Genomic DNA, 57671 nt, shown 5'->3' on the forward strand with positions numbered 1-57671 from the left:
ATACAGCTTCCGCATCATCATGCAGGGCGAAGCCATCAAGGTGTATATGGACGGCGTTCCTTACTTTGAAGTAACGGATAATGAGTATAGCGAGGGCTACTTCGGCATGTTCGCGGATCGGGGGTTGGTGGACTTCGCGAATATTGGCTCCAAGCCACTGAAAGATGCGGAGGAATGGGATACGCAATATGCCATTTGGAACGAAGCGGATGCAGCAGCGTCGATTCGAACGGATAATGTTATCTTTGAAGATCCGGAAGACGATCCTGTGGCCGAGCTTGCTTGGGAGCTGCACCACACGCCGCGCTTCTTGAACAACCAAGGGTTGTCGGCGCTGGACGGTGAGACAATAACGGCAGGAACGCTCGAGCTCGATAATGTAGGCGATTATGTCATTGCGCTGAAGGGACGCGATGATCCGAATCTGGATTATTCGTTCCCGGATATGACCTTTGATGATTATCGCAAGGACTCCAACGAGTTTACGCGAAAAATTACGGTGCATCGCCGTCCGATAGCGGATTTCGATGTGACGCAGCAAGCGAGCGATGGCAAGATTCTATGGACGGATTACAGCCGCGACCCGGATCGGTACGAGTCCAATACTAAGTACTCGACCGAGGATACCGGCATCGATTATAAAGCGACCAAGGGCATTATGGAGAAGCGCTTTTACCATGTCACGCCTAGCGGAGCTTATATAGCGGAGAAGCTAGTCGCGCCGCAGGAAACCGGAACCTATGAAATCGGAATGGCCGTCAAGGATGAGTACGGCGCATGGAGCGAGTATCATGTGGTGTATTTGACAATCGGGCAGATTGCAACGCCCAACACGCCGCCAACGCCGGGCTTTACGACATCGAAGACGAGTACCTATCGTGGAGATGAGATTACGATTAATTCGACAGCCAGCGATACAGAGGATGGCGATCGCACACATTTGCCGCATACCTACTATGTGAAGAATACGACAACGAACAGCGCGGAATCAATCAAGAGTACATCGAGAACGAGCTGGTCGGCAAGCTTCGAGGCGCTTGGCACGTATACGATCAGGCAGCTTGTCGAGGATTCTGACGGTGCGAGTGCTCAGATTGAACATGAGATTGCTATTGTGAATCGAAAGCCAACAGCGAGTGTGACGGTTCCGGCGAGTACGAATCAGAACAGTCCGACGAAGCTGACGGTGCTGCGGCCGGAATTCCAGTGGAGCTATGCGGACGCCGATGGAGACGAGGAATCGAAGTACCAGATACGCGTGTATCGCTACGGCGGCATTATGCAGCTTGATTCGGGAGTGCAGGACGGCGACGATCTGAATTGGCCGGCCAGCGCCGATCTGCCGGAGCATGTAAATATGTATGTGCAGGTACGCGTCTATGACGGCTATGACTGGGGAGAGTGGAGCGCGGCGAAATACTTCTATATCGAAACGAATCAGCCGCCGACAGCAGACTTCACCTGGTCGCCGGAGCCTGTATATGAGGGGGATTCAGTCGAATTCCGATCGGGTGTGGCTGATCCTGATCATGATACGCTTCATGCCGTTTATGAAGTCAGAAGTCCAGCCGGTGCGACAACGAGTTTTACGTATCATTTGGGCTATCCCTACACGTCGAACGGCCCTTCCGTGCATATGCTGCAAACCGGTAATTGGCAAGTCAAGCTGACAGTCGATGATGGCAAGGCTCCGCCGGTAATCGTGCAGAAGACGGTTCAAGTAAGAGAACTGAGCGTTGATGGAGAAGTTCGTCATACAGATCAGTGGAATGAACGAAGACAGTCCTATAACCGTGATCGCAGTGGAAATGAAGATACGCCGCGCGGATACTCCGTCTTCTGGGCAGGAGAGAAATTTCTGTTGAAAGGCACGGCCGTCGATACGGGGACGGCGGTTAAAGCAACGAAATTAACGGTAGATTTCGAAGCCTATTCGACAGATTTGACCGCAGCGGACAGCTCCTCCATTCACTGGACAGGCGAGCTGTGGGAGCCCGGCTTCGAGCAAATCGAGGACGGTCCGATTACCTTTCTGTTCACTGCCTATTATAATAATGGAACGGTGAAGACTACTGCGGTTACGGTTGAGATTAAGGGGAACGTGAATCAATTGGTAGGCGTCCATCGGGTGAGGTAGATTGCTTCAACCTAACCTCGAAGACGGTTCCTTCTCCGAGCTTGCTTTGCACGCGAATCTCGCCTTGATGAAGATCGATAATTTTTTCCACGATTGAAAGTCCGAGGCCGTTGCCTTCCACGGTTCTTGTTCGTTGTTTGTCGCCTTTGAAGAAACGCTCGAATACATGCTTGACGTCTTCTTCGGAAATGCCGATTCCCGAATCGGCAACCCGCACGACAATCACGCTGCTATCTGCCGTACCCTTCGTGGATGTCGCATCGACTTCGAGTTGAAGCGAGATGCGGATGCTCCCGCCTTCCGGCGTGAATTTGATTGCGTTGTGAATGAGATTATTCCAAACCTGGCTAAGCAGTTCTTCATTGGCGTGAACATCGACGGCATTCAAGTCGAGCTCGATATCCAGCTTCTTGTCCATCCATTGCGGTTCGCACGCAAGCGTGATGTTCTCGAGTTGTTTGTCCAGCCTGTAGGTTGACTTGTCGATCATCTGTTCTTCGGATTCAAGCGCGGTCAGCTTCATCAGATTGTCGCTGAGGCGGGACAGGCGTATCGTTTCATGAATGATAATGGACAAATAATGCGACCGTTCCTCCTGACTGAGATCTTCGCGCTGCAGCGTCCTGGCAAAGCCGCGAATCGAGGTGAGCGGCGATTGAATTTCGTGGGAGACGTTGGAGATGAATTGCTGCTTCAATTGCTCCATTTCCTTCAAGTCCTGGGTCATCTCATTAATCGATTCCACGAAAGCGCCAATCTGTCCGTTATACCTCTTCTCCTGATCGATGACGACACTGAAGTCGCCCTTGGCTATGCGGCGCAGGGCATCCATCATCTCGATCCATACCCGTCGCTGTTGAGGGATGGTGAAGATATTGATAAGAACGGCGATAATGGCGAAGATGAGCAAACCGAGTCCCCAGTTGACAAGCTGAACGGTATAGTCGTTCCACGAAGGCTGATGCGTCTTGTAGAGCCAGCGGGAAAGCAGGTATCCCGCTGATAAGGTTAGTCCGAAGAACGTGAACATCGCAAGGATGGCAAGCGACGTTCGAAAGAAGATTTGCAGCTTGGTCAATTTGCGCTTTTTCATTGCAAGGCCTCCAATCGGTAGCCAAGTCCGCGAATGGTGCTGATCTTGATCGACAGCTCCCACTTGGCGAATCTCTCGCGCAGTCGATTAACATGGACATCGAGCGTTCGTTCGTTTCCGTCGAAGTCGTAGCCCCAGACGGCCTCGATCAGCATGCCGCGCGGGAGCGTACGGCCCATATTGCTTACAAGCATGAATAATAGCTCGAATTCCTTAGGAGGAAGCACGACGAGCTCGCCCTTCACTTTGGCTTGAAAGTTCTGCGAATCCATCAGCAGCTCTCCCGCGGACGCTTGCTGAGAGGCGTTGATGCGATATCGCTTGAGCAGCGCCTTAACCCGCATCGCCAGTTCGTCGGGATCGAACGGCTTCACGAGATAATCGTCCGTGCCGAGCTTGAAGCCGCGAAGCTTGTCGTATTTCTCCCCTTTGGCGGTCAGCATCAGTATAGGAATGTCGTAATCCTCTCTCAGTTGCCTGCACAGCTCCCAGCCGTCCATGTTCGGCATCATAATGTCCAGTATAACCATATCCGCTGCCGATTCGTTCATCTTAGCCAGAGCAGCTTGACCGTCAACCGCTTCCTCCGCAATAAAGCCTTCCTTCTGCAAAATAACTCGAACAAGCTCGCGGATATGCGGATCATCATCCACCACCATAATATAGCCCACCGAACCGTCTCCCTTCTCTGCAAATTGCTTGCAAGCCCTCTCTTAGGCAGAGAGTCCCATGCGCAATTGATTATCTGCGAATTGTCGATACATGTCATGACTGCGATAGAGCGCCTCATGATTCCCCTTGCCCGTGATTGTACCCTTCTCCAGAAAAACGATTGTATCGGCATCCACAACAGTTGACAGACGATGCGCAATGACAACGGTCGTACGGCCCTCCATCAGGTTTCTCAATGCTTCTTGCACCATTTCCTCCGATTTGCTGTCGAGACTGGAGGTTGCTTCATCCAGCATAAGCAACGCGGGATCGCGAAGCAAGGCGCGCGCGATGGCGATGCGTTGACGCTGCCCGCCGGACAGCTTGATGCCTCGCTCTCCAACCTCTGTATCATATTGATGGGGGAGCTCATTGATAAATCCGTCTGCATAAGCCATTCGCGCCGCATGCTCCAATTCCTCCTGAGCGAAGACCCTGTCGATCCCATAGGTGAGATTATCTCGAATGGAACCGGCGATGATCGGGCTTTCTTGAGATACGTATCCGATACGCGAGCGCCAGGAGCGAAGGGAGGTGTCGGCAATATTTTGCTCTCCTATTCGAATCGAACCGGAACTCGGCTCATAAAATCTCTCCAGCAAAGAGAATAGCGTCGTTTTGCCGCTGCCGCTTGGACCTACAATTGCTGTAACCTTACCAGCCTCGATTTCCAGGTTGATATTGCGGAGAATGGGCTCATCCTCCTTGTAAGCGAAGGACAGGTTGTCAATGTTCAGAGATTGCTGTTGTTTATGCTCAAGGGAATTGCCTTGATCGAACGCCTCTTCCTTAGCCTCAAGAATGGCAACAATGCTTTCCGTCGCGCCCATCGCTTTCTGAAACTGCGTGAAAAATTGCGAAATCTGCGTAATCGGCAGAATGATCTGAAACAAATACATAATGAACGCGACCAGCTCGCCTGCCGTAATGGCGCCGGAAGAAACCTGAACGCCGCCGTAGCCAATCAGACATACGAGGAGGATGACGATCAGAAGACTGATAATCGGCGAGATCAAAGCTTGCATTCTGGCTTCCTTCAAGCCGAATTGGAATAATCTCTGGATGCCGGTCGCGCCATTCGTATATTCGACGGGCTCGGAGCCGGAAGCCTTCACCAATCTGATCTCCGAAACGACACGATTGATGATCGTTGTGAAGCTTGCGTTTTCGGCTTGCGTTTCTTTGGAGATTTTATACATTTTGGAACCGATAGGAACCATGATCAGCGCCGCTACAGGGAAGACGACCAGCATCATGAGCGTCATCTGCCAATTCATATAGAGCAGTATGGATAGCGCTCCGATGATAGACAGGATTCCGGTGAAAAAGCCGGTGATATGTTCGGTGATCAACCCCTTGAGCAGAGCGGTGTCGTTCGTCAGTCGACTGATCGTCTCGCCTGTCGGCTTATTGTCGTAATATGGGACAGGCAGTCGCAGCAGCTTGCGCCACAGCTTCTCGCGAATCGATGCGACGACTTTGTTTCCGCTGTAGTGAAGCAGATAGACGGATAATCCGCCGCATACGACCTGGAGGAAGAAAACGCCCGCCATCCCGGAGATTTGAGCTCCGCTCAGCGAATCAAACGAGAATCCGTTGACCAGGTTTTTGGTGAACAGAGGGATGATTAAGCTTACAAGCGTGGAGGCCACGCTTGCAAGTACGGCAATGGACATGAGCAGCTTTGGCGGATTCGTAGATAGAATCAGGTTGGCAAAGGCTTTGATTCTGCCCTTTTTATTGATGTTGCTCTTCTTATCGTTGCTGTTCATTTCCGAGTTTGTTTGATCATTCATGTGAATCTCTCCTTCACGTCATTCTCGCTTCTATGAAGTATACTTTATCCTCCCTTTGTAAACACAATTTAAACAGAGAGGGAAACAGGAGAACAAGCGGATGTAACAATGATGAAAAGGCGGACTTGCACAAGAGCGCTTCTCAAAAGATGCAGCAAAAAAGCCTGCCGAGATTGTTGACAGACTTGGTATTGTTGTGTGTCGTTACTTTATGTGCGTGTTCAAAAAGTCCGGTTTCAAGAATCGAGGAGATTGGATGAAACTAGAAAGTGAGTAGCGGAGCGTAGTGGATACTACGTGAGCAACGGAACATTCGGTTGAATTCAATATCCGATGTCGAGTTACTTACAGTTCTATTTCGTTATTGAAATTGGGCTTTTTGAACAACCTCTTTATGTTATTCCGTTATATCATCGTCAGCTCTTGATCTTCGTGAAGAACGAGTCAATTGCATAATAGGCGGCGCCCCGCACTGCGGATTCTTCTTGCAGTTCGGCGAACAGAATGCGAAGCCGATCGCGGTGGAAGGATAAGGTGCGCTTCCCCACGGCTTCTTCAATAGCCGGCTTTAGCCATTCGGCGGCTCTGCTCATGCGATTTCCGATAATAACGGCCTCGGGATTAAACACGTTCACGATATTCGCTATGCCGGCTCCGAGATAATCTCCTATGGAGTCGAATAGCGAAATCACTTGCTCGTCACCGCATTCGGCGGCTTGAAGCAATTCCTCCAGACTCTCGAACCCAAGAGAAGCGGCCTGCTCCAGCAGCGCGTTCTCGGAGGCGTACAATTCCCAGCAGCCTTGATTGCCGCATGCGCATGGCTTGCCGTCGTATTGAATGGAGAGATGGCCCAGCTCGCCGGAGAATCCCGAAGCTCCTTTGTACAGCTCCTTGTTCAAAATAATGCCGGTGCCGATACCGATTCCGACGCTGACGTAGATTTGATTGGCGATGCCTCTGCCGGCTCCATACTTCTGCTCGCCCTGCGCGCCTGCATTCGCCTCGTTGTCGATGGTGACCGGCAAGCTGAAGCGCTTCTCCAGCTTCGCCTTCAGATCCACCTGGCTCAGCTTCATATTCGGCGCGAACAGAATGACGCCTCCATCATCGACGATTCCAGGCACGCCGATTCCAATGCCGACGACGCCATAGCGGCTTCGCGGCGCCTTGTCCATCAGCATCTCGATGCTTGCGATTAGGAGCTCCAAGGGGAGCTCCTTGAACTTCCGCTTCACTTGCTGCCTGTGCTCGGCAATAACGCCGCCTCTTAAGTCGACGAGCATGCCGCGAATATAATTAACGCCAAGGTCGATTCCGATGGCATAGCCGGCAGCTTCATGGAACAGGAGCATTAACGGCTTTCGTCCTCCGCTGGACTCGCCCGGTCCGATTTCGACAACAAGCTGGTTGTCGATCAAATCCTGCACAAGACTGGATACAGTCGCTTTATTGAGTCCGGTCAATTCCGAGATGCGCGCCCGCGACAGCGGAGCGTTTTTGATAACGGCATCGAGAACGATGGATGTATTCATTTTCTTGATGAGCGTTAGATCTCCTGTTGGTTTCATTCGCAAGGGATAACGGCCTCCGTCCAGTAGATAATAGGATGGAATCAGTATAGCACAAAACTTAGTTTGTTTAATAGACAAACTAAGTTTGCTTATGGTATTCTGACTAAGGAAAGACAAATTAAAGGAGGAATAAGTTCTTATGAGCATTTTCAAAAATATCCCCAGCATTCAATTCGAAGGCAAAGGCTCCGACAATCCGCTGGCTTTCAAACAATATGATCCCAAGCAAGTCGTACTGGGCAAAACAATGGAAGAGCATCTTCGCTTCGCGGTAGCCTATTGGCACACCTTCAATGCAATCGGCAATGATCCGTTCGGCTCCGGCACGATGGTTCGCGAATGGGATAAGTTCTCCGGCATGGATCGCGCGAAGGTTCAAGTAGAAGCCAACTTCGAGTTCATGGAGAAGCTCGGCATTCCTTATTATTGCTTCCACGATGTGGATATTGCTCCGGAAGGCGCAACTTTGCAGGAATCCAATAAGAATCTGGATGTAATCGTTGCCATGCTGAAGGAGCAAATGCAAGCAACAGGCAAGAAGCTGCTGTGGAATACATCCAATATGTTCTCGAATCCACGCTTCGTTCATGGCGCGGGAACAGCCGTGAATGCCGATGTGTACGCTTACGCTGGCGCGCAACTGAAGAAGGCGCTTGAGGTCGGCAAGGAGCTTGGCGCAGAGAACTATGTATTCTGGGGCGGCCGCGAGGGCTACGAAACACTGCTGAACACGGACATGGGCTTCGAGCTGGACAATCTGGCCCGCCTCTATCATATGGCCGTGGCATATGCGAAGGAAATCGGCTTTGATGCGCAATTCCTGATTGAGCCTAAGCCGAAGGAGCCGACGAAGCATCAGTATGATTTCGACGCGGCGACTGCGATTTCGTTCCTGCAGAAATATGGCTTGAAGGATCATTTCAAGCTGAATCTTGAAGCTAACCACGCTACGCTCGCCGGTCATACCTTCGAGCATGAAATTCGCACTGCCGCTATTAACGGCATGCTTGGATCGCTTGACGCGAACCAAGGCGACTTGCTGCTCGGCTGGGATACGGATGAATTCCCTACGGATCTGTATTCGACAACGCTGACGATGTATGAAGTGCTGAAGGCTGGCGGCATCGGTCGCGGCGGCGTCAACTTCGATGCGAAGGTTCGTCGCGGATCGTTCGAAGCCGATGATCTCTTCCTTGCGCATATTGCGGGCATGGACAGCTTTGCCTGGGGCCTTAAGGCTGCCGCCAAGCTGATCGAAGAAGGCATTCTGGATAAGGTTGTTGAGAATCGTTACCGCAGCTTCAAGGAAGGCATCGGCGCGGACGTTGTTGCCGGCAAGGCAACTCTTGCTTCTCTGGAGCAATATGCGCTGCAGAATCATCCAATCGTGAACGAATCCGGTCGTCAAGAGCGTCTTCGTCTGCTTCTTAGCGAAGTTATTTTCAGCGTATAGGCTAGATTAGCGGAGGATGTGAATCGATGAGTTATGTGATAGGAATTGATCTGGGAACCAGCGCGGTGAAGGCGCTGCTTGTGGATCGGTCCGGTCGTATCGCGGCTGAGGCCTCGAAGGAATTTCCACTGTTTCATGAGCATAGCGGCTGGAGCGAGCAGAAGCCGGAGGATTGGGTTTCGGCTACGATCGAGGCTCTGCAGGAGCTTACTGGCAGATCCGACGTGAATGCAGCATTGATCGAAGGAATCAGCTTTTCCGGTCAGATGCATGGACTTGTGCTGTTGGATTCGGAAGGCAAGCCTGTGCGCAACGCCATTCTATGGAATGACACTCGTACGACGGAGCAGTGCCGCGAGATCGAGCGGGTATTGGGAAGCAAGCTGCTGGAGGTTACGCGCAATCCGGCTTTGGAAGGCTTCACGCTGCCGAAAATTTTATGGGTGAAGAAGCATGAGCCAGAGCGTTATGGGGAAGCGGCAAGCTTCCTCCTGCCGAAGGATTACTTGCGCTATCGACTGACGGGTCAATTGCATATGGACTACTCGGACGCGGCGGGAACTTTAATGCTGGATGTTGCGGGAAAACGATGGAGCACAGAGGTTCTGGAAGCCTTCGAATTGGCTGAGAGCTTTTGTCCTCCGCTTGTGGAGTCGCATGCTTCAGTTGGCGGGTTGTTGCCGGAGATGCTTGAGAAAACCGGATTGCCGGCTTCTGTGAAGGTATTCGCTGGCGGCGCCGACAATGCCTGCGGCGCGATCGGAGCGGGCATCTTGGCTGACGGACTAACCCTATGCAGCATCGGGACGTCTGGAGTAATCTTGTCCTATGAAGAAGATAAGTCGAAGGATTTTGCGGGCAAGGTGCATTTCTTCAATCATGGCAAACAGGATTCCTATTATGCGATGGGCGTTACGTTGGCCGCGGGCTACAGCCTGAGCTGGTTCCGCAAAACCTTCGCCGCAGGCGAGTCTTTCGACGAGCTGCTCAGCGGCGTCGGGGAAGTGAAGCCGGGAGCGAACGGGCTGCTGTTCACGCCGTATCTGGTCGGCGAACGAACGCCGCATGCGGATTCGACGATTCGCGCCAGCTTCATCGGCATCGACGGTTCTCATAGTCGGGATCATTTTGCCAGGGCTGTAATGGAAGGCATCACCTTCTCCCTGAACGAGTCCGTCGACATGTTCCGCCAAGCGGGAAAATCCGTCGATAAGATTGTTTCCATCGGCGGCGGCGCTCAGAATCCAGTCTGGCTGCAGATGCAGGCCGATATTTTCGGCGCGACGGTGGTTTCGCTGGAGAATGAGCAGGGACCCGGGCTTGGAGCTGCGATGCTGGCTGCTTACGGCTGCGGCTGGTTCGACAGTCTGGAGGCGTGCGCGGCAGAATTCGTCCATTATGCCGACGAATACAAGCCGCAGCCGGAGGCGGTTGAAGCCTATAAAGGAATTTTCCGCGTCTATCAGCAAGTCTACTCCGCAACTCGCGGCTTGAACGAAGCGATAGCTGGCTATCGCGGGTGATTGGAGATAACAAAGGATAACAAATTATCAAAGTATCCTAGCTCCTGTATCATGCTGCGCGGAATAGTTGTCAATTCCGATTTGAACATGTATACTGGCCATAATGAATGCAAAATATTACTACGAAATACACAAAAGCATGCGTAAAGCATACGCCGTTCTTCTCCCAGTTGGGAAGGACGGCGTTTTTTCGTTGACGACTTTTGGTTCTATTTCATAAGGAGGAAGAGATTAGATGTCATTTGAACAAGAGTTTAATTTGTTTTTGGAGGAGCAGAGGGCTGGCGCACAAGGACAACGACTGGAAATGCTGAATCGGGATTTGGTTGGGGAGCGGAAGATGTTCAAGGAAGTGCTGTGGCCGGTTTTCCAAACCTTTGAAGGGTTTGTAATGGAGTATGAGGTTGTTTGTTCGACGGGAATCAGGGTGTATGTGGATGCCTACTATGAACCGCTTGGGTTGGCGTTTGAAAGCGAAGGCTTTGCCGTGCATGCGGACAAGGTAACAAGAGAACGATTCAGCTTCGAGAAAAGACGAGTCCGTAATTTGGCGGCAAAACGTATCCGCTATATCCCCTTCGCATGGGACGAGCTAGATAAGAAACCCGATCTTTGCCGCTCGTCATTGTGCGAAATACTTGGCAGATATGATCGTGCAAGCAATGAGGGAGACCTATCGTTGGCTGAGAGGGAAGTGCTGCGCCATGCTTTGCTGCTGGGGCGTCCGTTCGGAGTGTGCGATGTGATGGAGGGGAGCGGGAGGGGGCGTGATGTTTCATTTAAAGTAATTAAGAAGCTTATTAGTAAGAAATGGATCAAGCCTTTGTATACGGGGCGAACAAGAAATCATAGGTTTGTATTAAATCGAGATAAGGTTAAAGCGCTATTTTAACACATGGGTGGAAGGTCGACTTGGAGCCTGGGAATCGAGCGTGTGAGCAGGTGCAAGTCGATAAAATCGACTTGGAGAGTGGAAATCGAGCGTGTGAGCAGCTGTAAGTCGATAAAATCGACTTGGAGAGTGGAAATCGAGCGTGTGAGCAGGTGCAAGTCGATAAAATCGACTTGGAGAGTGGAAATCGAGCGTGTGAGCAGCTGTAAGTCGATAAAATCGACTTGGAGAGTGGAAATCGGGCGTGTGAGCAGCTGTAAGTCGATAAAATCGACTTGGAGCCTGGAAATCGAGCGTGTGAGCAGCTGTAAGTCGATAAAATCGACTTGGAGAGTGGAAATCGAGCGTGCGAGTAAGTGCAAGTCGATAAAATCGACTTGGGGAGTGGAAATCGAGTGTGTGAGCAAGTGCAAGTCGATAAAATCGACTTGGAGCCTGGAAATCGAGCGTGTGAGCAGCTGCAAGTCGATAAAATCGACTTGGAGCAGAAAGAGCAAGCCCGCCTAATAAGTCAAACCTGAAAATTTACTTCAACGGCACACATGTTTCCCGCGTGAAATGGCATGCTAAAGCATGAAAGCTGGACGAAGAACAATTGGTTGATAACCTGCAATGGAAGGAAGAAGAACAATGACGGATTCTTCGGCGATTTTATTCGAATTTGTGGATGAGAGAAGCGCAAAGCTTGCCAATGATATGCTTCAGGAGCTAGGCTATGAGTCGGTTATGCATAGTTCCACCAGAATGCATATCCATGTGGAGGGCTGCGATCTTACGTCGGCTCTGGAGATTGCCCTGTCTCATGGAGGTCAACTGGTGGAGCAAGCCTCAATTGCAATGAACGCAATCGCGAACTCTGCTTACGCTATGGATGCGATAACGATTCCGGCTCATGTCGTCAACGAGGATTGGATCGACCAGGAAGAGGAAGCAGAAGCAGCAGACCTGCATAATCGTGATGACGACGCGGAGTATGAATCGGAATTTCTTCCGGATTCGGAAACCTATAATCATTTCTCCGGAGACGTTCATACGTAAGAATCCCGCCAGCTTCATTAAAGTATTCCATAGGTTAGAGCAGGAGACCAGGAAACAGAGCTGCAGCTGCTCGCGAGCTTCCGTTATGTCAAATCACAGCAGCCATCGACCAACAGCCATTGGCCAAAAAACTGGGCAGCCCCGCTGTTAACTGCTTAACTGCCCCAATTCTCCGCGGCATGCTTGCCGGCGTTATAGCCGGTGGTGAATGCGGCCGTAATATTGTAGCCGCCTGTATAGCCGTGAATGTCCAGGATTTCTCCGCAGAAATATAACCCCGGCATCAGCTTCGATTGCAATGATTTCGGATCGATTTCCTTGAGATGAACGCCTCCGCCCGTGACGAAGGCTTCCTCGATCGACAATGTGCCGTTCACCATGACAGGGAAGGCTTTCGCGAGCTTGACAAGCTCAAGCCACCCTTGCTTCGGAATATTGTCGTAAGTGAGATCCTCACGCAGCCCCGATCCCTTCAACAACAGCGGTATGAGCCGTTCGGGGAATGCCGCTTTGAGCACGTTCTTGATGCTCTTGCGGGACTCCTGCTTGCAAAGCCCCATCGTATGCTCGTACAAAGAATCTACGGAGTGATCGGGAGCCAGGTCAATGGTGATCTTGACCAGGTTTGCCTCAGCGGCGGTCAACTCTGCATAGTTTGCCGTGTCGTTCACTGCGTCCTTTACCGTGGCTTTCTCCATGTCCTTCGCAGTGTCTATCACCATGCCCTTCATCATGTTCATCGCTGTACCCTTCGCCCCCTCGTTCTCCAAGCTAACTTTCGCTTTCATGCCGCTCATCTTGTTCTTAGGCTGCTTCAACTCCTTCACAACAAATTGACTGCAACGCAGAGCGATAGGTCCGGATATTCCAAAATGGGTGAAAATCATGTCGCCTTGATGGCTAATAAGCTTTTTGCCTTTATGATTCCAAACGGTCATGACCACGTTTCTAAGCGACAAGCCTTGAAGCTCCTTGCTCTTTATAAAAGCTTCTTTCGAAGTAAGCGGAACTTCGGTAGGGAATAGCTCTTTGATCGTGTGGCCGGCTTTCTCGGCCCATGCGTAGCCATCTCCCGTTGATCCGGTATGAGGAACGGATTTTCCCCCGACCGCGACAATAACGGCATTGCTATGAAGGACTCCTCCATTTTTCAGGCGTACGCCGATCGTTCTCCCCGCCTCATAAAGCACCTCGTCGACAGGAGCGTTCACTTTAATATCCACGCCGACTGAGCGGACCTTGCCAACCAGCGCGTCGACAACCGTCTTGGCCTTGTCCGTCACGGGGAACATTCTGCCGTTATCTTCTTCCTTGAGTCGAATTCCTAAATCTTCAAAAAAACGTATAATATCGCGATTATTAAAAGAAGCGAGCGCGCTATGAAGATACCTTCCATTTCCTGGTATATTTTCGATCAATTTATCGATTTCCTTCGCATTTGTCACATTACAGCGACCACCGCCGGAAATGCCAAGCTTTCTTCCCAATTTATCGCCTTTGTCGAGCAGAAGCACGCGTGCTCCCGCTTCTCCGGCGGCAGCGCTCGCCATTAATCCCGCAGAACCTGCGCCTACTACAATAATTTCATAATTCATCGCCATTCTCCTATACATTTTTGAGACAAAATAACAATTGACACTATTTTTTACCTCAGTACATACAGTATAATTCAATTAATTATACACAACTGGAGGCGCAATAGAAATGAAGCGGGAAGAGTGGGAGCTGCAAGGCTCGAATCGATACAAGCTTTTCGCAAGAGCCTGGCTGCCCAAGGAATCGGCTGCCAAAGCAGTCGTCTGTCTGGCTCATGGTCAAGGAGAGCATGGAGACAGGTACGGGAGGGTTGCAGAAGCGCTGACCGCCGAAGGCTTTATTACAGCGTCAATGGATCATTACGGCCACGGACGATCTGACGGCAAGCGCGGCCATATGCTGTCGATGGATGCCGCTGCCCAAGATTTGGCGGCCTTTATCGAGGAGTCGATCCGCAGATATCCGGGACTTCCCGTATTCCTCTACGGCCATAGCATGGGAGGGAATATCGCTTTGCGGTGCGCGATTCATGCAAAACCGCCCCTACTCGGCATGATCGTCACCAGTCCATGGCTGCAACTGGCATTTCGCCCGCCTGCCGTGAAGGAATGGTTCGGCCGGAGGCTGGCTTCCATCCTGCCCGGTCTGCAATCGTCAACGGGGCTGAAGCTCGAAGACTTATATCGCTCGAATGAAAAGTCCCATCCCGACGATCTGGATGACAGCTTGCTTCACACGCTTATTACGGTTAAGGCTTATACGGAAATTCAAGCCTCGGGGGAGTGGTTGTTACAGCAGTCTTCGGCTGTGAACCTTCCAATGTTGTTCGTCCATGGTACCGCGGACCGCGTCACATCCTACGTTGCGAGCGAGCGGATGGCCGCGAAGCAGGGATCGTCGTGTACGTGGGTTCCCTGGAAGGATGGCTACCATGAATTGCATAATGACAAGGACAGAGTTCGTTTCCTTAAGCTGGTCGTGAATTGGCTGGAACAGCAAGTCCAACAATCAACAAGCGAATAATCATTTCACCTTCATTCGTCACCTGAAAGGAGGCTAAGCCGGAAATGCTTAAGGATTTTATGCTTCAATTCTTTCTCTCCGTGCTTCCTGTATTCGCTTTCTTACTTTGGCATGACAAAGCGCAGAGCTGGAAGAGCTTCAGACCGTTCATTTCTATTTCATGCGGGGCAGCTATGATTCTATGCTTCTTGACGCCGATTGATCTTCATGACTTCAATTTTGATTTTCGGATTGTGCCGCTTCTGATTGGTTCGCTGTATGGAGGCTTTCGTGCCTATATCGGCTTGAGCTTGATCTATGTGGCGTTTCGCCTTCCGACTCTCGACAACCAGCTCGAGACGATCATCTTTGCTCTATACATACTGTTTTTCAGCGTTATGGTTCTCGTGGCAATTAACTCCTTTCAGAGTGCTTCTCCCGGCAAAAAAGTAAGAATCGCCATGTCGATCATGACCCTGCAGATTATTTATCTGCTCTTAGTTATAAGCGTTTACCTATATCGATATGATGTAGTCTGGACCTGGCAATTACGTGCTTATTATCTCATTGCCACGGTGGGCTTCCTGTTGTCTATATGGCTGTCCATCTATATTGTTGAGGGTATCAAGGAGAAGCGGCTTCTGCAATTCAAGGTGACTCAACTGACGGAGAATTACCGCAATGAAGTAGAGAAGCTGCAGCAATTCATTGATAAAGCGCCGATTGGCGTGATGATGCTGGACCGTGACGGCATTATTACCCATGTGAATGAAGAATCGCTTCGGATGCTGAGTCTTCGCCAAGAATTTAACACCATCGAGCAGCTCAAGGACAATAGCTTCACAGCGGTGTTTCATCCTGATGACGGAGAGGCTTGCCTCAAATTGCTTCACCGCGCGTTAATGGGACAATCGTCTTCAACTGTTCCGAATCGCGCCGACGAGCAAATTTTGATCTACACGACCGTTACGCTGCGCGATGTGACGGATGATTTCATCTCCGGCGCGGCGTTGATTACGAAGGATGTGACAGAGTTAACCGTTCTGCGCAACGAGGTTGGCCGGATGGAGCGATTAAGTCTGGTCGGCCAAATGGCGGCAAGCATCACCCATGAGATTCGCAATCCAATGGCGGTCGTGAGAGGCTTCGTGCAATTGATTCAGGAGAGAAGTCCGGGAGAGCAATTTGAATATTTCCGCATTATTATGGAAGAGCTCGATCGCGCGAATTTAATTATAAGCGACTTTCTGTCGCTGGCGCAGAATCGCGAATTGAGAATGACGAAAGCCTCGCTTCATACGAGCATCAACGATCTGATCCCGCTGCTTACGGCGGATGCCAATCTTCGCGGTCAGACGCTCGAGGTTTCCCTTTGCAAGGATATGCCGTTAATGATGCTTAACGATCGGGAGATCAAGCAACTGCTGCTTAATATTTCGCGAAACGGCATGGAGGCAATGGGAGAGAAGGGGGTACTTCGCATTAAGACCGAAAGCAATGGAGAGCAGGTGTGGCTGACAATCTCCGATGAAGGCGTGGGCATCCCGCAAGAGAAGATGAAGCATCTGTTCGAGCCGTTCTTCACGACCAAGACAAGCGGGACCGGACTTGGGCTCCCCTTATGTCTCAGCATTGCGGAGCGACATCGAGGGAGAATCGATGTACATAGCACGGAAGGATGCGGAACGACTTTTCTTGTCACCTTCAACATAGCGGAGAATGATGTTGGGTACTCTAGTGCATGACATAAGCTCATCTATCCGGAAATGAAAGTTTGAAAATCAGGCAACCGAGGTCAGACTTCGGTTGCTTTATTTTCGTAAGAAACGGTATAATAGTAGCTAAATTGGAGTCCAAAAAAGGAGTGAGTGAAACATGTCCATGTCATTTGAGAGATATATGCTTGATATGGTTCAACCGATGCGCGATGATCTGACCAGACTGGGAATTCAGGAGCTTCGCACGGCTGATGAGGTAGAAGAAAACGTGCCAAACGCCAAAGGAACGGCGCTTATCGTTATTAATTCCGTATGCGGCTGCGCTGCGGGGCAATGCCGTCCGGGCGTGGCCGAAGCCTTGAATCATTCCGTGCAGCCAGAGCATCTATTCACCGTATTCGCAGGCCAGGATAAGGAAGCGACTGCCAAAGCGCGCGAGTATTTCTCGCCGTATCCGCCGTCTTCTCCTTCTATCGCGCTGATGAAGGATGGCCAGCTCGTCCATTTCATTGAACGTCATCAGATCGAGAATCGTTCCGCAGGCGAGATTGCGGCTGATCTGACCGACGCGTTCGACAAGTACTGCGGTTAACGGGAGCTAAAGCCCATGACCCTACAACAACAAATTATTGAGCGGCTTGGCGTGAAGCCGATAATCGATCCTGCGGCGGAAATTCGCAAGCGGGTAGATTTCCTGAAGAAGTATGTTCTTGAATCGGGAACAACCGGCCTGCTGATCGCGATAAGCGGAGGCATTGACAGCGCGGTTGCGACCGGTCTCTGCAAGATGGCCACAGATGAGCTGTCCGAAGAGACGGACAAAGAATATTTGACGCTTGGCGTATTCCAGCCCTACGCTTCGCAGCATGATATCGCGGACAGCTACGCTGTAGCCACCGCCTTCGATCTGAAATACAAGACGGAGACCAATATCGGCGAAGCAGTGGATGAAATTGCGCTGGAGGTGGAGCATAGCTTCAAATCGCTCGGCATTCCAAGACATATAAGCCGGGGCGGCAAGGGCAATGTGAAAGCGAGAACGCGCATGGTTATGCAATATGCGCTTGCTTTCGATCTGAATCTGCTGGTGGTAGGCACCGATCACGCTTCCGAAGCGATTACGGGCTTCTATACGAAGTGGGGAGACGGAGCCGTTGATATTACTCCGCTGGCTTCGCTTAACAAGCGTCAAGTGCGTCAGCTCGCATCCCATATCGGCGTTCCTCAGAGCGTGCTCGACAAAGCTCCGTCCGCGGGACTTTGGGACGGACAGACGGATGAGGATGAGCTTGGCATTACTTACGGAGACAACAGCGACTATCTGGAGGGCAAGGGAATTGCGCCGGAGGTTCGCGAAAAGCTTGAGAAGCAATATTTGAAGACCGAGCACAAGCGCTCGGGCATTCCTGGCATTTAAGAGCTGAATGGACATACAACAACAAAAAAGCCTCTCTCAGCGTTTATGCCGGGAGAGGCTTTTCAAGCGGAATGGCTATGGAGAGCGAGGCGGATGAATGGTTATTGGAATCGGACATGATCTGTGCGACATCACTCGAATAGCGGCTGCAATGGATGGCAGGCTGAGAGAGAAATTTCTTGCAAGAATACTGACGGCGGCAGAATTGGAGCTTGCGGAGGATTGCCGCGGAACACGTCTTCACCAATTCGTCGCGGGGAGATTCGCGGCCAAAGAGTCAATTGCCAAAGCGTTCGGCTGCGGCATCGGCTCCGAGCTGGGGTTCGCGGACATAGAGATTGGCCGTGACAAGAAGGGCAAGCCTTGCTGCAAGCTGTCGGCGGAAGGCGCCGCGAGGCTTGGTTTCCGCAAGGAAGAAATAAGGATTCACATCACGATAACGCATGAACGGGAGCTGGCTTCGGCCTTTGCCGTGGTTGAACGGATAATGCAGTAACCTTTGGCCCATACTTGGAATGTAATAGAGTACAGGTATGCTGGGAGGGGGATTGCGGACATGTTTTCGAAAACGATGCAAGAGAGGATGCAGTGGGGCAAACGAAATTTCAAGTCGGGACAATGCGTGCTGTATGAAGGGCTTTATGTGGATGAATGGGGAGATCGCCTGCATCTCGTTCGCGGCGATCTCTTCCCGGTCAATCCCCAGATGGGAGCTACACGTTGGGCTTATCGAGGCGAGGACGACCATTTGTCTCCAGCCTTCCGGAAGAGCTTCGGCGCCCGTTGATTGGCAGACTGCGTTTGCAAGGCTTACTTCTTCGTGGCCAGCCAGGCTGCAAGGGAGTTGATTTCTTCGTCGGTGAGCGATTTCTTGAAGGCGGGCATGACGCCTCCGCCGTTCTGAATCTGCTTTGTAATGGCGGCTTCATCCATGCGCGCGCCGACATGCTGCAGATTCGTACTGGCTCCTACGCGGCCTTGAAGCTCCGTGCCGTGACAGCTGATGCATTGCGCCTTATAGAGGGCCGCGACTGCTGCAGGCGCATCCTTCAGACCGCTGCCCGGGTCGGTTGTCTGGATGTTCTCTCCATTCTCTCCCCCGGAATTGCCGTCTCCTCCATTCGCCAGCAGCATATAGCCCAGCACGAGAATCAACAGAATAATTGGAATCGAAAATTTCAGCAATGAGCGCCGCGAGGGAGAGCCTTTCGCGGATTCTTTTGGTTCCTGGTTTTCTGATGGCATACTTCGGGTCAAACTCCTTTCGTCGACTCATTCACTTCGAAACAACCTTTCATTGAACAACCTCTATATGTACATGTTCAACCTCTATTAGGCATATCGCCTAAATACTCGTATAATAAGTATAGTAGAACAACAGCAACAGGGAAAGGGAAAATCAGGATGACCATGCAATTGGAAAAAAGTTATTTCAGCGAGGAACTGCTTGGCTGGTACGGGCTTCATAAGCGGAAGCTCCCTTGGCGCGAGAGCCGCGATCCATATCGCGTTTGGGTGTCGGAGATTATGCTGCAGCAAACGAGAGTGGATACGGTTATTCCGTATTTTAATAGATTCATGTCGAAATTTCCAACGCTTCGAGCGCTTGCGGAGGCGCCCGAGGAAGAGGTGCTGAAGTGCTGGGAAGGCCTTGGCTATTACTCGCGAGCACGCAATCTGCAAGCGGGAGCTCGGATGGTTGCGGAGCAGTTCGATGGCATCGTGCCGAATGACAAGGCATCGGTATCATCGCTTAAGGGCGTAGGCCCCTACACGAGCGGCGCGATTATGAGCATCGCATTCAATAAGCCCGAGCCCGCGGTCGACGGCAATGTGATGAGGGTGCTCTCCCGATATTTCTGCCTGGAGGATGATATCGCGAAGCCTGCGACGCGCGTCGGCATTGAGAAGCTGGCCGTCTCGCTCATTCCCCAAGGCGCGGCCGGCGATTTCAATCAAGCCTTGATGGAGCTTGGCGCGACGGTATGCACGCCGAAGTCGCCAGGCTGTCTGACCTGTCCGGTTATGCTGCACTGCAAATCCCGGATCGAAGGCAGAGAGACGGAGCTTCCGATCAAGACGAAGGCCAAGCCTCCACGGGATGAATACAGGGCCGCGGTAATCGTGGAAGGCAGCGGATCGAATGCGGGGAAGGTGCTTGTCAGACAACGGCCGCAGACCGGATTGCTCGCGCAGATGTGGGAGCTTCCGCATCTTGTCGCTCCTGAAGCGGCAAACCCGCCGGGAGACAACAGCGCGGAGTCTGCGAACGAATTGGCCGGACTTGCCAGGAAGCTTGGCCAACTGATAGAGGAGGAGACTAGCCTCTGGCCTCGCCCTAAGCGATGGTTCATGGACGCGGACCACATCTTCAGCCATATTCACTGGCATATGCGAATCGTGCTCGCGGATCTTGGCGAAGTGGAGGAAGGGGCTATCGCAGAAGTCTCGGCTTCGCTGGAGGATGGCATGAATATGTCATCTGACGTTGATCAAGATGAAGGGTTCTCGACGGCTGCGAATGAGGTCAGCTCCGCTTACTTCGGCGGTTTGATTGCCGCTGAGGAGGCTGGGCCGTATGAAGAGCATGCGGTGCGGCATCCGTATCGCTGGATCGGGAGAGAGGATATGGCGGATCTGCCGTTTCCGAATCTCTTCTTGCGTATTTTGAACGAATACTGGAAAAAGGGAGCTGAAGCATAATGAGTGAAATGCTGGATATGCTGCTGGAGCACAAAATCGTCGCCATTCTTCGAGGCATCGAGGACAGGCATGCCGACGGAGCCGGGAAGGCGCTGATTGACGGCGGAATTCGCATGATGGAGATAACGATGAACACGGAGGGCGCGGCTTCCATGATTAACAGATGGAGAAGCCTGTTCGAGGGACAGGCAGCGATCGGAGCGGGAACGGTCACGCATCTGAAGCTGGCGGAGGAAGCGGCGGCGGCTGGAGCGCAATTCCTCATATCACCCAATCTGGACGAGGAAGTCATTGCGTTCGGCAAGAAACGCGGAATTTCGGTATGGCCGGGAGTTATGACGCCGACGGAAATTGTGAAAGCTGTTAGAGCGGGAGCCGAAGCAGTGAAGCTGTTTCCAATGGGGACGCTCGGCACGAGATATTTGCAAGAAATCAGAGGGCCGCTTAACGATGTGCCGATTATCGCGACCGGCGGCGTGGATCTGCCGAATATCGTCGACTACTTCCGCTCCGGTGCGGATGCTGTCGGGATGGGCGGAAGGCTTCTCAATCTGGAATGGGTCAGGGCTGGCAAGCTTGATTTGGTTACGGCTCGCGCGAAGCAATTCACGGACGCGCTGAGGGAGTTGCCGCTCTAGTCGGCTAATATCGAGGCTAAGCGCATGAAGTTTGAACGATTGTTCGAGGATTGAAAGCGGGAAAGCGTGGTGATGAGATGAGTTTGATGCTCTGGTGGGGGACGGCTGCAATCGTGATCCTGCTTCTCCTGGCTGCGGCTTTCATATGGCTGATCGGCGTGAAAAGTCAGCAGCCCAAGCGATTGCCGAATGACGGTCAGCCGGGTGCAGGCTCGAGCTTCGAGAGGCGAGACTTCGCGTTCGAGAGCGGGGGTTCCAGGCTGGAAGGGTGGTTGCTCTTGCCCGCTCCTGATCGTGAAGGAGATGCCGCCAAGCCGCCGCTAGTCATTATTGCTCACGGATGGGGCTCTAACCGGGCGCGCGTGCTTCGCTACACGGAGCGACTCATCCGCCAAGGCTATGCGGTTATGATGTACGATGCGCGCAGCCATGGAGACAGCGAGAGCATCAAAGCGCCTTCGGCGTTCATGTTCCGGGATGATATTATCGCGGCGGTCGCGTATTCGCGCAAGCTTGAGGATATTGATTCGACCCGGATTGCGTTGCTCGGCCATTCCATGGGAGGCTTCGGCGCGCTGCTTGCGCTCGCGCAAGGGTTGAAGGTGAACGCGATCGTTACCGATTCCATGCCGGTTCAATTCGAAACGATGTTAAGAGCGGAGCTGAAGCGCAAGAAGCTGCCGCTCTTTCCGCTTATGCAATGCATTCCCCGGATATGGTTCTATCGCTCGGGCATAACGCGAGAGCAACTCCGCGCGGCGGATATTCCCGCCATATTGAAGTGCTATGCTTCCTCCAGCGATCCATCCAAGCAAGCCGTGTTGATGGTTCATTCGCTGAGAGACAGCTTCATTCCGGCGCAGGAGCTTCAGGAGCTGGAGAAGGAATTGCAGGCTGGAACGGTGCAAAGCCTGTATGTCTTATCTGAGGGCCACAGCGCATCCGAGCAGGATCCAGCATTTTGGGAGCATGTGCTTCCTTTCCTGAGGGAGCATTTACAGGCGGAAGAGGATTTTCGGGCGCGGACGGCAAGGAAGGCCGGCGGAGATGATTCGGCATCATTTCCTCAGTCCGGCATATGATGGTATCAGGTACTAAACGCAGATGAAGGGCAGGTGGCGCTTGATTGAGGGGAATTGCTGCAAGATTGGCGCTTTTTTTTATCATCGTCGCCTTGCTTTACGGCGTCAATGCGAGATACGGCTTTATTCCGGCTATAGCGAGCCAGGACAATGTGATAAGTCTGTCCGATGAGGCGATCATCGAAGCGACAGAAGCCGGGGCAGGCGAGGAGATAAGCGCCTTCGATAAGCTGGAGCTTGAGCTGTCGGAGGGCTTTCAAGCCCGGGCGGATCGCTTCTCTGTCAAATATTCCGGCGACAGGGAGCAGCTGTCTGCGGAGATGAAGTCGATTATTCGCTCTGCATTGGCCCGCGATGATTATTCCGCCTATATTCTCGAATCCTATCTCTATACGATAAGAAGCTGGGGGAACAAGTCGACGATTACGGTAGAGGCAAGATTTCGGGAGAGCCTGGAAGAAACCGCCGAAGTGAATCGCATCGTAGACGAGACGCTGGCTGAGTTAATCAGGCCCGATATGAACGATCACGAGAAAATCAAAGCGATTCATGACTGGATTGTGACTCATGTCGAATATGATCAATCGCTAACCTACTATACGGCCTATGATGCGCTTAAGCTTGGAAAGACGGTTTGTCAGGGATATTCGCTGCTCGGCTATCTTATGCTGGAGAAGGCGGGGCTGACCGTTCGCATCGCCGAAGGCACGGTGAATACAGGGGAGCATGCCTGGAATATGGTGCAGTTGGATGGCAACTGGTATCATCTGGATCTGACTTGGGATGATCCGGTCGGGGCGACAGACTCGAGGATTCATTATTCGTACTATCTGAAATCGGACGAGGAGCTTGGAGTCGATCATGAGTGGACGCGGGATTATCCCGCCGCGAAGGTCAGTTATGCGGATAGCCTCAACCAATTGGCCGCGGCCGGCAATTCCGCAGACGCCAAGCGGTATGCAGAGCTCAAGCTGGAGCTCGGACTGCAATGGCTCGACAGCGAGAACACGGTGACGGGCGCGGCGCAGCTGAAGGAGCTTATACATTCCGCCGTGAAGAGCCGCGAGAGCAGCGTGGCGTTCCGTTATGCGACGAAGGATGGGTTCGCCGAAGCGCTGAAGGCGGCTTTCCAAGGCGTCGGAGTTTCTGTCGGCTATCGGGCCGGCTATGAGCCCTACTCGACCGATCAATCCTTGCTGGTGAGCATTGAGCTTAACTATCAATAGTTCATTCGAGATTGCTCAGATGAAGCGTTCGCCGAAGTTGCTTGCGCGGGTGAGACGTTCGCAGGAGCGTGCATTCGCTGACTGCCAAGGTGCAAGTAATGCTCGTGACCAGCGTTACAGCCCTGTGCCGGGCAGCGTTCCACTCTGCAGCGCTGGTGGCCAGCGTTACAGTCCCATCCAAGGCAGCATTCCACATTGCAACGTTGGTGGCCAGCGTTGCAGCTTCCAAAACAGCACGGTACCGCGCGGTAGCGATGATTACCTTTGACTAGGACGCCATCAGGCGTCCTTTCTAATTGGAATCCTTGCCGCGCGCGGCGGTCATCTGCTGCCAAACGGAGCCGGCGGCTTCTTCGCCGCGTCTGATCCGCTCAAGCGCAATCTGCGCCTGAAGCTGGATTTCGAATTCGCTGTCCTTCGCCGCTTCCTCCAGCGCATGAATCGCCGACTCGTCTCCCGCTTCATACAGGAATCGGGCCGCACGCCAGCGGACCAGCTTGTTCTTGTCCTTCAGCGCTTCGATCATCGGCCCTATGGCAGCAGGATCGCCGAGATCGGACAAGGTATCGCCCGCTGTTCTGCGTACGGATACCGAGCTGTCTCTCAGCGCCTCGAACAGAAGCGGCAACGCCTCAGGAATTCTCAGATCGCCCAGATAGATAACGGCTAGCCGGCGTATGGACGCATTCTCGTCGCGAATCGCTTTGGCGAGGAGCGGAATGCCCTCCGGCACGCTGACGAAGCGGTCCAGCGCCGCGTAGCGCTCGCCCCATTCCGACGAGTTGAACGCGGCTTCCGCTTCCGCCAAGCTTAGCGGTGCCGGCCGTGGAGCAACGGTGGCCGCATCTTGCTGATCGGCGGGAATGGCCTGAGCCGCCTTCACCAGCTCCTCCAGCCGATCGTCGGTATATGCCGCGTCAAGCTCCTTCACGATCTCGGCGGCAATTTCCTCCGGCTCCCCGTAGCGCGCGCCAAGCTCCTCGAGCCTGCGCTCGCGAATCATGGACGAGCCCGCGGCGCGGCTGACCGCTTCCCCGAACTTCGCGGGCAAGGCGGAGCGCACCTCGCTGTCGTTCATGCGGATGCGCACCTGCATCGGAATGCCGCGGAACATCTGCACGAGTACATTCGCTTCGCCGTATGCCGCGTTCATGCCAGCGTCCGCAGCAGGCCCGTCTCCGGCAGCGCCCTCCGACGCCTGCAGGATTTGACGGGCATCAGCGAGTATAAGCGCCCAGTCGGCATTCGGCTTTCGGTCGATGGCGATGAAGTCCGCCGTGCGGAACAGGCTGCGCACGCCGTTTATTTGAAGCAGCTGCCGCAGCGGTTCGGGAGCATCGTCAGCTTCTGTTGTTTTATAGGTAAATCTTCGTCCGCGCGGCAGGCTTTCATCCAAGTTGAGTTTCATGGAATTCGGGCTTGGCGTCGGTTCAATGGATACTAATTTCATGGGAATCAGACCTCCTTTGTAGATACTATACCATGACAGCCGCACATAATCCCAGCCGCCGTTCCCAATATCGACCAGATTTGAGTAGACTGAAATAATGGAATCCAGGGTATAGACATTGTAGACAGCCGCAGGCGGTGCAACAAAAATGATGCAGTTCGCGAACTCTTCATTTGCATTGCGTATCGCGAACTTGGTATCTTAGTTGTAAGTCAGAAGAAAGCAAGGAGGAAGATGCAGTTGCGGATGATTAGACGATTTGCGAATCAGGATTCAGTTGAGCAGCATAATTCCTTCAAACAGTTCAAAAGATGGAGACAGGAGCGTATCCGTAAGCTGAAGCTGAAGGATTACTCTTACCAGGTGCCCTGCGCCGAGCCGGATGTGCATTTCCTTCATTCGAACAGGGAACAGCCCTCGCTTACCTGGGTCGGCCATTCCACCTTTCTCATTCAATTGGCGGGTCTTAATATCGTGACGGATCCCGTCTGGTCGGAGCAGATGGCATTCCAGAAGCGACTTGCTCCGCCAGGCATTCCTATAGATGATGTTCCGCCTGTAGATATTGTTCTGATCTCCCATTCCCACTATGATCATCTCAATATGAATTCGCTTCGCAGACTGGCGGGGAAGAAGCAGCTGCTTGTGCCGGCAGGCCTCAGCGCGAAGCTGAAGCTGAGAGGCTTCACTCGGGTTCAGGAGCTGCATTGGTGGGAATCGACGGTCATCGGCGGCGTCAAGTTCACCTTCGTGCCGTCGCAGCACTGGACACGCCGCAATCCATGGGATACGAACAGCTCGCATTGGGGCGGCTGGGTCATGGAAGCGCCGTTTGCTTCCAAGAAGCGGGAGCATGGAGACAGCATTATCAACAGGCAGAGGCGGGAAGATGCTGAACGGCAGTCCGAAGCCAAGCGACGCTCTTGGGAGGAAGGGCCGAGCGAATTCGATCGACAATCAGACACCGAACAGCAGTCCCAAATCGAGCAACAGTGCCAAGTCGAGTCTTTAGGCGGCGACGAACAGCGATTCGAAGCAACAGCGCCGTTGCAGAATTATAATAATAGCGAAGCGGCTTCCCATCAAGAACGTCCGCGCATCTCGCATTCGCCTACGATTTATTTTGCGGGAGACAGCGGGTATTTCCAAGGCTTCAAGGATATCGGCAGGAGATTTCAGATCGATGTTGCTCTGATGCCGATCGGAGCCTATGAGCCGGAATGGTTCATGGGGCCGCAGCATGTCACGCCGGAGGAAGCGATTCAGGCCTATGAGGATTGCGGCGCGAGGCTGTTCGTGCCGATGCATTACGGCGCATTCAAGCTGGCGGACGATACGCCGAGGGAAGCGTTGGACCGGCTTGAGGCCGAGCGCTGCCGCCGGGAGCTCGACGCGTCCCGGTTCATCCTGCTGCCGCATGGCGAGACTTGGAGGATTGCGGCGCGGGAAGTACAGGCCGGCAGCGGGAACGAATAAGGTTTTGGCGGCAATCTCTTCATTTCCCGTTCGTTTCTCGGCAACCTGTGCTATAATAGTTCGAGAAAATGCGATTTTGTAGTGAAGGACGGGATTAATAACATGATTAGCACGAATGGAATTACGCTGCGCTTCGGCAAACGGGCGTTGTTCGAGGATGTCAATATTAAATTCACGCCAGGGAATTGCTATGGTCTGATCGGAGCGAACGGCGCCGGCAAATCGACCTTCCTCAAGATATTGTCGGGCGAGGTCGAGCAATCCTCGGGAGAAGTGCATATTACGCCGGGCGAACGCTTGGCGGTGCTGAAGCAGAACCACTACGAATACGATGAATTCGCGGTTCTGGAGACCGTCATCATGGGTCATAAGAAGCTTTATGAAGTGATGAAGGAGAAGGACGCCTTATACAGCAAGGCCGATTTCACCGACGAAGACGGCATGCGCGCGGGCGAGCTGGAGGCGGAATTCGCCGATATGAACGGCTGGGAGGCGGAGTCCGAAGCGGCGGAGATGCTGAACGGCCTCGGCATTCCGACCGAGCTGCATGACAAGAAGATGGCCGAGCTGAGCGGCAACGAGAAGGTTCGCGTCTTGCTCGCTCAAGCCTTGTTCGGCACTCCGCAGATTCTTCTGCTCGATGAGCCTACCAACCATCTCGATATCGAATCGATTCGTTGGCTCGAGGATTTCCTTGCCCGCTATGAAGGCACCGTTATCGTAGTCAGCCATGATCGTCACTTCCTGAACACGGTCTGCACGCATATCGCGGATATTGACTTTGGCAAGATCCAGATGTACGTCGGCAACTATGATTTCTGGTATGAGTCCTCCCAGCTTGCTCTGCAGCTGATGCGGAACGAGAACAAGAAGAAGGAAGACAAGATCAAAGAGCTGCAGGCGTTCGTGCAGCGTTTCAGCGCCAACAAATCGAAATCGAAGCAAGCAACCTCGCGGAAGAAGCTGCTTGACAAGATTACGCTCGATGATATTCGTCCTTCCAACCGGAAATATCCGTTCATTCTGTTCAAGGGTGAGCGCGAGGCGGGCAAGCAGCTGCTGCTTGTGGACGGCTTGACGAAGACGATTGAAGGCGAGAAGGTGATTGACAATCTAACGATTGCGATCAACAAAGGCGACAAGATCGCATTTGTTGGACCGAACGGTCTGCCGAAGACGACCTTCTTCGAGATATTGTCCGGCGAGATGGAGCCGGACGCCGGCAGCTATTCCTGGGGTGTGACGACAACAAGAGCGTATTTCCCCAAGGATAACTCCAAATATTTCGAGAACGTGGACATGAATTTGGTTGAATGGCTTCGTCAATACTCCAAGGACCCGGATGAGACCTTCCTGCGCGGCTTCCTGGGCCGCATGCTCTTCTCCGGCGACGAGGCGATGAAGAAGGCGAGCGTTCTGTCAGGGGGCGAGAAGGTGCGCTGCATGCTCTCGAAGATGATGCTCGAAGGCGCGAATGTGTTCTTGCTCGACGAGCCGACGAATCACCTTGATCTTGAATCCATTACGGCGCTTAATAACGGGTTGATCGATACGGATTGCACGATTCTGTTCACCTCGCATGACCATCAATTCGTGCAGACTATCGCGAACCGCATCATCGAGTTTACACCGAACGGAGTCATCGACCGCATGATGACCTATGACGAGTACCTCGAGAGCGATGAGATCAAAGCATTGCGCGAGCGGATGTACGCCGTTTCTTAATCACATAGGCATGACGCCATGAAGGTCGTCCGGAATCCCGATTTGGGATCCCAGGACGGCCTTCCGTGCGCTTCGGGACAAGAGTTGGCGCGGCGAGAAAGTTTGGCGGAGGGCTATATAAGTTGCGCGGATGCATAAAGTTGCGCCTATAGTCAACACTGTTTCTCTAGACCCACACAGGTTTCGCAGGCTATTATAGATAGCGGTACATAGACCGGCGCGGCATGGATCGTCTGGATAGGGAGGTTCGGATTCGAAGAGGAGCTTTCAGACACCGGTTTACAGAATTGGCAGGAGGCGTGAATATTGACACAGTACGAGGATATAAAACAAGGCGAGAAGGGCGCATGGGTGAGCATCGGCGCCTATCTTATCCTGTCGGCGGTTAAGCTGGGCATCGGCTACTGGTTCGCTTCAGGGGCGCTGGTAGCGGACGGCTATAATAACTTGACGGATATCGTCGCATCGCTCGCTGTCTTGATCGGCCTTCGCATTTCGCAGAAACCGCCGGACAAGGATCATCCCTACGGGCATTTCCGCGCTGAGACCATAGCGGCGCTGATTGCGTCGTTCATTATGGCTAGCGTCGGCTTGCAGGTGCTGATCGGCGCGGTTCAATCGTTAATGAAGGCGGATTATGAGACGCCGGGGCTGGCGACGGCATGGGTGGCGCTCGCTGCGGCGGCATGCATGGGCTTTGTATATCTATATAACAGCAGATTGGCTCGCCGAATTAACAATCAGGCGTTAATGGCGGCGGCGAAGGACAACTTGTCTGATGCCTTGGTGAGCGTGGGAGCGGCGGTTGGCATCATTGGCTCCCAATTCGGGATGCCTTGGCTGGATCCCGTTGCCGCATTCGTGGTCGGCCTTATTATATGCAAGACGGCCTGGGATATCTTCTACAGCTCGACGCATGCGCTTACCGACGGATTCGACGAGAAGGAGCTGAAGTCGCTGCGCGCGACCATCGCGAACACGAAAGGCGTGCATGCGATCAAGGATATTAAGGCTCGGGTGCACGGAAGCAACGTGCTTGTCGATGTCATCGTATTGGTTGACCCCCAATTATCCTTGATCGAAAGTCATCGCATTTGCGATGAAATCGAGAGAATGATGGACAAGAAGCATAATATTATGGGCGTTCACGTTCATGTTGAGCCTCATGATCAAGTGGCTCCAACGTCGTAAAAGGCGAAAAGGTTACAAATTTCGTTCAAAAGTCCGTTGGTAATTTCGACCATACAGAAGCGAACAAAACGAAAAATGAGTCTTTATGCCTATTTTCAATATGAGAAAACGCTCACAATTCCAGGCCTCTTTCTCAGAATTGAATGCAATAGACTGTAAGCTTTCATCCATATAAAGGCTGCAATTATGAGGCTTCTCCGCTGCGGAGGAGCCTTTTATTAATTTTTTCTTAGCAAAATTGTGTAATTCTTAGTTCCTAGTTCCTTGCAACGGCATTTGGGAGCTACGGTCGATGCTCGGTCAGATTGGCGCCCCTTACAATGGTTACAGCGCCGGACAAACTCGGCATTTCACAAGGTAGTTCAAAAAGTCCGCCTTTGATCATGAAGCAAACCAAGAAGCTTACTCGACGTCGAATCTTGCATTCAGCCGAAACTTCCGGTACTCACGTAGTATCCACTACGCTCCGTTCCTCAGTTTCTAGCTTTATACAAGCTTCTCGATGCTGAAAGCCGAACTTTTTGAACACCTAACTTAAGGAGGCGTTACAGCTTGAAACATTCCATGAAAACTAAGATCGCGACAGCGTCCATTACTGCGGCATTAATGCTCGGCTCCATTTCGGTGTTGCCTGTCTCCCCGGTTTATGCGGCCCAATCGGCAGAAGTTATATGGGGAGTAAATATGCGATCCGCTCCTTCTACATCGGCTTCGATTATACGCATGCTGAAGAAGGGTGAAGAGGTTTCGATTATTTCCGAAGCCAGCGGCTGGTACAAAATCTCGGATTCGAACGGCGCTTCAGGTTATATCTCATCGTCATCCAAATATACGGAGGTTGGCGCGTCGGATGTATCCGGTTCTTCCAGTACTTCCGGTTCTTCCTCCTCCTCGTCCAATACGGTCAAGGCTGCGACGGCTTACAACGCGGTCGTCAAGAAAGGCGTTTCCTTCCGCGAGGGCGCAAGCACCTCGGCCGACCGCATCCGTTATCTGAAGACGGGCGAGCAAGTGACGGTGCTCTCCAAGGTGAACAGCTATTGGTATCAGGTGCAGGATTCGAACGGTGTGAAGGGCTATGTGACCACATCGACCACCTATATGGATGTTACAGGCACAGTCTCGGGAGGCACGGACTCCAGCTCGGACTCGAGCTCCTCTGGCTCCAGTTCCAGCTCAGGCAGTACGAACTCAAGCTCCAGCAGCGGTTCGACTTCAACAACGGCAAGCGCGACCATCGAGAAAATTATCGACGCTGGCGAGAAATATTTGGGCACGCCGTATGAATACGGCTCGAATCGGAATACCACAACGACCTTCGACTGCTCGGATTTGATGAAGCAGATCTTCAAAGAAGGAGCAGGCGTTACGCTGCCGGCGGATTCACGTCAGCAGGGCGCTTATGTGAAAGCGAAGGGCAATTACACAACGGATATCTCCAAGCTGAAGCGCGGCGACCTCATGTTCTTCATGTCGTACAAGGGCAGCTCGGCATCGGCCTATAGCGGTATCAACAAGCAGTCGCAGACGATTACGCATGTCGCGCTGTATCTAGGAAACGGCAAGGTGCTTCACACGTACTCCAACGCGAGCGGCGGAGTAAGAACCTCGAACATTACGGATACGCACTGGGAGTATCGTTTTATCTTCGGCGGCAGCGCGCTGTAAGCGAATCTCTTCACGAGAATAAATGCACGACAAATAGGCTATCTTGCAAAGCGGCTTAAGATGCTGCCTGCGAGATAGCCTATTTCATTTTCTAAAGCTCGTCGCGTAGCTCTACTTGGTTGGCCTGCCGAAGCTTGAGTTCGGAGCTGTTATTCGACTTCGCGGAGTCTGATTGCTCCTCGACAGTCAATGCTTGCTGCGCCTCCGTATCGTTTGCGCGCTCTTCATCGGCAGCCTTCTTCTTGCGCCAGCCCCTGCGCAAATACAGGAACAGGATAATAATCGGCACGCCTCCGAGGAAAATATACAAGGTTACATCCTTAACCATCGATTCCGCTGCTTTCCCGTAGAAAAAGAACAGACAGCCAACTACATAGAATTTGACAGCGCGTCCGATTGCCGCATAGCCGATCAACCGCCACAAAGGGAAGTTTAACGCGCCTGACAATATGGTAAATACCTTGAACGGAATCGGCGTGAAGGCTCCAATGAGGATGGCTGCTTCTCCGTTCTTCTGAAAGCGTTCGGTGGCGGAATCGATCCAGGATTGCTTCAGAATCCGGTACAGAATCGATTTGCCCATCACCTTGCCCAAGTAATAGCCGACCGGAGTTCCAAGCAGACAGCCGATATATCCGACAGTCGCCAGCCAGAGAGCCGTCTCGGGATTGAGGATGCTGAGAGACACTTGGGAGAAGAACGCGGGAATTGGAAATATGACTGCATCCAGAAAAGAATGAACAAATAATCCCCAAGGGCCGTAATCCTTCAGGAAATCGATAATGTCTTGAAACATGAAGTCGGCTCCTTTTCATCTTGCTTTACTAAGTATAGCACAATACGAACGACCGGCGATGAAGTTTCAGACCTGGGAAATTGTCGGATTTGAGGCGGCCTGCGCTTGTCAGCCCTTATTTTGCTGGGAATAGCTAATGAAGTTGAGCTTTGAAGAGTTTGTAAAGGAGGCGTATAGTAGAAATATTGTGTTCACCTGTTCCTATTCTATGCTTACGCGTGAGAGGAGTTTCTAACAAATGCATTCATGGCAGCGGACGATGTGGATTCTATGGTTCGGCGTACTATTCTGCAGCTCAAGCTATACGATGTCCGTCCCTTTCTTGCCGTTGTTTCTGCTGGATCTGGGCGTCAAGGACGGCTCCGTCAATCTGTGGGCGGGCGTCGTGCATTCCTCGGCCTTCTTCGTGGGTGCGATAATGGCGCCCTTGTGGGGGATGCTGGCGGATAAATTCGGCAAAAGAAAGATGGTCATCCGCGCGGGGCTTAGCCTTGCGATAATCTATGCGCTGTATGCTTTCGTGCAGGCGCCTTGGCAGCTTGTCGGCATTCGCATGCTGCAGGGCCTCGTGGGCGGCTTCGTCCCGGCCTCCATGTCGATCGTGGCGTCGATCGCGCCGAAGGAAAAACTGGGCTGGAGCCTTGGCATGATGCAGGCGGGTACGATGTCGGGCGGCATTCTCGGGCCGCTGATTGGCGGATTGCTGGCGGATATTTTCGGCATACGAAGATCGTTTATCGTGGCTGCCGTCATTATTTTCGCGGCGGCGATTGCGGTGTTGGTGTACGTGAAGGAGAAGCGGCCGGAGACGGCGTCGAACGACAAAGATGCGGGTGTTGCGAGCGGCAAGCCCGAAAGCATGTCTGCGGGAGTGGATAAGCAGGACGCAGGAGCGAGAGAGGAGGCGCAAGGAGCGAGAGCGGCATCCTCCGATGCGGGCGAAGAGCGGCGTCCAGGGAAGCCTGCTGCGGTTACCTACCGAATGGCTTTCCGCAACAGAGCGCTTATGCAAATGCTGTTCCTGCTGGCGATCTTCCAGCTCGCCATCAATATGATTCAGCCTCAGCTTGCTTTGCATATCGCCGATTTGCAAGGAAGCGCGGATGATGCGATGCTGTCCGCCGGTCTTGTGTTGTCGTTAATTGGCATTGCGGGAATCGTGGCCTCGCCGATATGGGGCAGAATGGGCGAGCGACGAGGCTATTATCGCGTGCTTGTGTTTTGCCTGTTATGCGCGGGCACGGTCGTATGCCTGCAGTTCTTCGTCAAAGCGCTATGGCTGTTCGCGGTCATCCAATTCGTATTCGGCTTGTTCATGGCGGGCATTGTCCCGATTGTCAACACCCTAATGGTGCAAAATACCGACGAGCAATTCCGTGGCCGATCTTTCGGCATGACGACCAGCGCGAATCAGCTCGGCGCGATGCTTGGACCATTGATTGGCGGCTTGCTGGGTCTCTATCTCGGCTTGAATTGGATTTTTGTGGGGACGGGCGTTATTATGTTGAGCGCCGGGCTCTACATCATGTCGAGCCGTCGCGGGGGGCGGGACAGGTCGAAACGGATCAGGCTGGAGGCGGGAAGTCAACTGTAGCCGACTGTTCAATTGCACTAATCTCTTTTTGAACACATAACTACTCGTCGCCCGCGTCCATTTCATGCTGATGATCGCGATTAGCACGTCATGATGATCGCGATTAGCACGTTTCCAGGCCGCTCCTCCCTTATCAGCCATCCAACCAGGCGAAGCTAGGCGGCGGTATGGAGGCAGGTGAGGGTACGGAGAGTGCAGGCGTGTGAGAAGTTTGGTAGACGGTGTGAAGGGCAAGTGGCGAAAAGTTAGATTGACGGTATGGAGAGTGCAGGCGGCGAGAAGTTAGATGACGGTATGTACAGATTAGGCGGCGAGAATTTATTTCGGCGGGTGAATGTGCTGGAAAAGTTCCAGTATAAAAGACTACTCTAGGGCGTTTTGATGATTATGCTGGAAAAGCTCCAGTATAAATCAACTGAGGCGTGATTCTTGAGCATATCAGCGGAATATGCAGGAGATTTTCCAGCATATCGGCAGATTTCAGCTTAAATGGAGAAATAAGGTGGAGTAAATCCAGTATATTCATTCTGCGTGAAAGGTACGGTGAGGGAGAGATGCCCGTTTGAGCTGAAGCGGGCTCAGATAATTGTAAATTTAAAGCTTGACGCAGCAGTCTGCGAGAGGCTGCTGCGTCGAAGCTGCGTTTGCGTCGAAGTGCTCGCGCGCCGCTAGTCCCGCAGCTGCCTGCGCGAGACACCGCTGCGCTGAGCGGCGAGCGTGACGCGCCGCCGCACCTCTTCGACCACCTTCGCGTTGAACACGCTCGGAATGATGTACAATCGGCTCAGCTCGTCCTCGCCGATGACCGACGCGATCGCTTCCGCCGCAGCCAGCTTCATCTCCTCGTTAATGACCGACGCGCGGCTGTCCAGCGCGCCGCGAAATATCCCGGGGAAGCACAGCACGTTGTTGATCTGATTCGGATAATCGGATCTTCCGGTCGCGAAGACGCCGACGATATCCTCGACCTGCTCCGGCCGAATTTCCGGCTCCGGATTCGCCATCGCGAAGACGATCGGATCCGCCGCCATGCTCATCACATCCTCGCGGCTGAGCAAGCCGCCCGCCGACACGCCGATGAACACGTCGGCTCCTGCCAGCGCATCCTTCAGTCCGCCGCTGAGGCGATCCTGATTCGTATTCTCCGCATACCATTGCCACATCGCGTTGTCATATTTTTTCTCGCTGCACAATATGCCCTCGCGATCCACGCCTACAATATGGCGCGCTCCTCCCGCAAGGAGCATCTTCGTGCAAGCCGTGCCGGCCGCTCCGATGCCGCATACGACGATGCGGGCATCCTCCAGCGTTCGTCCGGTCAGCTTCAGGGCATTGAGCAGCCCCGCGAACAATACAACGGCAGTCCCGTGCTGATCATCGTGAAAGACCGGAATGTCCAACTCGTCGCGCAATCTGCGCTCGATCTCGAAGCAGCGCGGGGCGGAGATGTCCTCGAGGTTGATGCCGCCGAACGCGGGAGCGATGTTCTTGATCGCGGCGATGACCTCTTCGGTGTCCTGCGTATCCAGGCAGATCGGGAACGCGTCCACATCGGCGAACTGCTTGAACAGCATCGCCTTGCCCTCCATGACGGGCATCGCCGCATAGGGGCCGATGTTGCCGAGTCCCAGCACCGCGCTGCCGTCCGACACGACGGCGACGGTGTTCCGCTTGATCGTCAGCGTATGCGCCTTCGACGGCGCGTCCGAGATCGCCTGGCAGACCCGCGCGACATCCGGCGTATACACCCGCGACAAATCATCGCGATTCTGAATCGGCGTTTTCGGCTGAATCGTGATTTTTCCGCCGAGATGAAGCAGGAAGGTGCGGTCGGAGATATGAACCAGCTTGATGCCCTCGACTGATTTCAGCGCATTCGTCAGCCGTTCGGACGCGCCTTGCTCCGTTATTTTGACCGTCAAATCCCGTATGCTCTTGTTCTTGTCCGTATGTATGACGTCAATTGCGACAATATCGCCCTTTGCGCCTTCGATTGCAGTAACAGCCTTGCTGAATTGGGCGAATGCAGTGTCAATCTCCAGCCTCAGAATAATCGTCTTTCCATCATTCAACCTTGCAGTCATGGAATCAGCTCCTATTCATCTCTTTTCTGGTATAATGCACACATTCATTGTTACCCTATCCTATTCCATTTCCAATCAAAAAGAAAGCCGTCACTGCATCAATTGCAGAACGGCTGTCGGGCATTTCATCGCGTCGTATTGTTCGTCGCGCGTTTCGCGGAGCTTATCTCTGAACGCCTCCAGCGCGTCGCGGTCATGAATCAGCTTGAACCAGCGGTCGACCGTATCATTCGAGTCGAGCATTTCGCCAAAGCCGTTTTTGATAAAATATTCGCAATTCTCTTCTTCCTGACCCGGAATCGGCTCGTAGAACAGCATGGGCAGCGCTTTGCTGAAGCCTTCCGTGCAGGTCATGCCGCCCGGCTTCGTTACGAGCAAATCGACGCCGTCCATCAGCTTGTTCACCTCGCGAGTGAAGCCCATAATCCGAATGTTGGGATGCTGGAACATCGGATCTGCCAGCATCTTCTCCCGCATCTTCTCGTTGGAGCCTACGCAGAAGATGATTTGCGTCGATTCTCGCCATTTGGTCATATAGGATAAAGCATTGTCTTCGAACAAAATGCCCCAGCCTCCGCCCATAACGAGCACGGTTGGCAGCGGCTTAAGATCGAATTGCATTTGTACCTCGCACTTGTCGGAGGCTTGCCAGAAGTTCGGATGAACCGGAATGCCGGTTACCATGATCCGCTGTGGGAGCACCCCTTTCTCGATAAGCCGTTCCTTCACATCCGGAGTGGATACGAGATAATAGTTAACCTCTTGATTGACCCATGATCCATGCGCGTCGTAATCCGTAATCAAAGTATATAGAGGCATATGGAGTCCGAGCCGCTTCAATCTTGCGACGACCGCGTTCGGAGCGGGATGCGTGCAAACAATTAAATCAGGCTTCAGTTGTTCGATGACCTGCGAAGTGTGAGCGTACAACATGCGATGCATCGCGAGCTGAGTGAATCGATTGAACGACTTCTTATAATTGCTGCGGTAGATCATTCCGACCATCTTGGGCCTGCTGCTTACCGTCCTCCGATAAGCGGCTACGATCATGGGCCCGATGACCGGATTGAGGAATTTTCCAAGCTCGATCACTCTTGCCGATATATCGGGACACAACTGCTTGAGTCCCGCAGAGAGCGCAAAAGCTGCTTGCGTATGGCCCGAACCGAAGCCTTCCGAAAGCAGGAGCACTCTTTTCTTACGCATACTCTCACCTACTTTTCTTCTTCCATATTACTTCTCATGTCAGGCTAATTCAAGTTAAGATATGCGACTTGCGAATTAACAGACGTTCCTATACAGTAATCACATGCGATTCACATGGATAGGAGGCTGATTGACATATGTCTACAGCGGAAAATGAAATGCACGAATATCAAGCGGGAGATCTTGTCCAGGCGGAGGTTCGCACCGGCGTCTATGCGGCAGAGTTCATGGAGAGAAACGGTCCGCGCGCGCTTGTCAGCATAAAGGCAGTACTAAAACATCCGGAACAAGGCGATTTGCATCAGCCTTATAATCCGGATGCGGCGATGTTTCATGAACGGAGAGCGCTCAGCTACACAGAGAAAACCAATGTTCTGCTGCGGGATTTGAAGCCGTATCGCGGCGAGCTGCCCGATTATAAGCTGTCTTTGCATGCGGCTGTCGAAGCCGAGAAGAGATCGCTCGACAGTCTGCTGCGTTGGGCGGCGAAAAGCCTGGAGCTGCTCGAGCAGCTTGAGAAGGACTATCGATAAGAAGCGTATCGATTGCCCCCGCTGTCGACAGTGTCTGCGCAGGTATTGGCCGCAAGCCCGGCTTCGGGGTTATTCGTTAATGAATGCCGTTTGAAGCGGCTTGCGATACACCACTTGCAAACCCAGTCCTTCGGATAAAGCGGCGAGCGGAACGAAGGTTTTTCCCTCGACCTTCGTTCCAAAAGTGAAGGATTGCATATAAGCGGGTTCGGCGTTCAAGGTTTTGGTCTCGCTGTTCACTACATATGTTTTGGCGTCAAGCGTAATTTCCACTGTACGATCTTGTAACGTAATGACTGCGGTATTTGTTGCAGTTACCCACTCCAAATCCGCGCCAATCGCATCCGTAATGTCGCGCAGGGAGATGAAGGTGCGATCCTTCTTCAGCGTCGGCGTATACTTCGTAATAACCTGCTGGCCGTTCACGACAACGGAGATCGGCACCGACGCATCGCGCGGCTGCACAGTGCGATAATCGTCCCAGAGCAGCTTCGAGAACGCCTTGCCGAGCGCCTCGTACCCGTCTTCGTTAGGATGATAATCGCCATGCGCGATATTGGTGAGGGCGAGCACGGACGGTTCGATGGCGGCAGCGGCATCCGCCTCGATCAGCTCCAAGCCCTTCTCTGCGAATTCGCTTACGAAAGCATCAAGCACCTCTTGAATGCCGGATTGCCCCTTCTGCAGAAATTCGACGGTTGAAGCGGGAAGCTGGTACGTATTGAACAGCTTCGGTATCGGCAAATATTGATTGGAAATAATCACTTCTGCGTTCGGCGCAAGCTCGGCGAGCTTGTTCAGAATGCTTTGCAGCTCAGCCTGATAATCCTTCAACAGACTGTCAAGCGAGTCGCTCAGATCTTGCTGCTTGTCTGCGGACATTTGGTTGAAGGCGGTATCTTTGCCGTACTCGTCGAGCTTGTCGAACAAGGTGAGGAAGTCGTTGCCGCCAATATTGATAAGGATAAGCTCCGCGTCTTCAATATCTTCTATTAACTGTGGAGACTGCATCAGAATGTCTTCGGCGCGGGGATCCTTCTTGCTCGACGGCACTTCGTCGGAGGTCAGCGTTTCCTGCTGTATGGAAGCGCCGAGCCAAGCATTCAGATCATGTGTGGTCAGTCCGATAATGCCGTAGTTCGCGTATTCCGCCCGGAGACCATGGAACAGCGCCTGCTCGTAGACATGCTCTCCAATGCCGTAAGGAATTGAATCGAGTCCGAAGCCCATCTCGTAGCCCGCGGCCAGCGAATCGCCGATCGCGACGATGCCGTAGCTGTCGACGGCTTGCGATACGGGAAGCATGTCCACCTTGGCGTCTATGTAATTCGAGCTTGCGGAAGGCGCAGCCAGGACGCCTGAAGTCGTGAGGGATCCGGCGATAATAACAGTTGCTGTCGTTCTGAAAATCGAGTTCCTTAATTTGCTATACAACGTGTACACATCCTTTTGATATGATGAATTTAGAAGAGGCCGTTTGAAAAGTTTATCGACATTATAAAAAATATTAAATTGATTCCCTTTTGCCCTAATGATAAAATAATATAATAATCGCTTAGCAACGGGTGTTGGCAAGGGGATGGCAAGAGCAGGCCGGGTGCGCCTCGCCCACTTCCATTCTATGATATTTCCAGCCAAAAATGAAGCCAATATAAGTGATCTATCCGAATTCATTGCATTCATGAATCGCTTACCCCAAAATCTTCTGATAGAGAGGTTGCACACAATGAAAGAACGTATTTTTGGATTGCCGCCTAAGCAAGGACTTTACGACCCGCAATTTGAGAAGGACGCTTGCGGAATGGGCTTTGTAGCCAACATTAAGGGGAGAAAGTCACACAAAATCATTCAGCAGGCGCTGACGCTGCTCGAGAATATGGAGCATCGCGGAGGCCAGGGCGCCGAGACGAACACGGGCGACGGAGCAGGTATTCTCCTGCAGATTCCGCATGCCTTCTTCGAAGCTGAGCTGAAGAAGCAAAACATCGCGCTTCCTGCCCAGGGCGAATATGCTGTAGGCATGATCTTCATGCCGCAGGACGCATCCGCGCGTGAAGCCATCGAACGCGAGCTGGAGGACATTATCAGCGAAGAGAAACAGACGCTGATCGGCTGGCGTACGGTTCCTACACAGGACGAGAAGCTTGGCAAATCCGCGCTTCTGGTGAAGCCTTATGTTCGCCAGGTGTTTATCGGCAAGAATGCCGATTTGCAGGACACGCTTGCTTTTGAACGCAAATTGTATGTTATTCGCAAGCGCGCAGAGCTTGCTGTTCGCTACGCCGGCAAGCCGGGCGGAGACATGTTCTACTTCTCGAGCTTGTCCTCGAAGAAGATTGTTTACAAAGGCATGCTGACAACGGAGCAGGTTCGCTCCTTCTATACGGAATTGAACGACGAGACTGTCGTGACCGCAATGGCTTTAGTGCATTCACGCTTCAGCACGAATACATTCCCGAGCTGGGAGCGCGCGCATCCGTTCCATTATTTAATTCACAATGGCGAGATCAACACGCTTCGCGGCAACGTGAACTGGATGCATGCGCGGCAGACGCTGTTCGCGAGCGAGCTGTTCGGCGACGACCTCGAGAAGATCAAACCGATTATCAATCCGGACGGCTCCGATACGGCGATGTTCGACAACACCTTGGAGTTCATGTACCTGGCAGGCCGTTCGCTGCCGCATGCGGCGATGATGATGGTTCCAGAGCCATGGTCGGGCGACGAGGGCATGAGCGACGAGCGCAAAGCGTTCTACGAATACCACAGTACGCTGATGGAGCCTTGGGACGGTCCAGCCGCAATGGGCTTCACTGACGGCTCCATGATCGGTGCGATGCTGGATCGCAACGGACTTCGCCCGGCTCGTTATTACGTGACGAAGGACGATCATATTATTCTGGGCTCGGAAGCCGGTACGGTTGAAATTCCTGCCGAGGATATTTTGTACAAGGACCGTCTCCGTCCTGGACGCATGCTGCTTGTCGATACGGAGCAAGGCCGCATTATTTCCGACGAGGAAGTGAAAGCGGCAATCGCAGCCGAGCATCCCTACCGGGAATGGCTGAACGAGCATCTTATCGATCTTGAGGATCTTCCGGAAGCGCCTGAGCTTCCTGAGTACAGCCACAGCACGGTGCAGAAGCGTCAGCAAGCCTTCGGCTACACGTTCGAAGACATTCGCAAGGTGCTGGAGCCGATGGCGGGCAGCGGTCAAGAGCCGATCGCATCGATGGGCTACGACGCGCCGCTTGCGATTCTGTCTCAGAAGCCGCAGCGCTTGTACAATTATTTCAAACAGCTATTCGCTCAAGTTACGAATCCGCCGATCGACGCGATTCGCGAAGAGATTATTACTTCGACCGGCACGACAATCGGACCGGAGCGCAATCTGCTGAGTCCGGAGCCGGAGAGCTGCCGTCATATCAAGCTCGACACTCCGATTCTGTCGAATGAGCAATTCGCCAAGCTGCGCCATGTGCGCCGTCCGGGCTTCAAGTCGATTACGCTGCCGATTTTCTTCGCGGCTGACAGCGGCGAGGAGGGGCTCCGCGCAGCGCTGAAGCAAATGTGCGAAGCTGCCGACCGTGTCATTGACAAAGGCCATAATGTGCTTATTCTATCCGACCGCGGCGTGGACAAAGAGAATGCGGCCATTCCGGCCTTGCTGGCGGTAGCGGCGCTGCATCATCATTTGATTCGTCAAGGCACAAGAACAAAGGTATCTCTCCTGCTTGAATCCGGCGAGCCGCGCGAAGTGCATCATTTCGCCTTGCTGCTGGGCTACGGCATCAGCGCGATCAATCCGTATCTGGCTTTCGAAACGCTGGACGACATGATCAGACAGGGCATGCTGAAGGGCATCTCGCATGACAAGGCTGTCAAGAACTTCATCAAAGCCGGAACGAAGGGCGTGGTCAAGGTTCTGTCGAAGATGGGCATCTCCACGATTCAATCCTATCGCGGCGCTCAAATCTTCGAGGCGCTCGGTCTTCGCGAGGATGTTATCAACGAGTACTTCACTTGGACGCCGTCCCGTATTGGCGGCATTGGTCTAGACGTGATTGCGGCTGATACTTTGAAGCATCATAACCGCGCGTTCTCCGAGCAGGAGGGCGCCGAGAAGGAGCTGGACTCCGGCGGCGATTATCAATGGCGGAAAGACGGAGAGGATCATCTCTTCACGCCGCAGACGATTCATACGCTGCAGATGGCTTCGCGCTCGAACGATTATAAGCTGTACAAGAAGTTCTCCGAGCTTGTTCAAGGCGAGAACAAGAAGAACTTGACGCTTCGTTCCCTGCTCGACTTCAAGCCGGGCGGCGTAGCGGTGCCGCTTGAAGAAGTAGAATCCGTTGAGTCCATCGTGAAGCGTTTCAAGACCGGCGCGATGTCGTTCGGCTCCATAAGCAAGGAAGCGCATGAAAGCCTCGCGATTGCGATGAACCGCCTTGGCGGCAAATCGAACACAGGCGAGGGCGGAGAGGATCCGAATCGTTTCACGCCTGACGAGAACGGCGATTTGCGCCGCAGCGCGATCAAGCAGGTCGCATCCGGACGCTTCGGCGTAACAAGCAACTATCTCGTGAATGCGGACGAAATTCAGATCAAGATGGCGCAAGGCGCCAAGCCGGGCGAAGGCGGTCAGCTTCCGGGTCTCAAGGTATACCCATGGGTTGCCGAGGTTCGCGGTTCGACGCCGGGTGTTGGCTTGATCTCGCCTCCTCCGCATCATGATATCTATTCCATCGAGGATTTGGCGGAGCTGATTCATGATCTGAAGAATGCGAATCCGCGCGCGCGGATTAACGTGAAGCTCGTTTCCGAGGTCGGCGTTGGCACGATCGCGGCAGGCGTTGCGAAGGGACGCGCCGATGTGATCATGGTCAGCGGCTTCGACGGCGGCACAGGCGCGTCGCCGATGGGGTCGATCCGACATGCGGGTCTGCCATGGGAGCTTGGCGTTGCCGAGACGCATCAGACGTTGATGCTGAACAATCTGCGCGACCGCGTAACGCTGGAGACTGACGGCAAGATGATGAACGGCCGCGATGTGGCGATTGCAGCATTGCTGGGAGCCGAAGAATACGGCTTCTCTACTGCTCCGCTTATCGTGCTTGGCTGTATCATGATGCGCGTTTGCCAACTGGATACATGTCCTGTCGGCGTAGCGACTCAGAATCCGGAGCTTCGCAAGAAGTTCATGGGCGCTCCGTCCCATGTCGTGAATTATTTGCGCTTTATTGCGGAGGATCTGCGCGAGATTATGGCGGAGCTTGGCTTCCGTACGATTGAAGAGATGATCGGGCGCGTGGATCGTCTGGAGACGAAATCTTTGATCGAGCATTACAAGGCGAAGGGCCTTGACCTGTCGGGCATTCTCTATGAAGCGGATGTACCGAAGGATGCGGCTCGCCATTGCGTGCAAGAGCAAAATCATGGACTTGATCTGTCTCTGGATGTGCAGCAGCTTGTACCGAACGCGAAGCCTGCTCTTGAGAGCGGCGAACTCGTTCGCGGCACGTTCCCGATTCTGAATACGAATCGAGTTGTCGGAACGATCCTCGGCTCCGAGGTCACTCGCAAGTATGGCGCGAAGGGATTGCCTGAGGACACGATCTGGTATCAATTTGAAGGAACGGCTGGACAAAGCTTTGGTGCGTTCGTGCCGAACGGCATTACTTTGTCGATCGAGGGAGATTCCAATGACTACTTCGGCAAAGGCCTCTCCGGCGGCAAGATCATCGTAGCTCCATCGCCGAAAGCGACCTTCGTTGCGGAAGAGAATGTCATTATCGGCAACACGGCTCTGTACGGCGCGACCAGCGGCGAAGCATATATCCGCGGTATCGCGGGCGAGCGCTTCGCGGTTCGGAACAGCGGCGCGAGCGTAGTCGTTGAAGGCGTGGGCGACCATGGCTGCGAATATATGACTGGCGGACGCGTAGTCGTGCTTGGCGGCACGGGCCGCAACTTCGGCGCCGGAATGTCCGGCGGGGTTGCTTATATCTATGATGCGAAGGGCGACTTCTATAACAACTGCAATCTGGAGATGGTGCTTCTGGAGCGTGTGGAAGACGAAGCGGATGCCTCGGCTTTGCATGACATGATCGAGAAGCATGTGAAATACACGGAGAGCGCTGTTGGATCAGCGGTGCTTGCGGATTGGGAATCGGCGAAGTCGAAATTCGTCAAGGTCATTCCGAAGGACTACAAGCGCATGCTGGAGCAGATTCAGAAGGCAGAGGACTCCGGCCTGCAAGGCGGGGACGCGCTTCTGGCGGCGTTCGAAGCCAACAAGCGCGAGCTGGCTCGCGCAGGCGGGAAGTAAGAACCCCTCTGCTAGGCAAGAGTTAGCTAAATGATGGATTGCGCTTGCTGTAAGCAGTTCACTCCAGAATAACGAGTTGCGCATTAAGCAGAAGGTTCGCAATGAGGCAGCACGCCTTGTTGCGAACCTTCTTTTGTTTGAGAAGGGGCTGGATTCAACGAGGGAATTGGAACGGAGCGCCGCAGGATGGTTTGCAGGTTCAACGGAACGAAGGGTGCTAGTTAGTCGCAGGTGTAGAAAGTAACTCTGTAAGGTCGGATTGGAGCGAAATGACGTATATAGGTCTAGAAAGTAACTCTGTAGAATTATAACGAGCAAGCCCTTAGTCGAAAAATTTGACTAAGAAGAGCTAAGCAATGCCGACAGAGCGCTGCAAGTCGAGAAAATCGACTTGGAGGAGCGAAACAGAGCCGGCAGAGCGCCGCAAGTCGAGAAAATCGACTTGGAGGAGCGAAAAAGCGCCGACAGAGCGCTGCAAGTCGAGAAAATCGACTTGGAGAAGCGAAACAGAGCCGGCAGAGCGTCGCAAGTCGAAAAATTCGACTTGGAAGAGCGAAACAGAGCCGGCAGAGCGCTGCAAGTCGAAAAAATCGACTTGGAAGAGCGAAACAGAGCCGGCAGAGCGTCGCAAGTCGAAAAATTCGACTTGGAAGAGCAAAACAGAGCCGACGGAACGCCACAAGCTGAGCTACAGCAGCCAAAGGAATTACAACCTTAATGCTACCATTTGCTTCCTAACTCGTATATAATGTAGGAGTTGGTCAAGCTGACAAGGCAGGTAAGATTAAAGCGTGCCTTGGGGCTGGCTCATGAGCAGGCAAGTCCAAGCGCTCGCTTCACAAGAGAAATCGCGTAAGAAAGCAGCGAGTTGTAGAGAATGCATTTTATCAGCACTTTCAAGATAGGGAGGACGTTGGAGAATGGAACAAATCATTGTTCGCATGAATGAAGTAACGAAGCGAATTGGCAGCCGGACGATCATTGATAAGCTGACGCTGGATATTCCGCTTGGCGAGGTCTTCGGCTTCCTCGGACCGAACGGTTCAGGCAAGACAACGACGATTCGCATGATGGTGGGCCTGATGAAGCTGACCTCGGGAGAAATTAACATTGACGGGCATAGCATTACGAAGGAATATGAGAAGGCGATTCGCCATGTCGGTGCAATTGTCGAGAATCCGGAGATGTATAAGTATCTGTCCGGTTATCGCAATCTGATTCATTACGCGCGCATGATTCCTGGCATTACCTCGCATCGTGTCAAGGAAGTCGTGCAGTTGGTCGGACTCGAGGCGCGCATTCACGATAAGGTGAAAACCTATTCCCTTGGCATGAGACAGCGGCTTGGCGTTGCTCAAGCACTCTTACATAAACCGAAATTATTAATTTTGGACGAACCGACGAACGGTCTCGACCCTGCCGGCATTCGAGAGCTCCGCGATTATTTGCGAAGGCTTGCGAAGGAGGAGGGCATTGCAGTATTCGTCTCGAGTCATCTCCTGTCCGAGATGGAGCTCATGTGCGACCGCGTTGCCATTATCCAGAACGGCAAGCTGATCGATGTTCGAGCCATTCAAGGCCAGAAGGACGAGATTGTCCAAACTCGCAGAATATTGGAGGTTGAAGACGCAGATGCAGCCGTTTCGACATTAGCTGCGTCGGAGCAGCCTGCCGAGAAGCTCGCACCGAATCTAATTACTATTCTGGCAAATAAAGAAACGACGGCAGAAGCGAACGCAATACTGGTGAAGGCCGGACTGAAAGTATATGGCATCCGTGAAGATGTGAAATCCTTGGAGGATCAATTCCTGGAAGTAACGGGGGGCGAGAGAATTGGCTGATTATTTCAATCTAGTGCTGAATGAGAATATGAAGATTTATCGCAGAACCCGTACCTACGTAATGATGCTGCTCTTGGTTGCGGCTGTATTAATCATTTCCGTATTGTGGGCCGTATTCGGCGGAACGGATGAATCGATGTGGGATGTGGCATTCATTGAATCCTCCGTCCTGTTCGTGCTGGTTACGATTCTTACTGTTGTAGTTGCGGCAAGCGGAGTAGCCGAGGAATTCACGTCGGGGACGATCAAGCTTCTCTTAATAAGGCCATGGTCCCGTTCGAAAATATTGCTCTCCAAATATATAGCGATTATCCTATTCGCTGTCATGCTGGCCGTACTGCTGTTCGCAAGCACAATACTTATCAATTGGATCATATTCGGCTTGATTGGCGGTACAGACACCGCGTCGACCATCACGAACGATATCTCGAATAATAATGATTCGATTTTCGTATTCATGCTCAAATATTACGGACTAACTCTGCTGTCGTCTATCGTTACGGTAACTATGGCCTTTATGCTGTCTACCCTGTTCCGCAGCAGCGGTCTGGCAATCGGCATTTCCCTATTCTTATTGTTAATTGTGAAGAACTCCGTCGCATTGCTCTTGGGCCTGGATTATAAGTGGATCGACTACATTTTGTTTATCCATCTTGATCTTGTGCAATATCTGGTCGACAGTCCAATGCGTGAGGGAATGACGCTTGGCTTCTCACTGGGCGTGCTGGCTGCCTATTACATTATCTTCATGGCGCTTACCTTCTATGTGTTCAACAAACGAGACGTGGCAGCGTAAGACCTGATCAGGCTATATTCAGCGTCTTATGGGCTAAGCAAAGTGATATAGATTCAACCAAATGAAGCAGATAAGACAAAAAAATGCCGTCCCCGGCACTCCCAAGTGGGGAGCGAAGGGGACGGCTTCTTTCCGTTTGCAGAAAAGTTACGACTACAAGTCGTGTCATAGAGCAGGCGTTTAGCCGGCTTGTCTGGATTTCTTCTGTTCTTGCTGCGGCTCAGTTTTTGCAATGGCCTCGTCGTTGGACTTAAGCTTTGCTGCGGGAAGAGGCTCCATATGGCAGCTCCCGTTAATTAATCCGCCATCCTGGATAATCAGAGAATGAGCCTTAACGTTGCCTGTAATCTGCCCGGACGAGGTGATGATGAGTCTGCCCTTCGTCTCAATATCGCCAAACAGTCTGCCTGCAAGTGTAATATCATGTGCGATGATATTGGAGCGAGCGACGCCGCACTCTCCTATTATGACATCGCCCTTGCATTCGATATCCCCGCGATACTCTCCTTCAATGCGAAGATTGGCTTCGCTGACCATCTTGCCTTCCGCTATCGTACCCTGACCTATCAATGTGTCAGCCGCTGCAAGCCGCTTGTTTTCCTTGAACATGAGCATGTACCTCCTCAGCCTGTGCAAATAGGTGGTCGATCAGATTCCCTGTCTGAAGGAAGATGCATTAGTTGTTTTGAGCGAAATAAGGAAGCGGATTGACAGGTTCGTTCTTCTGCATAATTTGAAAATGCAAATGAGATCCCGTGCTTCTGCCGCTGGAGCCGAGCAGTCCGATCTTCTCGCCGCGCACGACAACGTCGCCTTCCCGCGCTTCGATCTGCAGCAGATGCATATAGACCGTCTGCAGGCCTCCAAGATGATCGATGATGATATATTTGCCGAGCTGACTGTCATAGCCGCTCTCGGACACCGTGCCGTCCGCCGCGCTGAACACCGCATCTCCGCTGGAGCCATTAATGTCAATACCCGCATGAAATGCCGTTCTGCCGGTGAACGGATCTCTGCGGTAACCGAAGCCAGAAGTGAGCTGCTTCGATTTTGTCGGCCAATAGGATGGATAGGCATCCACAACCTTCCGTTTGTTCTGCGCGAGCCTTAGCGTCTGCTCCATCGAGCTCTCCATCGCATCGACCATCTCGCTTAGCGCTTTCAAATCGACGGTCGCATTCCTTGCTAGCGTCGACATTCGGTAGATGGATTGTTCGGTTGCACTCAGTGGTACCGCAGTACGGCGATTGCCGTTAACCGTTGTCGACAAAGCCTGCACCCGAGGACTCGTCGTTCCCCAGTTTACGCCGTCTTCAAGCGAATTCGTCGCGGAGGATTCGCTTTTCCCTCCGGCAATTCCCGATCCGGCAGGCATGTCATTGGTGCCATACTTCTCAATAAAGGCTTTGAGCTTGCTCTCCAGCACGTCAAGCTCGCTCATCTTGTCTTTCATGGATTGCGCTTGCCTGCTCAGTTCAAGCAAGTCCTGCTGAAGAGAGACGATGGCATCGTCCTTCTCGGAGACGGTCTCCTTCATCCCCGCAATCGTTCGGGTGTACTGTGCTGACTGCTCCTCCAGCTGATTCTCGAGCTGTCTCAGCTCGTAGGCGGCCTTCATCTGAAGGCCGGCGATACAGCCTGCGACTGCCACAATCGCAGCGACCGGCGCCGCAAGCACCGATCGTTTCGATATCGAGAATTGCTTGACGTTTTTGTCGGCACCGCGCATGACCACAAATGACCAAGGGGGCCTCCGCACTCTTTTCACAGATTAGCTCCTTCCGGCCGGCAAGATAGTCGTACAGAACGTCCTATGACTATTTATTCCGGGAAGAGGCAAAACATACCTGAAATCTTAATCCAATGTGGCCATGGCCGCCTTCATCGAATCGGTGAAAGAGAAATCCCTGCCTTGCAATTGCTCGGGCGGAAGCTCCTCCAAGAGCTCGATTCTGCGATTCACTTCATCGCTGATCTCATGCATTCGCTGGGCGTATTCGGCAGCCTTGTCGCTCTGTTCCGTCGCAAGGGCGGCGGTTCTTGCCGCTGCGTAATTCGTCAAAGCCGCGTTATAGAAATTGATATCCCAAGGAAACTTTTTCAATGTCTCCTCAATAACCGGCAGCGATTCTTCCACCTGATTGCCCACATTCAGAAGGGTCAGCTTCTGCGTGAACAAGTCGCGGGAATGCTTGTCATAACGCTCGGCTTTGTTAATCGTTTCTTCGGCAAGCATCAGATATTGCTGTTCATGATTCTGATCATAAGCTTGCATGAGCCAGCTCGCCTTGGTTACGGCATAAGTGGGCTGATTCGGCGAGATGCTTATTGATTTGTCCAGACCGTCAATAAGCTGATTGAAAGGCGTTTGCTTCTGAGCGAGCGAAATCGTCTTGTAGAAATTCGATACAGCGCGATTATGCTGAATCGTAACCGCTAACGTTACAATAGCCAAGAGCGCCAGGCATGCTGGATAGATAGCTTGCTGCCAGCTCTTCATCATGCGCTGGTCCATGCGCGAAATGACAAGCTTCTCGCTGAAGGGCGCGATCATGCAACCAAGCGAGACGAAAACAATCGCTCCGATATACACATAGCTCATATCGAAGTCGATGGCGCTGTGCGCAAGCAAGGTAAGAGCGAAGATATAGAAGACGAGGTGACTGCCGCGCAGCTCCGGATGTCGAATATGGGATCGGATATAGAGATAGAAGATATATGCGAACAAGGCAAGCATGATAAGCAAGCCAAGCCAGCCAATCTCGACCAGCGTCTGAACATAGAAGCTGTGCGCTTGGCGGCTCTCGTAAGGATTGTTCTGATATTGCTCGTAGATGGCCTGCCATGCAGCGCCGCCGGCTCCGATAATCGGATAATCCTTCGATGTCTTCAAGCCATCCTTGTAGAAGGTAAGGCGCTCCAGCACGCTGTGCTGCTGGAAGTTAATTGTCTCCAGGCGCGCTGCAAGCTCTCCAGGAAGCAGGCTGCGAACAGCAGGACTCGCGAGAAGCAGCGCCGCCGCAAGAACGCCAACTACGATAATCGCTGCAGGAATGAGGACGGTTGTCCATTTGCGCTCTGCGAAAGCAGCTGTTTTGCTTGCAACCCATGAATCGAGCTTGGAATGATATACCCAGACGAAGGCGACCGTGACCGCCATCGCCAGAAGCAGCAGTCCCCAACACTGCAGCGGCAGCTTGTCGAACATCGAGATGGTCGTAGCATCCGCCTTTGTTTCGTTCGGCAGCACGATGGCAGAGATCGCATCAGCATTGGAAGAAAGCTTGGGCAGAACAACCATAGAGATGATCACTGCAATGCCCATGTAGAGGAAATAGGCGATCTGCTTCGAGAAGCGGAGCAGCGGCACAATGAGCAGCACAACCACAGGAATTACAACAATCGCGCCGCGGGAATAAGTCAGCATGAACGAGATCCATAGCGGCGCCAGCATGGCGGCATTCAAGAGCCGAACGTAGTTTTTTGAGCTGTGAACTGCATAATACGCGCTGGCCAGGAAGAGGGCGATAAGCAGACCAGCGTAGGTGTTCGGATATTGGAAGACAGAAGATAAGCGATATTGGCCCGAAGCGAGCCAGACCGCGTCTTTATAATAGTTTTGGCCGAACAGATTGAAGATGCCGAACCAGACGATAATGCCTCCGGCAACCATCAGGCCGCCTTCCATTAGCGTGCGAGTTGAATTAGACTGCGCGGAATAGATTGCAGTTATGAACAATGCTGCCAGCAGCATGCAGATAATAACCTTCAAGCTGGCGTAGTAGCTGGAAACCGCCGAGAAATAAGAAATCCAGTAGATCAGGGGCATGAATATGACAGCAATCGACAAAATGCCGACATGACTATTCAGCCTCCAGCCGCGTACCAGATAAATGGCAGGAATGAACAAAAGAATGAGGCCATAGATCGCTGCTTTATAAATCCGAGCTTCGAAGCCGACTTGATTGCCATTGAACAAGCCTTGTTGATATGGAAGGATGAGGAAAAATAGAGCGATTCCCGCTGCTCCCAGCCACCACAGGAACCCAACCTCCGTTTTGCCCAAATTGCTTTGATAATTGCGTTTCTTTGACTTTGCGCTTGCGCCCATGCTTATGTACTCCTTATCTCTGTAGAATCTATCAATTATTTGGAAACAGTCCTTCTAGTATTCTAACAAATGGGAGGGGGGAAAGCTATATGCAGAAAATGCGATTGTCGTATGGTACAATTTGTAATACAACTGAATGATAACTTTATCATTGTAGTATCGGAGGTCATTACATTGAAAAGTAGAATACCGTTGTCCTTTTTTACGTTAGGAGTACTTTTCCTGCTTTGTTTTGGACTTATTCCAATTATTCGACTGTTTACAATTCCACCAGGCATCTCTGGCAACGGGAACTTAGGGATAATACCTATCGTTATTCTCTTAGTTGTGTTTCTGTTATTTACTGCGAATTTTTTGTTGTAGTTATACGGTCATCAATATCCAATAAGTCGTTATTTACAATGATTATGTTGTTTCTTCTTGTAATCGTTCTTATGTCATATTTGGAAATTAAGTATGCTAGAGGATGTATCGCTAAGCTTGGAGGAGCAACCACCAAGCTCGAATCTATAATATATAGATATCCATGGCTAAACCAATATACAAATACGATATTTTTTAACGTCTATACACTACTGCTATCTGTTTCAATAGTCATGATATTGGCAGCAAGTATTAAGTTGCTAAAAAATGATGACGAAAAGCCAGAGTCCTAGAATAAGTATTCTAAGACTCTGGCTTTTTTTTCTACTATATTAAAGCGACTGAAGCAAAGCCAAGACCTTCGCTGCTTCCGCTCTTGTGAGCGAAGCTTCCGGGTCGAAGGACCCGTCCGGTCTGCCGGAAATCAAACCTTGCTGCACGACCAGATCCAGATATTGCTGCGCCCATACAGCAATGTTGTCCTGATCAGTGAAGGAGCTTGCGTCAGACGATGAATCCGAGGTGACACCCTTCATTTCCAACACTCTGCCGAGAATAACAGCCATCTGTTGACGGCTAATCTCGCCGCTTGGGTTGAATGAGCCGTCTCCCATGCCCGACATCAATCCGGCATTAAGCGCAGCTTCGACATATCCTGCATACCATGCGTCTCCATCAACATCGGAGAACGATGAAGAAGCACCGCTTGCGTCTTCTGATACCCCGCTAATCAGACCGATGACCTTTGCGAATTCCGCTCTCGTCATATTGCCTTGCGGATTGAAGTTGCCGGCATTGTCTCCTTCGAAAATATGCTGAGCAGACAATCTTTTAATTTTGTCCAGCGCCCAGAAGTCGGAGGAAACATCCACGTAGCTCTTGTCGTACTCAAGCACAGCGTATGTGCCGTTGCCGCCAATCTCAGCCTCAAGTTGGCCATTCTCATTGAGTTTTCCGCCAATATACTTAAGAGATTCATCAGCCATTAGCTGATAAACGCCAACTAAATCTGTGTTGGCCGTGCCGGATACTTCCATAATAACTTTGAAGGAAGTGGATACTGCGCCAAGATCAATCGTCTCGTCGTCAGCCGTGACCACTGAAAGAGTCAAGCTGATCGTTGAGCCTGCTGATGAGATCGCTGTGTTCTTGCTTGGGTTCGAAGCTTTAATTGCAGCAGCGGTATCAGTCTTCGTGCCTTTCACTAAATTAAGCAAAAGCTTAGAGTCCTTCAACTGCTCTTCAGAAAGCTCGGCCGTTAGCTTATCCAACTCGGATGCTGAAATCAAGAAGGAGAAGCCGTCACCTTCAACACTCAATTGGTTATCGCCAATCAGCTCTGAAGCATTAAGTGGCAATTGAAGTTTAGTTGTTCCTTCATCCAATTTAAGACTTACTTTGCCATCAGATGCATTTCCTAAATCCGAAGCTGTTACAGCTTGAGTATCTGGAATCACCGGGGTAATGGGAGAAGTGATGATAATGCCAGTACTTGGGCTTGAAAGTGTGAGATTAAAGAACGCTTTTTGATTCTGTTCTTGGAAGAAATGTCTGGTTTCTTCTTCGAATTGATAAGAAATATATTTACCTGCAGATATTGAGGAATAGTAGTTGCTACCTGCTCCAGCAAGAGTAATTTCATTTCCCTGGCTAGTGGATGACAATTTAATTTGATACGTATGATTTTTGAGCAATGGTTCTTCAAATTGAAGCAGGAAAGAGTCGAAGACGTCTTCATACTCATGAGTTTCAATATTATACTGTTGATCTGGAATTATAGACTTGGCATATACACTTGAAGAAACAGTGTTATCGACTAATTCGAAGTCACTACCCACAGTATTAGTAGGATTGAATAATGATACTTTGTTTGCTAGGTAATTTGAAGGTAATGATAGCTTTATGTAGTCCAAGTCTTCAAATTCTGGAGTGAATGTGAATAAGGTGTCGTTCGGTTGCAATTTGCTTCCCCCAAGCTTTCCAGAGAAGTATTCTGAACCTTGAATTCTATAGGCACCTAATTCTACTTCATCATTGAAATAATTAAATCTCCCTGGAGAAGTATAAACGGTTTCTATTACAGTTGTTCCTTCAGTGATGACTAGTCTTGTAGGGATGTAATCCGTATCGATGTCTACGAATGACATTGAATAATATGGCACATTATTCTGATCAAATCCATTAAGTTGACGACGATCTGATTTTTCGGACAAAATTCTAAAATCATCGTTTTCATCATAGACTGCGACAGTTACACTGTCCGGATCAGCAGTATAGATACTTCCTACGAATTCCTTCCAAGTGTCACTGTAATAAAAACCAGCATTTGCTGCCGCATAACTAATAACCGGCAACAGCATTGCCATTAACATTACAGCGCTGATTGTAATACTTAATTTCTTCTTCCAACTCCTAATCATGAAACTCCTCCTACAATATGGTTTTTTTGGGACAAGGAATAGTTTACCAGATTAGTTTGGATATTTCTAGGACTATTTTCGTGGAAATTCAATAGGTCTAGGTCGTGTTAAGATGCTAAAGTTTATTGAATAGATTTATTTATTTAAATATGATGAATTGAATAGTTCAACATATGGGACAATCACACTAGTTTTTGTATATCGAAAGCTCCTCAAGTAAATCTGAATACAATGTCTGTTTGGGCAGCATCTCATGAGCCTTGTCCATCTTGGCTGCGGCAGATACATAATCTTGCCTATTCTTCATTGCATTACCCCTCCGAACATCGTTCTTGGCCGACTCGTACAGAATCGTGCTCGACCAAGGAATCCATTTCTCAGCTTGATCCAATTGTGTTCGCGCCTTATCGAAATCACCCGCGACAGAAGCACGCATTCCGTTCGATTTCATCACATAGCCAAGCGAGAGCCATAGAAATGAGGTAGCAGCAAAGGCGACCATTAAAGTGGCAACGATTAAAGGAAGTGTCCGCTGTCGGAACGTCCAAGTAGGAGAGGGAACCAACAGGATCAGCGTAAGCAGCATCGCAAAGATGAGTGGATACGTGAGATCGAAGTCGAAGCCTATATGAACGAACATGACGGTGACAATGAGCAGGATACCTTTGGACTCATTCTCTTGCATACCAGTCCCTTCAAGAAAATTGCCCCTACCCGCATTCCAATAAAACAGCCCTATAATAAATAGTCCCGCTAATCCGCCGATCACCCCGACGTCCAGTATGGTCTGAATATAATGATTGTGAATGAACTTCACATAATAGTCTTGGGATTGATACAGATGCTGAAGCACGGACCAGCCGCCGCCTCCCGTTCCTCCAAGCCAATAGTCCGAAATCATTCTCAGACTATCCTTCCAGTAGACGAAACGAATCTGAAACTCGGGAGCATTCGATCCAATGCTGGACACGCGAGTTGCGAAGAATAGCGGGTCCTGCTGAATAATCATTGCAAGCAACAGACCGCCTAAATGCGTTCCTCCAATCCATAATAAGCCGCGTTTCGAGCGAGCGAAGCGATGGCGTTATCATGATTAGAGCTATAACAGACAGGAGCCACAGTATCCAGACTGATCTGGAGAAGGTGAGCAGAAGCCCGGTTGTATTCAGAATGAGCAGGGGGAATAATATTTTGGGATGAAAATGGGTATGAAACAGCATAGAGATGAGAATGGTAATAAGCAGCAGAATCGCAAGCGCATTCGCATATTGAATCGTTGATTCAAGCCGACCATTACGAAAGAGATGAAAGAGCAAGCCAATCACCGTAATTCCCGTGCCAGTCCAAGGCCAGAGACGAACAACCTTCTTAAGCTGTTCCTTCGTAAGACAGCTGATCAGCAAGGATATTGGGATCAAACTCGTCACTCTGGCGGCTTCAAGAACGGCTCCTTCAAGATCCACCGCATAAAAGCAAGAGATCCAATAACAGGAAACGAGTATGAAGAGCCCAATATGCGTCCATCCGAATGTGATCGAACCGCGCTGCCACAGCACAAGTACGAGGAGTACGGCAAGAATGGCATCTATCATCAAGAAGGCAGACTCTGTCACAAAGCCGCCCCAGATCGCTCCGAGAATGAAGAAGGAGAATAGGCTATAATAAGGAAGGGATTTTGGCATGTCAGGGCTCCTATATGAGTGTAGTCAATAATTGCTCATCATAAATCTTAATGAAAGGGTAGATTAATGCAAAATGCCCTGGAGTAGAGTCAACGCTAAGTACGCTAACTCTTCTCCAGGGTCAAGGATGGTTTAAGGTGATATCATGATGTCCAATATTACGGAAGTGAATGTACGCGATCCCATTGACCGTCAAGTATTGCCAAGTAATTCGTATGTTGCCGTTGGCGCTTGCTTCAAATACAGATGGTTTTATCGATTTCGCATTTTGAATGCGCTTTGTTCGCAAGAATGGTTGAGTAGGATCTTCGAGCATGGCAGCAATGGCAGATTTAGCATCAACTTGATCGGATGCACTAAGCTTCTTTAAGGAACGCTTGAATCTAGGCGAGAATTCAGGCTGAAACTTCATTTATCGAGTTCAGTGAGCGCCTCTTCAACAGAGGAGTAGGTTTTCAATGTCTTGTAATCTGTTTTTTCCAGCCGCTGCAAGTGCGCCTCCGCCTCAGCTTCTTCCGCCTGCCATTGCGATGAATAGTACCATTCTTGATCCTTATTTATGCTCATTTTCGGCGTACCAATTAATCTGCCATCTTCGACAGTAAATTCGATTTCATCCCCTGTAGCTAATTGGAGTTTCTCAACTAATTGTGGTGACAGCGTAACCTGATTACGATCACGTAATTTTGCAGAAAATGCATGTTTCACTGTTCTTCCACCTTTCTGAGTGGTTGTTACTGACATTTTCCCCCTCACACCTTCCAGTTATTCAGAATTTCAGAAAATCAGAATTTGATAATAATAGTATACGCCGATTCGCGCTCACTGTCACTAGGCTAAGCCAATAAAGATACTGTTGCAGAAAATCGAATGAATGCCTAAACAAAAAAGACCCCGAAGGGTCCCGAAGGGTCTTTCTTGTTTGTTGCATTAGTTGATGAAATCAACCTTGGTCAAGAAGCGAAGAATCATTGTTGCGGCTTCAGCACGGGTAGCGTTAAAGTCGCCTGCGACTAATGTCGAGGTCTGACCTTTCACAATACCTGCGCTAACAGCGGCAGCAACTTCATCCTTGGCCCAGTCGAGCGTGCCCGCATCGATAAACGAAGCAAGAGCAGCATCAACTTCTGCGGCTGTCAGGGTAGTTTCCTCACCGGCAAATGCCATCGCGCGAACGACCATAGCGGCCAGCTCTTTGCGAGAGATCATTGCGTTCGGATGGAAGGAACCGTCTTCGTAGCCTTTGACAATGCCAGCATCAGCAGCTGTAGCTACTGCGGCTGTGTACCATTCACCGGATGGGACATCGGAGAATTCCGAAGTTCCTTCCGCTGTAAGGCCGAGTGAACGAACAATCATCGTAGCGAATTCCGCACGAGTAATGTTGCGCTCCGGCTCGTACATGTCAGCGCCAGTGCCTTCAACAATCAGCTTGGAGGAGAGTGTCTCAACCTCCGACTGTGCCCAGTGTCCAGCCAGATCCTCGAAGGATTTGGCATCGACCTCGATTACAGTATAGATGCTGTTGCCGTTGCGTTTCAGCGTTGCAACTGTCTTACCATTCTCTGTGGAGAACGTTGATGGTACGAAGCTGAACTCGCCAGTAGCTGGGTCATACAGCACGCCTACCGCAGTGTCGGACTCTTCAGTCAACGGAATCATACGATTGACGTATGTATTGCCGAAGTTGTTCACTTCAACAGTCTTGCCGTTGCCAGTAGCCGTCACTTTGAACTCGATTGCATCAGACAGGCTCTTGCCTCCAATGAGATTAACCGCGTTCACAACTGCTGTTGCATCATCGCCAGTTAATGTCTCAATATCGACTCGAATCGTCAGATCATCCAGCTCCACTCCAACGGAGTCAGCCAGAGCTTCCAGATCCAGAACAGACAATGGCAGCTCGTAAGAAGTGCCGTCAGCTTTCTCGATTGTGACGATTCCATCCTCAGTCAGCGCGCTGGCTGGCAGAAGAACGAAGTCGCCTGTCAAGCTAAGCATGACATTGCCATCAGCCTCCAAAGCATTCGCAAGCGCGTTAGCATCTACAGAACCATTTGACGATACTGAGATATCGGAGCCAGTTGCAGGTGGGATGTAGATCCCGCCGCCGCCAGAAGTATTCTGATAGGCGATTGCACCGCTAGTCACATAAGTCGAATCTACCGGATTATAGTAGCTCAATGAGAGCGGATAGTCCGAAGAAGATAGATTGAAACCAGACAGTGATGCATTATTGAAATCGTAGTAGTAACTACCATTGCTCATGCTAGCATATGTAGCATAGACTGCACCTACTGCGGTTCCATCAGACTTATAGACGTTGATCGTAACAGTGTCGTCATCATTGAGAAAGCCATCCTCAGCGTATACGCCAGATGTAACATAAATGCTGCCGGTTACGGTTTGATTGCTTTTGTTGGTAATTGTACCAAAGTCAGCAAAAGCCATCATCGGCATTAACATCGACAAAACCATCACAGTTGCAAGAAGTGCGGCTGTCTTACGCATAAATACGTTTTTCATTGTTTCACCTCCTTTCAAGTCATATCGTGTCGAATCACTAGTATATACGAAGAATGATAAAAATGGAAGAGGAGAGAAAATTTCCCTCAGTTTACAGGAAATCGGAATTGTTTTTATTATCCTGAATCCGTGATGCCTTCGTTGCGGTCTCTACTAGGATCTCCGAATTATGGAAAACGAGTTTTGAAATTTAGTCTATTCCGTCATTCACATGAACAACTGTGTGGGAAGGGCGCAACCTTAGAGAAGCAGGGCATGTGAAATAAACCTCTTTTTTTACAGGAGGTGTTGTCGCTTGTGGTGGATTCAGTTTGGGATCTACGCAAAAGCTTGGTAGAT

The 57671-nt window shown here is 51.7% G+C and carries 44 protein-coding genes; 25 read left to right on the forward strand and 19 right to left on the reverse strand.

Annotated features, from left to right (window positions below; all coding sequences use genetic code 11):
• Positions 1–2137: glycoside hydrolase family 78 protein (locus HFP08_RS26275; protein WP_168123608.1), on the forward strand; the 2137-nt coding region annotated here is incomplete at its 5' end.
• Here the strand turns inward: HFP08_RS26275 and HFP08_RS26280 are convergent.
• The 4 genes from HFP08_RS26280 to HFP08_RS26295 all read right to left on the reverse strand — a co-directional run bounded on the left by HFP08_RS26280 (position 2091) and on the right by HFP08_RS26295 (position 7308).
• Positions 2091–3230 carry a sensor histidine kinase gene (locus tag HFP08_RS26280; protein WP_168123609.1) on the reverse strand — a complete coding sequence of 380 codons (1140 nt, stop codon included), beginning with the start codon at positions 3228–3230 and terminating at the stop codon, positions 2091–2093. The genes HFP08_RS26275 and HFP08_RS26280 overlap by 47 nt on opposite strands.
• Complete coding sequence (locus tag HFP08_RS26285) at positions 3227–3889, reverse strand: response regulator transcription factor (RefSeq protein WP_240941900.1); 663 nt, start codon at positions 3887–3889, stop codon at positions 3227–3229. Before HFP08_RS26285 ends, HFP08_RS26280 begins: the two co-directional genes overlap by 4 nt.
• Positions 3890–3943: 54 nt before the next feature.
• Positions 3944–5737, reverse strand: coding sequence for an ABC transporter ATP-binding protein (locus HFP08_RS26290; RefSeq protein ID WP_277345897.1), 1794 nt, complete (start codon positions 5735–5737; stop codon positions 3944–3946).
• Positions 5738–6153: 416 nt separating this feature from the next.
• Entirely contained in the window at positions 6154–7308 is a 1155-nt protein-coding gene (locus HFP08_RS26295; RefSeq protein WP_168123645.1) for an ROK family transcriptional regulator, read from the reverse strand.
• Between the two features lie 142 nt (positions 7309–7450).
• On the opposite strand from HFP08_RS26295, the gene xylA reads away from it, so the two are divergent.
• From xylA to HFP08_RS26315, 4 genes are all read left to right on the forward strand, one after another.
• Positions 7451–8764, forward strand: a complete 1314-nt coding sequence (xylA, locus tag HFP08_RS26300) for a xylose isomerase (protein ID WP_168123611.1) — start codon at positions 7451–7453, stop codon at positions 8762–8764.
• Positions 8765–8790: 26 nt separating this feature from the next.
• Positions 8791–10287 carry a xylulokinase gene (gene xylB / locus HFP08_RS26305; RefSeq protein ID WP_168123612.1) on the forward strand — a complete coding sequence of 499 codons (1497 nt, stop codon included), beginning with the start codon at positions 8791–8793 and terminating at the stop codon, positions 10285–10287.
• 235 nt (positions 10288–10522) lie between these two features.
• On the forward strand, positions 10523–11179 hold the full coding sequence (locus tag HFP08_RS26310; RefSeq protein ID WP_168123613.1) for a hypothetical protein: 657 nt from the start codon (positions 10523–10525) through the stop codon (positions 11177–11179).
• 630 nt (positions 11180–11809) lie between these two features.
• Complete coding sequence (locus HFP08_RS26315) at positions 11810–12217, forward strand: hypothetical protein (protein ID WP_240941894.1); 408 nt, start codon at positions 11810–11812, stop codon at positions 12215–12217.
• A 155-nt stretch (positions 12218–12372) separates the two neighbouring features.
• Here the strand turns inward: HFP08_RS26315 and HFP08_RS29405 are convergent, their stop codons facing one another.
• Complete coding sequence (locus tag HFP08_RS29405; protein ID WP_240941895.1) at positions 12373–13812, reverse strand: BaiN/RdsA family NAD(P)/FAD-dependent oxidoreductase; 1440 nt, start codon at positions 13810–13812, stop codon at positions 12373–12375.
• A 109-nt stretch (positions 13813–13921) separates the two neighbouring features.
• Between HFP08_RS29405 and HFP08_RS26325 the strand changes: the two genes are divergently transcribed.
• The 6 genes from HFP08_RS26325 (at position 13922) to HFP08_RS26350 (ending at position 18677) form a co-directional block, all read left to right on the forward strand.
• Positions 13922–14776, forward strand: a complete 855-nt coding sequence (locus HFP08_RS26325; protein WP_168123615.1) for an alpha/beta hydrolase — start codon at positions 13922–13924, stop codon at positions 14774–14776.
• A 44-nt stretch (positions 14777–14820) separates the two neighbouring features.
• Positions 14821–16500, forward strand: coding sequence for an ATP-binding protein (locus HFP08_RS26330; protein WP_168123616.1), 1680 nt, complete (start codon positions 14821–14823; stop codon positions 16498–16500).
• A 130-nt stretch (positions 16501–16630) separates the two neighbouring features.
• Positions 16631–17065: a BrxA/BrxB family bacilliredoxin gene (locus HFP08_RS26335; protein WP_168123617.1), complete on the forward strand. Its 435-nt coding sequence runs from the start codon at positions 16631–16633 to the stop codon at positions 17063–17065.
• 15 nt (positions 17066–17080) lie between these two features.
• Positions 17081–17890 carry an ammonia-dependent NAD(+) synthetase gene (gene nadE / locus HFP08_RS26340; protein WP_168123618.1) on the forward strand — a complete coding sequence of 270 codons (810 nt, stop codon included), beginning with the start codon at positions 17081–17083 and terminating at the stop codon, positions 17888–17890.
• A gap of 97 nt (positions 17891–17987) precedes the next feature.
• Entirely contained in the window at positions 17988–18386 is a 399-nt protein-coding gene (gene acpS / locus HFP08_RS26345) for a holo-ACP synthase (RefSeq protein WP_168123619.1), read from the forward strand.
• A 60-nt stretch (positions 18387–18446) separates the two neighbouring features.
• Positions 18447–18677 carry a hypothetical protein gene (locus tag HFP08_RS26350; RefSeq protein WP_168123620.1) on the forward strand — a complete coding sequence of 77 codons (231 nt, stop codon included), beginning with the start codon at positions 18447–18449 and terminating at the stop codon, positions 18675–18677.
• Positions 18678–18700: 23 nt separating this feature from the next.
• Here HFP08_RS26350 and HFP08_RS26355 read toward each other — a convergent pair whose 3' ends face one another.
• On the reverse strand, positions 18701–19135 hold the full coding sequence (locus HFP08_RS26355) for a c-type cytochrome (RefSeq protein WP_240941896.1): 435 nt from the start codon (positions 19133–19135) through the stop codon (positions 18701–18703).
• A 165-nt stretch (positions 19136–19300) separates the two neighbouring features.
• Here HFP08_RS26355 and mutY point away from each other — a divergent pair, with 165 nt between their 5' ends.
• From mutY to HFP08_RS26375, 4 genes are all read left to right on the forward strand, one after another.
• A complete protein-coding gene (gene mutY, locus HFP08_RS26360) occupies positions 19301–20593 on the forward strand; it encodes an A/G-specific adenine glycosylase (protein WP_168123647.1) in 1293 nt (430 codons plus the stop codon).
• On the forward strand, positions 20593–21231 hold the full coding sequence (locus HFP08_RS26365) for a bifunctional 4-hydroxy-2-oxoglutarate aldolase/2-dehydro-3-deoxy-phosphogluconate aldolase (RefSeq protein WP_168123621.1): 639 nt from the start codon (positions 20593–20595) through the stop codon (positions 21229–21231). Before mutY ends, HFP08_RS26365 begins: the two co-directional genes overlap by 1 nt.
• A 77-nt stretch (positions 21232–21308) precedes the next feature.
• Positions 21309–22313 (forward strand): alpha/beta hydrolase, encoded by a 1005-nt coding sequence (locus tag HFP08_RS26370; RefSeq protein ID WP_168123622.1) that lies wholly within the window; start codon positions 21309–21311, stop codon positions 22311–22313.
• A 44-nt stretch (positions 22314–22357) separates the two neighbouring features.
• Positions 22358–23539 carry a transglutaminase domain-containing protein gene (locus tag HFP08_RS26375; protein ID WP_168123623.1) on the forward strand — a complete coding sequence of 394 codons (1182 nt, stop codon included), beginning with the start codon at positions 22358–22360 and terminating at the stop codon, positions 23537–23539.
• A 292-nt stretch (positions 23540–23831) separates the two neighbouring features.
• On the opposite strand, the gene HFP08_RS26380 is transcribed toward HFP08_RS26375, so the two are convergent.
• Positions 23832–24989, reverse strand: coding sequence for a virulence factor (locus HFP08_RS26380; RefSeq protein ID WP_168123624.1), 1158 nt, complete (start codon positions 24987–24989; stop codon positions 23832–23834).
• Positions 24990–25235: 246 nt separating this feature from the next.
• Between HFP08_RS26380 and HFP08_RS29410 the strand changes: the two genes are divergently transcribed.
• The 4 genes from HFP08_RS29410 to HFP08_RS26400 all read left to right on the forward strand — a co-directional run bounded on the left by HFP08_RS29410 (position 25236) and on the right by HFP08_RS26400 (position 31049).
• The gene (locus tag HFP08_RS29410) at positions 25236–26465 is read left to right on the forward strand and encodes an MBL fold metallo-hydrolase (RefSeq protein WP_240941901.1); all 1230 of its coding nucleotides are present in this window, start codon (positions 25236–25238) and stop codon (positions 26463–26465) included.
• A gap of 102 nt (positions 26466–26567) precedes the next feature.
• Positions 26568–28190 carry an ABC-F family ATP-binding cassette domain-containing protein gene (locus tag HFP08_RS26390; RefSeq protein ID WP_168123625.1) on the forward strand — a complete coding sequence of 541 codons (1623 nt, stop codon included), beginning with the start codon at positions 26568–26570 and terminating at the stop codon, positions 28188–28190.
• Positions 28191–28496: 306 nt separating this feature from the next.
• A complete protein-coding gene (locus HFP08_RS26395) occupies positions 28497–29381 on the forward strand; it encodes a cation diffusion facilitator family transporter (RefSeq protein WP_168123626.1) in 885 nt (294 codons plus the stop codon).
• 552 nt (positions 29382–29933) lie between these two features.
• Entirely contained in the window at positions 29934–31049 is a 1116-nt protein-coding gene (locus HFP08_RS26400) for a C40 family peptidase (RefSeq protein WP_240941897.1), read from the forward strand.
• 91 nt (positions 31050–31140) lie between these two features.
• Here the strand turns inward: HFP08_RS26400 and HFP08_RS26405 are convergent, their stop codons facing one another.
• Positions 31141–31845 carry a YqaA family protein gene (locus HFP08_RS26405; protein ID WP_168123627.1) on the reverse strand — a complete coding sequence of 235 codons (705 nt, stop codon included), beginning with the start codon at positions 31843–31845 and terminating at the stop codon, positions 31141–31143.
• A gap of 238 nt (positions 31846–32083) precedes the next feature.
• On the opposite strand from HFP08_RS26405, the gene HFP08_RS26410 reads away from it, so the two are divergent.
• Positions 32084–33439, forward strand: a complete 1356-nt coding sequence (locus tag HFP08_RS26410; protein ID WP_168123628.1) for an MFS transporter — start codon at positions 32084–32086, stop codon at positions 33437–33439.
• A 668-nt stretch (positions 33440–34107) separates the two neighbouring features.
• Here the strand turns inward: HFP08_RS26410 and HFP08_RS26415 are convergent.
• Together HFP08_RS26415 and HFP08_RS26420 are read right to left on the reverse strand one after the other, a co-directional pair.
• Entirely contained in the window at positions 34108–35523 is a 1416-nt protein-coding gene (locus HFP08_RS26415) for an NAD-dependent malic enzyme (RefSeq protein WP_168123629.1), read from the reverse strand.
• 90 nt (positions 35524–35613) lie between these two features.
• Positions 35614–36729 carry an MGDG synthase family glycosyltransferase gene (locus HFP08_RS26420; RefSeq protein WP_168123630.1) on the reverse strand — a complete coding sequence of 372 codons (1116 nt, stop codon included), beginning with the start codon at positions 36727–36729 and terminating at the stop codon, positions 35614–35616.
• A gap of 137 nt (positions 36730–36866) precedes the next feature.
• Between HFP08_RS26420 and kapB the strand changes: the two genes are divergently transcribed.
• Complete coding sequence (gene kapB, locus HFP08_RS26425; RefSeq protein ID WP_240941898.1) at positions 36867–37262, forward strand: kinase-associated lipoprotein KapB; 396 nt, start codon at positions 36867–36869, stop codon at positions 37260–37262.
• Between the two features lie 69 nt (positions 37263–37331).
• On the opposite strand, the gene HFP08_RS26430 is transcribed toward kapB, so the two are convergent.
• Positions 37332–38696, reverse strand: a complete 1365-nt coding sequence (locus HFP08_RS26430; protein ID WP_168123631.1) for a stalk domain-containing protein — start codon at positions 38694–38696, stop codon at positions 37332–37334.
• 292 nt (positions 38697–38988) lie between these two features.
• Here HFP08_RS26430 and gltB point away from each other — a divergent pair, with 292 nt between their 5' ends.
• The 4 genes from gltB to HFP08_RS26450 all read left to right on the forward strand — a co-directional run bounded on the left by gltB (position 38989) and on the right by HFP08_RS26450 (position 46230).
• The gene (gltB, locus tag HFP08_RS26435; RefSeq protein ID WP_168123632.1) at positions 38989–43593 is read left to right on the forward strand and encodes a glutamate synthase large subunit; all 4605 of its coding nucleotides are present in this window, start codon (positions 38989–38991) and stop codon (positions 43591–43593) included.
• A gap of 391 nt (positions 43594–43984) precedes the next feature.
• Positions 43985–44311 carry a hypothetical protein gene (locus HFP08_RS26440; protein ID WP_168123633.1) on the forward strand — a complete coding sequence of 109 codons (327 nt, stop codon included), beginning with the start codon at positions 43985–43987 and terminating at the stop codon, positions 44309–44311.
• A gap of 202 nt (positions 44312–44513) precedes the next feature.
• Positions 44514–45434, forward strand: coding sequence for an ABC transporter ATP-binding protein (locus HFP08_RS26445; RefSeq protein WP_168123634.1), 921 nt, complete (start codon positions 44514–44516; stop codon positions 45432–45434).
• Positions 45427–46230 (forward strand): ABC transporter permease, encoded by an 804-nt coding sequence (locus HFP08_RS26450; protein ID WP_168123635.1) that lies wholly within the window; start codon positions 45427–45429, stop codon positions 46228–46230. The genes HFP08_RS26445 and HFP08_RS26450 overlap by 8 nt, the downstream gene beginning before the upstream one ends.
• 180 nt (positions 46231–46410) lie before the next feature.
• On the opposite strand, the gene HFP08_RS26455 is transcribed toward HFP08_RS26450, so the two are convergent.
• The 8 genes from HFP08_RS26455 to HFP08_RS26490 all read right to left on the reverse strand — a co-directional run bounded on the left by HFP08_RS26455 (position 46411) and on the right by HFP08_RS26490 (position 57332).
• Positions 46411–46839, reverse strand: a complete 429-nt coding sequence (locus tag HFP08_RS26455) for a bactofilin family protein (protein WP_168123636.1) — start codon at positions 46837–46839, stop codon at positions 46411–46413.
• Positions 46840–46906: 67 nt separating this feature from the next.
• Entirely contained in the window at positions 46907–47998 is a 1092-nt protein-coding gene (locus tag HFP08_RS26460) for a M23 family metallopeptidase (protein WP_168123637.1), read from the reverse strand.
• A gap of 87 nt (positions 47999–48085) precedes the next feature.
• Complete coding sequence (locus tag HFP08_RS26465) at positions 48086–50341, reverse strand: O-antigen ligase family protein (RefSeq protein WP_168123638.1); 2256 nt, start codon at positions 50339–50341, stop codon at positions 48086–48088.
• 695 nt (positions 50342–51036) lie between these two features.
• Complete coding sequence (locus tag HFP08_RS26470) at positions 51037–53124, reverse strand: S-layer homology domain-containing protein (RefSeq protein ID WP_168123639.1); 2088 nt, start codon at positions 53122–53124, stop codon at positions 51037–51039.
• Between the two features lie 187 nt (positions 53125–53311).
• Positions 53312–54133 carry an O-antigen ligase family protein gene (locus HFP08_RS26475; RefSeq protein ID WP_240941899.1) on the reverse strand — a complete coding sequence of 274 codons (822 nt, stop codon included), beginning with the start codon at positions 54131–54133 and terminating at the stop codon, positions 53312–53314.
• The gene (locus tag HFP08_RS26480) at positions 54033–54806 is read right to left on the reverse strand and encodes a hypothetical protein (RefSeq protein ID WP_168123641.1); all 774 of its coding nucleotides are present in this window, start codon (positions 54804–54806) and stop codon (positions 54033–54035) included. Before HFP08_RS26480 ends, HFP08_RS26475 begins: the two co-directional genes overlap by 101 nt.
• 408 nt (positions 54807–55214) lie before the next feature.
• Complete coding sequence (locus HFP08_RS26485) at positions 55215–55550, reverse strand: AbrB/MazE/SpoVT family DNA-binding domain-containing protein (protein ID WP_206109325.1); 336 nt, start codon at positions 55548–55550, stop codon at positions 55215–55217.
• A gap of 186 nt (positions 55551–55736) precedes the next feature.
• Entirely contained in the window at positions 55737–57332 is a 1596-nt protein-coding gene (locus HFP08_RS26490) for an S-layer homology domain-containing protein (RefSeq protein ID WP_168123643.1), read from the reverse strand.
• Positions 57333–57671: the final 339 nt, after the last annotated feature.

It is taken from the genome of Paenibacillus sp. HB172176 (assembly GCF_011947265.1).
Lineage (GTDB): Bacteria > Bacillota > Bacilli > Paenibacillales > Paenibacillaceae > Pristimantibacillus.

Excerpts from the sequence above, each read along its gene's own strand:
- HFP08_RS26280 (WP_168123609.1), bottom strand. The coding sequence starts at position 3,230 with ATGAAAAAGCGCAAATTGACCAAGCTGCAAATCTTCTTTCGAACGTCG.
- HFP08_RS26285 (WP_240941900.1), bottom strand. The coding sequence starts at position 3,889 with ATGGTGGTGGATGATGATCCGCATATCCGCGAGCTTGTTCGAGTTATT.
- HFP08_RS26290 (WP_277345897.1), bottom strand. The coding sequence starts at position 5,737 with ATGAATGATCAAACAAACTCGGAAATGAACAGCAACGATAAGAAGAGC.
- HFP08_RS26295 (WP_168123645.1), bottom strand. The coding sequence starts at position 7,308 with ATGAAACCAACAGGAGATCTAACGCTCATCAAGAAAATGAATACATCC.
- xylA (WP_168123611.1), top strand. The coding sequence starts at position 7,451 with ATGAGCATTTTCAAAAATATCCCCAGCATTCAATTCGAAGGCAAAGGC.
- xylB (WP_168123612.1), top strand. The coding sequence starts at position 8,791 with ATGAGTTATGTGATAGGAATTGATCTGGGAACCAGCGCGGTGAAGGCG.
- HFP08_RS26310 (WP_168123613.1), top strand. The coding sequence starts at position 10,523 with ATGTCATTTGAACAAGAGTTTAATTTGTTTTTGGAGGAGCAGAGGGCT.
- HFP08_RS26315 (WP_240941894.1), top strand. The coding sequence starts at position 11,810 with ATGACGGATTCTTCGGCGATTTTATTCGAATTTGTGGATGAGAGAAGC.
- HFP08_RS29405 (WP_240941895.1), bottom strand. The coding sequence starts at position 13,812 with ATGAATTATGAAATTATTGTAGTAGGCGCAGGTTCTGCGGGATTAATG.
- HFP08_RS26325 (WP_168123615.1), top strand. The coding sequence starts at position 13,922 with ATGAAGCGGGAAGAGTGGGAGCTGCAAGGCTCGAATCGATACAAGCTT.
- HFP08_RS26330 (WP_168123616.1), top strand. The coding sequence starts at position 14,821 with ATGCTTAAGGATTTTATGCTTCAATTCTTTCTCTCCGTGCTTCCTGTA.
- HFP08_RS26335 (WP_168123617.1), top strand. The coding sequence starts at position 16,631 with ATGTCCATGTCATTTGAGAGATATATGCTTGATATGGTTCAACCGATG.
- nadE (WP_168123618.1), top strand. The coding sequence starts at position 17,081 with ATGACCCTACAACAACAAATTATTGAGCGGCTTGGCGTGAAGCCGATA.
- acpS (WP_168123619.1), top strand. The coding sequence starts at position 17,988 with ATGGTTATTGGAATCGGACATGATCTGTGCGACATCACTCGAATAGCG.
- HFP08_RS26350 (WP_168123620.1), top strand. The coding sequence starts at position 18,447 with ATGTTTTCGAAAACGATGCAAGAGAGGATGCAGTGGGGCAAACGAAAT.
- HFP08_RS26355 (WP_240941896.1), bottom strand. The coding sequence starts at position 19,135 with ATGCCATCAGAAAACCAGGAACCAAAAGAATCCGCGAAAGGCTCTCCC.
- mutY (WP_168123647.1), top strand. The coding sequence starts at position 19,301 with ATGCAATTGGAAAAAAGTTATTTCAGCGAGGAACTGCTTGGCTGGTAC.
- HFP08_RS26365 (WP_168123621.1), top strand. The coding sequence starts at position 20,593 with ATGAGTGAAATGCTGGATATGCTGCTGGAGCACAAAATCGTCGCCATT.
- HFP08_RS26370 (WP_168123622.1), top strand. The coding sequence starts at position 21,309 with ATGAGTTTGATGCTCTGGTGGGGGACGGCTGCAATCGTGATCCTGCTT.
- HFP08_RS26380 (WP_168123624.1), bottom strand. The coding sequence starts at position 24,989 with ATGAAATTAGTATCCATTGAACCGACGCCAAGCCCGAATTCCATGAAA.
- HFP08_RS29410 (WP_240941901.1), top strand. The coding sequence starts at position 25,236 with ATGATTAGACGATTTGCGAATCAGGATTCAGTTGAGCAGCATAATTCC.
- HFP08_RS26390 (WP_168123625.1), top strand. The coding sequence starts at position 26,568 with ATGATTAGCACGAATGGAATTACGCTGCGCTTCGGCAAACGGGCGTTG.
- HFP08_RS26405 (WP_168123627.1), bottom strand. The coding sequence starts at position 31,845 with ATGTTTCAAGACATTATCGATTTCCTGAAGGATTACGGCCCTTGGGGA.
- HFP08_RS26410 (WP_168123628.1), top strand. The coding sequence starts at position 32,084 with ATGCATTCATGGCAGCGGACGATGTGGATTCTATGGTTCGGCGTACTA.
- HFP08_RS26415 (WP_168123629.1), bottom strand. The coding sequence starts at position 35,523 with ATGACTGCAAGGTTGAATGATGGAAAGACGATTATTCTGAGGCTGGAG.
- HFP08_RS26420 (WP_168123630.1), bottom strand. The coding sequence starts at position 36,729 with ATGCGTAAGAAAAGAGTGCTCCTGCTTTCGGAAGGCTTCGGTTCGGGC.
- kapB (WP_240941898.1), top strand. The coding sequence starts at position 36,867 with ATGTCTACAGCGGAAAATGAAATGCACGAATATCAAGCGGGAGATCTT.
- gltB (WP_168123632.1), top strand. The coding sequence starts at position 38,989 with ATGAAAGAACGTATTTTTGGATTGCCGCCTAAGCAAGGACTTTACGAC.
- HFP08_RS26445 (WP_168123634.1), top strand. The coding sequence starts at position 44,514 with ATGGAACAAATCATTGTTCGCATGAATGAAGTAACGAAGCGAATTGGC.
- HFP08_RS26455 (WP_168123636.1), bottom strand. The coding sequence starts at position 46,839 with ATGTTCAAGGAAAACAAGCGGCTTGCAGCGGCTGACACATTGATAGGT.
- HFP08_RS26465 (WP_168123638.1), bottom strand. The coding sequence starts at position 50,341 with ATGGGCGCAAGCGCAAAGTCAAAGAAACGCAATTATCAAAGCAATTTG.
- HFP08_RS26470 (WP_168123639.1), bottom strand. The coding sequence starts at position 53,124 with ATGATTAGGAGTTGGAAGAAGAAATTAAGTATTACAATCAGCGCTGTA.
- HFP08_RS26475 (WP_240941899.1), bottom strand. The coding sequence starts at position 54,133 with ATGATTATTCAGCAGGACCCGCTATTCTTCGCAACTCGCGTGTCCAGC.
- HFP08_RS26480 (WP_168123641.1), bottom strand. The coding sequence starts at position 54,806 with ATGCCAAAATCCCTTCCTTATTATAGCCTATTCTCCTTCTTCATTCTC.
- HFP08_RS26485 (WP_206109325.1), bottom strand. The coding sequence starts at position 55,550 with ATGTCAGTAACAACCACTCAGAAAGGTGGAAGAACAGTGAAACATGCA.
- HFP08_RS26490 (WP_168123643.1), bottom strand. The coding sequence starts at position 57,332 with ATGAAAAACGTATTTATGCGTAAGACAGCCGCACTTCTTGCAACTGTG.